At 70.5% G+C, this 49,101-nt stretch carries 46 protein-coding genes; 23 read left to right on the plus strand and 23 right to left on the minus strand.

Features of this window, described 5'->3' with window-relative positions; translation table 11 throughout:
• Positions 1–89: 89 nt before the first annotated feature.
• Both IEY69_RS18735 and IEY69_RS18740 read right to left on the minus strand, forming a co-directional pair.
• The gene (locus IEY69_RS18735; RefSeq protein ID WP_189074664.1) at positions 90–1,334 is read right to left on the minus strand and encodes a M16 family metallopeptidase; all 1,245 of its coding nucleotides are present in this window, start codon (positions 1,332–1,334) and stop codon (positions 90–92) included.
• Positions 1,327–2,616 (minus strand): M16 family metallopeptidase, encoded by a 1,290-nt coding sequence (locus tag IEY69_RS18740; protein ID WP_189074665.1) that lies wholly within the window; start codon positions 2,614–2,616, stop codon positions 1,327–1,329. The genes IEY69_RS18735 and IEY69_RS18740 overlap by 8 nt, the downstream gene beginning before the upstream one ends.
• Positions 2,617–2,728: 112 nt before the next feature.
• Between IEY69_RS18740 and IEY69_RS18745 the strand changes: the two genes are divergently transcribed.
• The 5 genes from IEY69_RS18745 to IEY69_RS18765 all read left to right on the plus strand — a co-directional run bounded on the left by IEY69_RS18745 (position 2,729) and on the right by IEY69_RS18765 (position 7,739).
• Positions 2,729–3,244, plus strand: coding sequence for a M23 family metallopeptidase (locus IEY69_RS18745; RefSeq protein ID WP_189074666.1), 516 nt, complete (start codon positions 2,729–2,731; stop codon positions 3,242–3,244).
• Positions 3,245–3,809: 565 nt separating this feature from the next.
• Entirely contained in the window at positions 3,810–4,352 is a 543-nt protein-coding gene (locus IEY69_RS18750; RefSeq protein ID WP_189074667.1) for a hypothetical protein, read from the plus strand.
• Between the two features lie 198 nt (positions 4,353–4,550).
• Positions 4,551–4,892 carry a hypothetical protein gene (locus tag IEY69_RS18755; protein ID WP_189074668.1) on the plus strand — a complete coding sequence of 114 codons (342 nt, stop codon included), beginning with the start codon at positions 4,551–4,553 and terminating at the stop codon, positions 4,890–4,892.
• Positions 4,889–5,590 carry a fimbrial biogenesis chaperone gene (locus IEY69_RS18760; protein WP_189074669.1) on the plus strand — a complete coding sequence of 234 codons (702 nt, stop codon included), beginning with the start codon at positions 4,889–4,891 and terminating at the stop codon, positions 5,588–5,590. The genes IEY69_RS18755 and IEY69_RS18760 overlap by 4 nt, the downstream gene beginning before the upstream one ends.
• Positions 5,568–7,739 carry a fimbria/pilus outer membrane usher protein gene (locus IEY69_RS18765; protein ID WP_189074670.1) on the plus strand — a complete coding sequence of 724 codons (2,172 nt, stop codon included), beginning with the start codon at positions 5,568–5,570 and terminating at the stop codon, positions 7,737–7,739. Before IEY69_RS18760 ends, IEY69_RS18765 begins: the two co-directional genes overlap by 23 nt.
• A gap of 507 nt (positions 7,740–8,246) precedes the next feature.
• On the opposite strand, the gene IEY69_RS18770 is transcribed toward IEY69_RS18765, so the two are convergent.
• The 6 genes from IEY69_RS18770 to IEY69_RS18795 all read right to left on the minus strand — a co-directional run bounded on the left by IEY69_RS18770 (position 8,247) and on the right by IEY69_RS18795 (position 14,617).
• A complete protein-coding gene (locus tag IEY69_RS18770) occupies positions 8,247–9,092 on the minus strand; it encodes a transposase (protein WP_189074671.1) in 846 nt (281 codons plus the stop codon).
• 54 nt (positions 9,093–9,146) lie between these two features.
• Positions 9,147–10,208: an aldose epimerase family protein gene (locus tag IEY69_RS18775; protein WP_189074672.1), complete on the minus strand. Its 1,062-nt coding sequence runs from the start codon at positions 10,206–10,208 to the stop codon at positions 9,147–9,149.
• A 19-nt stretch (positions 10,209–10,227) separates the two neighbouring features.
• The gene (gene xylA, locus IEY69_RS18780; protein WP_189074673.1) at positions 10,228–11,394 is read right to left on the minus strand and encodes a xylose isomerase; all 1,167 of its coding nucleotides are present in this window, start codon (positions 11,392–11,394) and stop codon (positions 10,228–10,230) included.
• Between the two features lie 141 nt (positions 11,395–11,535).
• Complete coding sequence (gene xylB, locus IEY69_RS18785; protein ID WP_189074674.1) at positions 11,536–13,008, minus strand: xylulokinase; 1,473 nt, start codon at positions 13,006–13,008, stop codon at positions 11,536–11,538.
• On the minus strand, positions 13,005–14,234 hold the full coding sequence (locus IEY69_RS18790; protein ID WP_189074675.1) for an ROK family transcriptional regulator: 1,230 nt from the start codon (positions 14,232–14,234) through the stop codon (positions 13,005–13,007). Before IEY69_RS18790 ends, xylB begins: the two co-directional genes overlap by 4 nt.
• Positions 14,235–14,473: 239 nt before the next feature.
• Positions 14,474–14,617 carry a hypothetical protein gene (locus IEY69_RS18795; RefSeq protein WP_189074676.1) on the minus strand — a complete coding sequence of 48 codons (144 nt, stop codon included), beginning with the start codon at positions 14,615–14,617 and terminating at the stop codon, positions 14,474–14,476.
• Between IEY69_RS18795 and IEY69_RS18800 the strand changes: the two genes are divergently transcribed.
• From IEY69_RS18800 to IEY69_RS18840, 9 genes are all read left to right on the plus strand, one after another.
• Positions 14,616–15,677, plus strand: coding sequence for a LacI family DNA-binding transcriptional regulator (locus IEY69_RS18800; protein WP_229784114.1), 1,062 nt, complete (start codon positions 14,616–14,618; stop codon positions 15,675–15,677). The two genes, IEY69_RS18795 and IEY69_RS18800, sit on opposite strands and share 2 nt — an antisense overlap.
• Before the next feature lie 60 nt (positions 15,678–15,737).
• Positions 15,738–16,985, plus strand: a complete 1,248-nt coding sequence (locus IEY69_RS18805) for an ABC transporter substrate-binding protein (RefSeq protein WP_189074677.1) — start codon at positions 15,738–15,740, stop codon at positions 16,983–16,985.
• Between the two features lie 77 nt (positions 16,986–17,062).
• Positions 17,063–17,992 carry a carbohydrate ABC transporter permease gene (locus IEY69_RS18810; protein ID WP_189074678.1) on the plus strand — a complete coding sequence of 310 codons (930 nt, stop codon included), beginning with the start codon at positions 17,063–17,065 and terminating at the stop codon, positions 17,990–17,992.
• Positions 17,989–18,885 carry a carbohydrate ABC transporter permease gene (locus IEY69_RS18815; protein WP_189074679.1) on the plus strand — a complete coding sequence of 299 codons (897 nt, stop codon included), beginning with the start codon at positions 17,989–17,991 and terminating at the stop codon, positions 18,883–18,885. The genes IEY69_RS18810 and IEY69_RS18815 overlap by 4 nt, the downstream gene beginning before the upstream one ends.
• 4 nt (positions 18,886–18,889) lie before the next feature.
• Positions 18,890–20,158, plus strand: coding sequence for a glycoside hydrolase family protein (locus tag IEY69_RS18820; RefSeq protein WP_189074680.1), 1,269 nt, complete (start codon positions 18,890–18,892; stop codon positions 20,156–20,158).
• Positions 20,159–20,196: 38 nt separating this feature from the next.
• The gene (locus tag IEY69_RS18825) at positions 20,197–21,573 is read left to right on the plus strand and encodes a GH1 family beta-glucosidase (RefSeq protein ID WP_189074681.1); all 1,377 of its coding nucleotides are present in this window, start codon (positions 20,197–20,199) and stop codon (positions 21,571–21,573) included.
• Complete coding sequence (locus tag IEY69_RS18830) at positions 21,570–23,240, plus strand: glycoside hydrolase family 43 protein (RefSeq protein ID WP_229784116.1); 1,671 nt, start codon at positions 21,570–21,572, stop codon at positions 23,238–23,240. The genes IEY69_RS18825 and IEY69_RS18830 overlap by 4 nt, the downstream gene beginning before the upstream one ends.
• Entirely contained in the window at positions 23,237–25,420 is a 2,184-nt protein-coding gene (locus tag IEY69_RS18835) for a glycoside hydrolase family 3 protein (protein WP_189074682.1), read from the plus strand. Before IEY69_RS18830 ends, IEY69_RS18835 begins: the two co-directional genes overlap by 4 nt.
• Before the next feature lie 124 nt (positions 25,421–25,544).
• Positions 25,545–26,048, plus strand: a complete 504-nt coding sequence (locus IEY69_RS18840; protein ID WP_189074683.1) for a hypothetical protein — start codon at positions 25,545–25,547, stop codon at positions 26,046–26,048.
• 108 nt (positions 26,049–26,156) lie between these two features.
• On the opposite strand, the gene IEY69_RS18845 is transcribed toward IEY69_RS18840, so the two are convergent.
• Positions 26,157–26,705 (minus strand): GNAT family N-acetyltransferase, encoded by a 549-nt coding sequence (locus tag IEY69_RS18845; protein ID WP_189074684.1) that lies wholly within the window; start codon positions 26,703–26,705, stop codon positions 26,157–26,159.
• Between the two features lie 100 nt (positions 26,706–26,805).
• Between IEY69_RS18845 and IEY69_RS18850 the strand changes: the two genes are divergently transcribed.
• Positions 26,806–27,102, plus strand: coding sequence for a DUF8820 family protein (locus tag IEY69_RS18850; RefSeq protein ID WP_189074685.1), 297 nt, complete (start codon positions 26,806–26,808; stop codon positions 27,100–27,102).
• 47 nt (positions 27,103–27,149) lie between these two features.
• On the plus strand, positions 27,150–28,193 hold the full coding sequence (locus IEY69_RS18855; protein ID WP_189074686.1) for a DUF6745 domain-containing protein: 1,044 nt from the start codon (positions 27,150–27,152) through the stop codon (positions 28,191–28,193).
• Here IEY69_RS18855 and IEY69_RS18860 read toward each other — a convergent pair.
• From IEY69_RS18860 to IEY69_RS18915, 12 genes are all read right to left on the minus strand, one after another.
• Positions 28,180–29,130: an STM4011 family radical SAM protein gene (locus tag IEY69_RS18860; RefSeq protein WP_229784117.1), complete on the minus strand. Its 951-nt coding sequence runs from the start codon at positions 29,128–29,130 to the stop codon at positions 28,180–28,182. The genes IEY69_RS18855 and IEY69_RS18860 overlap by 14 nt on opposite strands.
• Positions 29,121–30,470 (minus strand): STM4012 family radical SAM protein, encoded by a 1,350-nt coding sequence (locus IEY69_RS18865; protein ID WP_189074687.1) that lies wholly within the window; start codon positions 30,468–30,470, stop codon positions 29,121–29,123. The genes IEY69_RS18860 and IEY69_RS18865 overlap by 10 nt, the downstream gene beginning before the upstream one ends.
• Positions 30,467–31,282: an STM4013/SEN3800 family hydrolase gene (locus tag IEY69_RS18870; RefSeq protein WP_189074688.1), complete on the minus strand. Its 816-nt coding sequence runs from the start codon at positions 31,280–31,282 to the stop codon at positions 30,467–30,469. The genes IEY69_RS18865 and IEY69_RS18870 overlap by 4 nt, the downstream gene beginning before the upstream one ends.
• Positions 31,266–32,414 carry an STM4014 family protein gene (locus IEY69_RS18875; RefSeq protein WP_189074689.1) on the minus strand — a complete coding sequence of 383 codons (1,149 nt, stop codon included), beginning with the start codon at positions 32,412–32,414 and terminating at the stop codon, positions 31,266–31,268. The genes IEY69_RS18870 and IEY69_RS18875 overlap by 17 nt, the downstream gene beginning before the upstream one ends.
• Entirely contained in the window at positions 32,407–33,324 is a 918-nt protein-coding gene (locus IEY69_RS18880; protein ID WP_189074690.1) for an STM4015 family protein, read from the minus strand. Before IEY69_RS18880 ends, IEY69_RS18875 begins: the two co-directional genes overlap by 8 nt.
• A 106-nt stretch (positions 33,325–33,430) precedes the next feature.
• On the minus strand, positions 33,431–35,581 hold the full coding sequence (locus IEY69_RS18885; RefSeq protein WP_189074707.1) for an APC family permease: 2,151 nt from the start codon (positions 35,579–35,581) through the stop codon (positions 33,431–33,433).
• A gap of 91 nt (positions 35,582–35,672) precedes the next feature.
• On the minus strand, positions 35,673–36,281 hold the full coding sequence (locus IEY69_RS18890; protein ID WP_229784119.1) for a histidine phosphatase family protein: 609 nt from the start codon (positions 36,279–36,281) through the stop codon (positions 35,673–35,675).
• Positions 36,278–37,240, minus strand: a complete 963-nt coding sequence (locus tag IEY69_RS18895) for an NUDIX domain-containing protein (RefSeq protein WP_189074691.1) — start codon at positions 37,238–37,240, stop codon at positions 36,278–36,280. Before IEY69_RS18895 ends, IEY69_RS18890 begins: the two co-directional genes overlap by 4 nt.
• Positions 37,237–37,893, minus strand: a complete 657-nt coding sequence (locus tag IEY69_RS18900; protein WP_229784121.1) for a nucleoside deaminase — start codon at positions 37,891–37,893, stop codon at positions 37,237–37,239. Before IEY69_RS18900 ends, IEY69_RS18895 begins: the two co-directional genes overlap by 4 nt.
• Entirely contained in the window at positions 37,890–38,327 is a 438-nt protein-coding gene (locus IEY69_RS18905) for a DinB family protein (protein WP_189074692.1), read from the minus strand. Before IEY69_RS18905 ends, IEY69_RS18900 begins: the two co-directional genes overlap by 4 nt.
• Positions 38,320–38,640 (minus strand): hypothetical protein, encoded by a 321-nt coding sequence (locus IEY69_RS18910; RefSeq protein WP_189074693.1) that lies wholly within the window; start codon positions 38,638–38,640, stop codon positions 38,320–38,322. Before IEY69_RS18910 ends, IEY69_RS18905 begins: the two co-directional genes overlap by 8 nt.
• Positions 38,637–39,242, minus strand: coding sequence for a GGDEF domain-containing protein (locus tag IEY69_RS18915; protein ID WP_189074694.1), 606 nt, complete (start codon positions 39,240–39,242; stop codon positions 38,637–38,639). Before IEY69_RS18915 ends, IEY69_RS18910 begins: the two co-directional genes overlap by 4 nt.
• 260 nt (positions 39,243–39,502) lie before the next feature.
• Here IEY69_RS18915 and groES point away from each other — a divergent pair, with 260 nt between their 5' ends.
• The 5 genes from groES (at position 39,503) to IEY69_RS18940 (ending at position 43,443) form a co-directional block, all read left to right on the plus strand.
• On the plus strand, positions 39,503–39,790 hold the full coding sequence (gene groES, locus IEY69_RS18920) for a co-chaperone GroES (protein WP_174367310.1): 288 nt from the start codon (positions 39,503–39,505) through the stop codon (positions 39,788–39,790).
• A gap of 116 nt (positions 39,791–39,906) precedes the next feature.
• Positions 39,907–41,541 (plus strand): chaperonin GroEL, encoded by a 1,635-nt coding sequence (gene groL, locus IEY69_RS18925; protein WP_189074695.1) that lies wholly within the window; start codon positions 39,907–39,909, stop codon positions 41,539–41,541.
• Positions 41,542–41,688: 147 nt separating this feature from the next.
• Positions 41,689–42,027 (plus strand): hypothetical protein, encoded by a 339-nt coding sequence (locus tag IEY69_RS18930; RefSeq protein ID WP_189074696.1) that lies wholly within the window; start codon positions 41,689–41,691, stop codon positions 42,025–42,027.
• On the plus strand, positions 42,024–42,359 hold the full coding sequence (locus IEY69_RS18935) for a hypothetical protein (RefSeq protein ID WP_189074697.1): 336 nt from the start codon (positions 42,024–42,026) through the stop codon (positions 42,357–42,359). Before IEY69_RS18930 ends, IEY69_RS18935 begins: the two co-directional genes overlap by 4 nt.
• 67 nt (positions 42,360–42,426) lie before the next feature.
• Positions 42,427–43,443, plus strand: a complete 1,017-nt coding sequence (locus tag IEY69_RS18940) for an LLM class flavin-dependent oxidoreductase (protein WP_189074698.1) — start codon at positions 42,427–42,429, stop codon at positions 43,441–43,443.
• A gap of 17 nt (positions 43,444–43,460) precedes the next feature.
• Here IEY69_RS18940 and IEY69_RS18945 read toward each other — a convergent pair whose 3' ends face one another.
• Positions 43,461–44,801 (minus strand): FAD-binding domain-containing protein, encoded by a 1,341-nt coding sequence (locus IEY69_RS18945; protein WP_189074699.1) that lies wholly within the window; start codon positions 44,799–44,801, stop codon positions 43,461–43,463.
• A 47-nt stretch (positions 44,802–44,848) separates the two neighbouring features.
• Between IEY69_RS18945 and IEY69_RS18950 the strand changes: the two genes are divergently transcribed.
• Positions 44,849–45,388: a P-loop nucleotide/nucleoside kinase family protein gene (locus tag IEY69_RS18950; protein WP_189074700.1), complete on the plus strand. Its 540-nt coding sequence runs from the start codon at positions 44,849–44,851 to the stop codon at positions 45,386–45,388.
• A gap of 894 nt (positions 45,389–46,282) precedes the next feature.
• On the opposite strand, the gene IEY69_RS18955 is transcribed toward IEY69_RS18950, so the two are convergent.
• Entirely contained in the window at positions 46,283–47,479 is a 1,197-nt protein-coding gene (locus IEY69_RS18955; protein ID WP_189074701.1) for a benzoate/H(+) symporter BenE family transporter, read from the minus strand.
• A gap of 98 nt (positions 47,480–47,577) precedes the next feature.
• On the opposite strand from IEY69_RS18955, the gene IEY69_RS18960 reads away from it, so the two are divergent.
• On the plus strand, positions 47,578–49,005 hold the full coding sequence (locus tag IEY69_RS18960; RefSeq protein ID WP_189074702.1) for an aminotransferase-like domain-containing protein: 1,428 nt from the start codon (positions 47,578–47,580) through the stop codon (positions 49,003–49,005).
• Positions 49,006–49,101 lie beyond the last annotated feature (96 nt).

Consider the following 49,101-nt stretch of genomic DNA (forward strand, 5'->3'; position numbering starts at 1 on the left):
CCCCTGCCCCCCTGGGGTAGGGGGCTGGGGGGTGGGGAGGCCCGCCGCCAGGCGCAACCATTCCAGCAAGAATCACCCCCAGACGAACGTCAGAGCTCCGAGATAGGCCCGAGCGCCACGACCGTCAGCCGGTCCATGGGGCACAGCCGCAGCACTTCCTGCACCTGCTCGACGGTGACGTTCTCGTAGCGTTTCACGAGATCGTCGGTGCTGAGGGTGCGGCCGGTGGCGAGGTATTCCATGCCGAGGGTGAAGAGGCGGCCCTGGGGTGTTTCGGCGCGCAGGAGCGTGCTGACGGCAAGTTTGCGGGCGGCGCGGCGGACGGCGTGGGGGGTGATGAGGGTGTGGGCGTCGGCGAGGACTTTGCGGTAGGTGGCGAGGGCCTGGGGGGCGCGGTCGGGGTCGCTGGTGAAGCCGCCTTCGAAGGTGCCGACGTGTTGGTATTCGAGGTGGGCGAGGTCGGCGCTGTCGCAGGTGCCGGTGTCGATGAGGGTCCAGTAGAGGGCGCCGTTTTCGCCGCCGATGAGGTCGGCGAGGATGTGCGCGGCTTCGCGCAGGGGGTGGTGGGCGCTGAGGCCGGGGCTGGTGGCGGCGAGGTGGACGCGGGTGAGGTCGGGGTCGGTGAGGGTGCGGGTGTGGTCGGGCCGGGTGGGGGGGCGGGTGTCGGGGTGGGGGGTGGGGGTGCCGGTGGGCCAGTCTTTGAGGTGGTGTTCGGCCCAGGTGGTGAGGTGGTGGGGGTCGAACTGGCCGGTGATGGCGAGGGTGATGCGCTGGGCGCCGTAGCGGGCGTGGTGGTGGGCGCGCAGGGTGTCGGGGGTGAGGTTCGTGACGGTGTCGGTGGTGCCGAGGATGGGTTGGCCGAGTGGGTGGTCGCCCCAGTAGTCGGCGCGGAGCTGGTCGGTGACGCGGACGCTGGGCTGGTCGGCGTACATGGCGATTTCTTCGAGGATGACGCCGCGTTCGGTGTGGATGTCGTCGTCGCGCAGGGCGGGGCGCATCAGTTCGGTGAGGGTGTGGAGGAGTTCGGGGGTGTGTTCGGGGAGGGTGGCGGCGTGGTAGACGGTGGCTTCTTCGCTGGTAAAGGCGTTGGCGTGCCCGCCGAGGTCGTCGAGGCGTTCGTTGAGTTCGCGGGCGCTGAGTTCGTCGCTGCCTTTGAACAGCAGGTGTTCGATGAAGTGGCTGGCACCCATGTCCTGGGGGGTTTCTTCGCGGCTGCCGGTGTTGACGAAGTACCCGGCGGCGATGGTCTGGGCGTCGGGGTCGGGTTCGAGGAGGAGGGTGAGGCCGTTGGGAAGGGTGTGGTGGTGCAGTTGAGTGGGGGGCAGGTCAGGCATGGGTGGCGTCCGGGTGGGGGGTGGGGTCGCTGGGGCCGAGGGTGACGGTGGTGGCGTCCCGCGTGGGGTCGTAGCTGCTCAGGAAGTCGTTGACGTGCGTCAGGGTGAGGGCCTGGATGCTCTGGCGGAGGGTCTGGACGGAGCGGGGGTGGCCGAACAGGGCGACGTCGCGGGTGAGGGCGTGGGCGCGGCCGCGCAGGCTTTCAGCTCCGAAGATGACGCTGGTGGCGAGGCCGGTGCGGGCCCGTTCGAACTCGGCGGGGGTGAGGCCCTGCGGGAGGCGGGCGAGTTCCGCGCGGAGCACCTGGAGGGTCTCGGGGGCGCGGTCGGGGGTGCTGGCGGCGTACGCGCTGAGGTAGCCGTGCCCGCCGAGGAGGATGGGGCTGGCGCTGACGGAGTACGCGAGGCCGCGTTCCTCGCGGACGGCGTGGAACAGTCGGCTGGCGCTGCCGCCGCTGAGGGCGGTCAGGGCGACCTGCCACGCCAGCCAGTGCGCGTCGCGGGGGCCGACGCCGGGCGCGGTGAGGCTGAGGTGCGTCTGCTCGCCGTCGGGGTGGGGCTCGTGGGCCTGCGCGTGGGCATGGAAGGGCGCGGGGACGGGTTCGTCGAGGCCGGGTCGCAGGCCGCCGAGGGTCCCTTCGACGAGGGCGAGGGCGTCATCTGGGTCGAGGTCGGCGACGAGCCCCAGGACGCTGCCCGCCTGCCCGTAGCGGGTCAGGTGTGCGCGTACGCCCTGCGGCGTGAGGGCGTCCAGGCCGTCGGTGGTGCCGCTGGCGGGGTGCGCGTACCCGGCGGACGGGGAGGCGGCGGGGCGGGGGAAGGCGACCTGCCGGGCGCGGGTGGCGAGCCGGTCGGCGGGGCTGTCCTCCAGACCCTCCAGGTCCTGCCGGGCGAGGTCGGTGAGGATCTCGAATTCGTCCTCGGGCAGTTCGGGGCGGTTCAGGACGTCGGCGGTGAGGGCGAGCGCGGCGCGCAGGTCGGCGCGCAGGCCGCTGACGCCGATGCGGGTCGCCTCGGGGCCGACGCCGCCGCCCCGGCGCACGCCGAGGTCGTCAAAGGCGTCCTGCAGGGCGCGGGCGTCCATCCCGGCGGCTCCCTTGAACAGCCATTCCTCCAGCACGCCGCCCGTGCCTTCCGCCCCGGCGGGGTCGTGGGCGCTGCCGACCGGGACGCGCAGGTCGAACGCGAAACCGGGCGTGTGGCGGCGTTCGAACACGACGGTCAGGCCGCCGGGCAGGGTCCACAGGTGGGCGGGGGAACTGGGCGGGGGGCGGACGGGCATCCGGTGAGTCTAGCGCGCGTGGGCGCGCACCTTGTGGTCGCGTTCATGGTTGGCGGCTCTGCAACTTTTGCCCGGTTCACGCTGCGGGTGCAGGCGCCATGCTGCCCTGCATATGGGCAGGGTGGTCGGGGTGATCGTGACGGTGCTGGTCCTGGCGGGCGTGGCGTACCTGCTGTGGCCGCTCATTCAGGGCGCGCAGCGGATGGCGGCGCTGATGGCCGAACCCGCTCCGGTGACGGGCAGCCTGCCCAATCCCCTGCCGGGGCAGCGCTTCGTGGACACCTGGGGTGGGGCGCGCAGTCAGGGGCGGCGGCACGAGGGTGTGGACATCTTCGCGCCACGCGGCACGCCGATTCGCGCCACGACGCGCGGCATGGTCGTGAATGTCGGGCCGAACACCCTGGGGGGCCGCACGGTCATGATCCTGGGTCCGGCAGGGCAGCGGCACTACTACGCGCACCTGGAGCGGTACCCGGACCTGAAGCGCGGGGACTGGGTGCAGGCGGGGGACGTGGTGGGCTTCGTGGGGGACAGCGGGAACGCGCGGGGCACGCCGCCGCACCTGCACTACGGGATCTACGCGGGCGGCGGGGCGATCAACCCGTACCCGCTGCTGCGCAACAGGTAGGCCCTCCGGATCTGCGTGGGTACCGGGCGCGGCGACTATCAATCCAGGCCGCGCGGAGGGGACACAGTGGGCTTCATGGCGTCTGTACTGCTGGCTGGCCGGTGACTGTGCCTGGGGGCTGTCGGGGGTCAGCACTCGCCGCCAGTGTCCACAGCAGGATCCGCAGGTATCGAGGAGCCCCCTCACTTCCTCTGGATCAAGCGGACTCTCAGGGCTGCGCGGCCGAGCGGATACCTGAGAACGACCGTGGTGGGCAGCGGAGCCCCGGGGCCTGCTGTGACCTCCCGCGTGTCGCTGAAACCCCCTGTCAGAGGGGCCTGATGGAATGGGGCCGACCCTCATGAGTCAGCTGAAAAGTGAGGTTTTCGTTGTTAACGGCCCCTTAACGTGAGATTTCATACGTTATGAACACAGGAAGCGACCGAAGCGGACGGGGAGGTCCAGCCACGTCGCCCTGCACCGGACATCACCCCTGCAGAACGACGGTCTGCCGGTAGACCCCGTTCCACCCCGACCGCCACCCGGTCACTGGCCGGCCAGACCCTTCTGGCCAACGGAGAAGAAGATGAGGAAACTTGCCCTGCTGGCCCTGTCCACCGTCATGAGCACCGCCGCCGCCGCCACCGTGAGCGGCAGCCAGAGCACCCCGCTGACCGTGAACGTCAAGAACGTCTGCATCACCGCCTACACCACCCCCGGCTGGAACGGCGCGGCCGGCACCGGGCGCGTGTGGGACAAGATCGACCTGGGCACCATCAGCGCCATCAGCAACGCCACCACCAGCAGCAAGCTGGTCATGGCCGTGGACTGCAACTACGACACCGCGCTGAAGATCATCACCCCGACCAGCGTCACCATGACCCGCGCGGACAAGAAGTACGCCTTCAACATCACCACCAACCCCTGGAGCGCCACGAACCCCATGCACATGAGCTTCAGCACCGCCGGGTCCTACGAGCCGGGCATGCTGGGCGGCAAGTACGAGTACTACGAAGTGAAGGCCAGCTTCAAGCTCGGCGGCGCCGGTCAGAACCCCAACGTCGCGTGGACGATCCCCGGCGGCACGTACACCGGCGACATGGTCGTCAAGTTCGAATACAACGAGTAATCCACCCGTGAACGCCACCCGCGCCCCAGGCACCTTCCGATGGGCGCGGGTGGCGTTTCAGCCTCGCCCTCTGCCCGCTGCTGCCGCCCGGCAGCCGTGACCTTCCAGGAGTCCTCCGTGCGTGTACTTGCCCTTCTCTCCCTGCTCTGCGTGGCTCCGCCTGGTGCGGTTCAGGCCGCGCCCGCCGCACCCTGTCAGGTGGCGCAACTCGTCAGTGTGCCCGTGGCGTACTCCGCACAGGCCGGCGCGCGCGGTCAGGTGCGGATTCACGTGACCTGCCCCGCCAGCGGCCGGTACCGGGTGCAGTTCAGCACGCAGGACGGCCCGCTGGCAGCCCCGGCAGGTCCGGTGGTGCTGCGCGGCGCGCAGGGCGAGCTGCGGGGTGAGGTGCAGGGCATTCCGCTGGACCGGTGGGTGCAGGGCGCACGTACCTTCGAGCTGCCACTGGTCCTACCGGCCGGGCAGTGGGCCGCCCAGAGCGGCGCGTATCAGGTGCTGTTCACGGTCACGGCTGAATCCGTGGCCGGGGAGCGTCCGTGAGGCGCGCGGCCGGGCTGCTGCTGCTGCTGGGCGCGGCGGCGGCACAGGGGTTCAGCGTGAGTCCCACGGCGTTCAACCTGAATCCGGAACGGACGAATACCGCTCAGGTGCGGTTCGAGAATCCCTCGGGCGGCCGCATGTCCTTTCAGGTGGAGGTCCGCAGGTGGTCCACGCGCAACGGTGAGCACGTGTACGAGCCGACGCGGGACGTGATCGTGAATCCGGCCTCGTTCACGCTGGCGCGTGGGGAGGCTCAGGTCATCCGGCTGGGCCTGCTGAAGAAGGCGGGGGCGGATGAACTGACGTACCGGGTGTTCGTGCAGCAGGTGTCCGGTGATGACGTGCCCACGCAGACGACCGGCTCGGAGGACGCGCAGATGAACGTCCGGCAGCTGGTGCAGCTGTCCCTGCCGGTGTACGTGACGCCGCCCGCCAGCGCGGCGCGCGTGGCCTTCCAGGCGCGCGTGGCGGATCAGGAGGTCACGCTGGACCTCGTGAACAGCGGCAACGCGCACCAGACCTACCGGGTGCTGAACGTGCAGGTCGGAGACCGCAGCGTGGTGCTGGGCAGCGCCGCGGTGCTGGGCCGCAGCACGCTGAGCCTGCCGCTGGGCGCACTGGGCGGGGCGCGGACCGTCACCGTGCAGTTCACGGACGCGGCCGGAAAGGCGGGTCGTGAGACGATCTCGATTCCCTGACCGGCGTCTGGCCTGGGTGCTGATGGCGGCGCTGGCGGCGCAGGCGCACGCGCAGGACGCCGGCGCCTCCCCCTGCGCGCAGGAACCGGTGTTCGTGGACACCAGCGTCGGGGGCGAGGCGCGCGGGGGCGCCCTGGCGCTGCTGCCGGACGGAGCAGTGTGGGTGGAGTCCCGCCTGCTCCGGGAGTCCGAAGCGGCGTACGGGGTGGCGGAGGTCACGTGTGACCTCGGGACGTTCGTGAAGCTGAGCGGCGCCCTGGACGTGACGTACGATCCGGCCGAGCTGCTGCTGACCGTGCGTCCCCGGCTGGACCTGCTGCCGGGCAACACGCTGGACCTGGGGCGCAGCGCGCCCAGCGTTCCCGGACCGGACGCGACGCTGCCGCTGTTCACGGTGGGCGCGCAGGGTCGTGTGGAGCGCGCGGAACCGGGCTCGCCCCTGTCGCGGTCGCTGGGGGTGCAGGGCGGCGTGCAGACCGGACCACTCAGCGGCGCGCTGGACGTGACGGTGGCCGCGCAGGACACGGAGGTCCGTACCGAGGTGCAGCTGAACGGATCGTATGAGGTCACGCCGCGCCTGACGGTGGGCGCGCAGGTGTTCGCGCAGCGTCAGGACAACCGGCTGAGCCTGAACAACCAGCGGATCAGTGGCCTGCGGGTACGGTGGGGTGATCAGCAGGCGTACCGGCTGCCGGTCTGGACGCTGGACCTGCCGCTGGACGCCGAAGTCCGCGTGCGGGTGAACGGTGAGAGCCTGCCGCCCGTGCGCGTGCGGGCCGGTCAGCTGGTGCTGCGCAACATCGCGCTCAGCGTGCCGGCCGGCACGCTCGAGGTCACGGTGCTGGACGCGAACGGGGAGCGGGTGGAGGCCCGGTCGTACGGTCCGGGTGACGTGGTCGTCACGGCCCGGACCCTGGCCGTGCAGGCCGTCGCCGGCCGGCAGGGTCAGGACGGCGCGGCCAGCGTCACCGGCGTGTACGGCGTCACCGACCGCTGGAGCGTGTCCGGCGAGGGGCTGTGGCGGGGCCGGGACTGGGAAGCTCAGCTGGGCGCCCGCTACGCGGACCGGCAGATCAACGCGGGGATGAACGTCACGTACCGCTCGGCGCGGCCCGAAGCGGCGGCGCTGACCGGGGACGTCACGCTGGTGCGGGACCAGTGGCGGCTGGGCGGATCGGTGCAGGTCACGCCACTGAACCTGCGCGCCAGTCAGGCCGGGGTGTCGGTCGGCTGGGCCGATGACGGCACCACCGTCAGCCTGAACGCGCAGGCCTCGCCCGGGCAGGCGCAGTACCGGGCCAGTGCCGCCGTCAGCCGCCAGGTGAATCCCACCCTGAACGCCGCCGTGCGCGCGCAGGTGTCCAGTGACGCCGGGAAGGTCGGGTGGCAGGCGGGCGTGACCGTGACCTGGGTGCCGCGCGACACCCTGACCGTGACGGGCGCCGCGCTGATGGACGGCGCGCAGCAGACCGCAGGGATCGAGGCCCGCTGGAAGCCGGCGCCCGGGCATGAACTGGTCGCGTCCGGGCAGGTCAGCAGTCTGCCCACCCGGTCGGCGCGGGTGGGGTACAGCTTCACGGGTCCGGCGGCGGTGAGCGTCGCCGCGGGCACCGATGGCGCCTGGAGCGTGTCGGGTCGCGTGGGAGCAGCGTGGGTGGCGGGACGGGCGTACCTGACGGCGGACGATCCAGGGCCGGGCGTGCTGGTGCGCGTGGGGCTGCCGGGCGTGCCGCTGCTGGTGAATGGCGCGCGGGTGGTGTCGGACGCGCGGGGCGAGGCGCTGGTGCTGCTAGCGGCGGGGACGCGGCAGGTGAGTGTCACGCCGGATTTCGAGACGCTGCCGGTGACGGTCAGCGTGCGGGAGGACCGGCGGGACGTGACCCTGAGTGGGCAGGGGGCGGGCGTGGTGGACTGGACGGGGAACTTCGAGGCGTTCGTGTGGGTGCGTCTGCTGGGCGTGGACGGCGCGCCGCTGCCGTACGCGACGCTGGATCTGCGGGGTGCGCGCCGCACGGATGACGAGGGCTGGGTGCTGTTGCCGGTGTTTGGTACGCCGCAGGCGGTGGCCGTGACGCTGGACGGCGCGGCAGCTGCAGCGTGCCGGGTGACCCTCACGCCTGGGGTGGAGTCGGCCCGCTGCGCTCCCTGACCGTTGGCGGCATCAGGTGGGTCATGAGGCGAGTCCACTCGGACCAGGGACGCCAGAGGCGGATCACGGCAGTCCTGCCTGCCGCTGTGAACCCAGGCGGAGGCGACGTTCCGGGCCGCGCGGCCCGCGGGCTTGCCATCCCAGAGCGTCGGGGCTGGGGGACGTTCACTTCCGTGAGTGGCGCGTCCAGGTCCAGCGCGTGCAACCGCCCGAAGCGCTCGGTGGCTACGTTTCCCGACTCACCCCGGCAAGCCCCGCTGTGGTCGGGACGACCATCCTCGAGCCGTGCTGGCTGGCGTGACTCCGGCCGTTGATCCCGCCGGAGCTGTCACCGCAGAATTCAGACGGACTGATAGCGGCTTTCAGGTGTGCTGGGGAACCCCTCAGCACACCTGAAACGAGCAGAGCGAGAAGCCGTCAACGAAGCAGTTGGAAGTGGAGTTGAAGAGCGTGCCGTTGGCCCTTCAAGGCAGCTGAAACCCGCTGTCAACCTCGGGTGCTAGGGGATCAAAACGCTCCGAAAAAAAGCCCCAGGTTGTGTGCCGCGATCTTCCGACACACATGCGCCCGGATGGAGCGCTCTGAATTCAATTGGGGTAGCATCAAGTGAAATGAACGATCCAGCCGGAAAAAAACAGTCTCGATGGTCTTCCGAACCCACCACATCACGCCCCACCAGGGGCACGGCCTTTTGAAGTTCTTCTTCGGCTGCGCATACACGCCGCATCCCTGATATCCCCGATCCCCAAGCACCAGACTGGCTTCCTGAACGTCCAGGAGTGCTCGTGCCACCGGTGGGTCACCTTCTCGACCTGGCACAATGGCAAAGCGCACGAGCATGCCGTGATCGTCGATCACGGCATGCAGTTTGAAGCCGTAAAAGAACCCCGTTGTGCCGTATCCCCCCTGACCACCACGGCCACCAGTGGCCGTGGTCATCGCTCTGGGCCGTGTGTGCCGCCCTCCGACACAACACACCAGCGGCTTGCTATCGATGACGTACACCGTGTCGTCGTCGAAGTGGGGCAGGCGCAGCGCGAGATCCGCGGAGATCCGTTCGAGATTCTGTTGAATCCGCAGATATCGCGTGCGATCCGGGAGGACGGGAAAGAGGAAGCCATACGTGGCTCGCACCTGGGCGTACCACTGCTGCACCGAGGGCTGTGCGAGCAAATCGCCGACGAGCGCAATGGTCATCAATTCAGCGTAACTGCCCTTCTGGTGCGGCTCGTTCGGGAGCGTGAAAAGGCCGCTGCGTGCAGCGGCCTTGAGGTAATCGTCGACGTAGACGTAGATGATGATGAACAGGTCGACGACGGTAGGCTGATGGTGCGGAAGTTCTTTGGTAGGCATACCGGAGCTTCCGCTTTCTCCTGTTCCCTCGCCAACCTCTAGCACCCGAGGTTGTCAGTTCACGCGGAAGGTGTGCACGGTGCGGGACGTGAAGGTCTGGCCGGGGTCGAGGCGGGTGGGGGGGAACTGAGGCTGGTTGGGTGAGTCCGGGACGTGTTGCGTTTCGAGGCACACGGCGGCCTGTGGCGCGTGGACGCGGCCCGCGTGCCCGGTGTGCTGCCCGTTCAGGAAGTTGGCGGTGTACAGCTGCAGGGCGGATTCGGTGGTGTGGATGTCCAGGGTGCGGCCGCTGGCGGGGTGGTGCAGGGTGGCGGCGGGGCGCAGGGTGCCGGGCTGGCCGCGCAGGAGGAGGTTGTGGTCGAAGCCGCCGGGTTGATCGGTCAGCGCGTCGCCCAGGGGGCGGGGCGTGCGGAAGTCCAGGGGGGTGCCGGTGACGTCCTGCACAGTACCGGTGGGGATGCCGCCCGCGTGGGTGGGCGTGAACATGTCGGCGTGCAGGGTGAGGTGGTGCGCGTGGATGCCCTCGTGCGCCTCCGGGCTGAGGTTCCAGTAGGTGTGGTTCGTCAGGTTGACGTGCGTGGGGGAGTCGGTGGTGGCGCGGTACTCGATGCTCAGGGTGGGGTGGGGGTCGGCGGTCAGGTGGTACGTGACCTGCACGTGCAGGGTGCCGGGGTGCCCCTCCTCGCCGTGGGGGCTGGTGCGGGTGAACGTCACCTGCGCGCCCTCCCCCACCACCTCGGCGTGTCCGTGCCAGAGGTGCAGGTCGAAGCCGCGCGGGCCGCCGTGCAGGGCGTGCGGGCCGTCGCTGGGGGTCAGGTGGACCTCCTGCCCGTCCAGGGCGTAGCGGGCCTGCGCGATGCGGTTCGCGAAGCGGCCCACGGTGCTGCCCAGGAACGGGGCGGTCTCGCGGCTCAGGTACGGCCCCGGCTGGTCAAAGCCCAGCACGACCTCGCCCGGCGTGCCGCTGCGGTCGGGGACGCGCAGGCTGGTGAGGGTGGCGCCCAGGTCGGTCAGGCGGGCCTGCACGCCGCCGGGGAGCGTCAGCGTGAACTGCGTGATGGGCTGCCCATCCGGGGTGTGCCCCCAGGTGCGGGTGTGGACGGTGGGCGTGGTCATGGGCCGAGGGTAGCGCCGCTCAGCGGACGCCGAGCAGGAGTTCCATGGTCAACTGGTCCAGCGCCTCCAGGCCGGGGCCGCGCGTGCCCAGCGCGGCGCGGTCAAAGGGGTGGGCCTTCAGCGCCCCGGCGTTCGCGGGGCTGAAGGTGCCGGTCAGGGCCTCCAGTTCCGCGTCCTGCACGCGGTACGCGGCGAGGGCAGCCTGGATCTCGGCGTCCTGCGCGAAGCGCTGCACCTTGTCTTTCAGGATCAGGTAGGTGCGCATGCAGCCGCGTGCAAACGCCCACACGCCGGCCTCGTCCTCGGTGCGCAGGGCGTGTGCGTCGAAGTGTTTCGGCCCGGCGTACCCGGACTCTTCCAGCAACTTGACGAGGAAGAACGCGCCCTTGGGGTTCTCCGCGCCGAAGCGCAGGTCCTGGTCGAAGCGGCCCATCTTCTGGTCGTTCAGGTCGATGTGGAACAGCTTCCCGGCGTCGATTGCCTGCGCGACGGCGTGCGGGAAGCTCAGGCCCGCCATGGTCTCGTGCGCGAACTCCGGGTTCAGGCCGAACAGGTCCGGGCGGTCCAGCGTGGCGATGAAGCCCAGCGCGCTGCCGACGGTGGGCAGGAAGATGTCGGCGCGCGGTTCGTTCGGTTTGGGTTCCAGCGCGAAGCGGTACCCGTACCCCTGCGACTCGCTGTACTCGGCCAGGTAGTTCAGGCTGTCCCGGAACCAGCCCAGCGCGTCCAGCAGTTTGCCTCCGGCGTCCACCTCGGTCCCCTCGCGGCCGCCCCACAGCACGTACGTGTCCGCGCCCAGTTCCGCGCCGAGGTCCATGGCGTGCATGGTCTTGCTCAGCGCGTAGGCGCGCACGCGGGCGTCGGCACTCGTGAACGCGCCGTCCTTGAACGCCGGGTCGCTGAACAGGTTCGTGGTCGCCATCGGCACGACCAGCCCGTGATCCGACAGCGCCTGCTGGAACTCGCGCACGAGGGCGTCCCGCTGCGCGGCGGTCGCGTCGATCGGCACGAGGTCGTTGTCGTGCAGGTTCACGCCGTACGCGCCCAGCGCCGCCAGTTTCTCCACGAGGTACGGCGCCTTCAGGACCGGGCGGGTCGCCTCACCGAAGGGATCGCGGCCCGTGTTGCCGACGGTCCAGAGGCCGAACGTGAACTTGTCTGCGGGCGTGGGGGTGAAATCAGGCATGCGGGGCTCCTTGAAGGGGGTCGAGGGTCGAAGGGGTCGAGGGTCGAAGGGTCTGAGGGTCTAAAGGTCTAAGGGTCACAGGGAATGGGGCAGGGCGAAGGGGTGGGGTGCTGTTCTGGACGCTTGGACCCTCGACCCCCTTCAGCTTCCGTACAGGGCGGTGCGGGTGGCGGCGTAGGCGGTCAGGGCGTCGGCCATGTCCACGGGCGGGACGGGCGGGTGGAGGTCGGGACGGGTGGCGTCCATGGCGGCCGTCAGGTTCGGGTGGAGTCCGGCGGCGGGCATGGCGAGGATCGCGGTGCCGTGGGCCGCGCCGGGGCGGGCGCTGGTGGGGTGGACGGGGAGGTTCAGGGCGCCGCTGGCGAGGCCCAGCCACAGATCCGAGCGGGCGCCGCCCCCGGTGGAGATCAGGGTGTTCAGCGGGGCGATGGCCTGCATGACGGCGTACGCGTCGGCGAGCGCGGCGACGCTGCCTTCCAGCACGGCGCGGGTCAGGTGCGCGCGGCCGTGCGCGAGGCTCAGGCCGGTGAAGGCCGCGCGGGCGTGGGGGTTCATCAGGGGGCTGCGTTCGCCCGACAGGTACGGCAGGAACGTCACGCCGCCCGCGCCGGGCGGGACCTGCGCGGCCTCCTCCAGCAGCGCGGCGATGGGCGTGTCGGGTGCGAGTTTCGCATGCAGCCATTCCAGGGACCCGGCGGCGGAGAGGGTCACGCCGAGCAGGTGGTACCCGCCGTCGGCGTGCGCGAACAGGTGCACGCGGCCCTCCGGGTCCGGGGTGGGGTCGCGCAGGGGGCTGAAGATCACGCCGCTGGTGCCCAGGCTGACGCTGCCTACGTCAGGGCGGGCACTGGAGAGGCCCAGGGCGATCCCGGCGGCGGCGTTGTCCCCGCCGCCCGCGACGACCGGGAGTCCTTCGGGGAGGCCGGTCGCGGCGGCCCACTCGTGGGTCAGGGTGCCGACGACGTCGGTGGACCGCACGAGCTGGGGGAACAGGTCGCCCGGCAGGTCGAGCGCTCCCAGCACGTCGGCGTCCCACGCGCCGCGCGCGAGGTTCAGCGCGCCGACGCCGCTGGCGTCGCTGGGTTCGGCCGCCATCACGCCGGTCAGGGCGTACCCGACGTAATCCTTGGGAATCAGCGCGTGGCATAGCCGGGCGAAGGTGTCGGGTTCCTCGTCCCGCAGCCAGAGGATCTTCGGCAGCTGGAAGCCGGTCACGGCGCGGTTCCCGGTCCGCGCGACCAGTTCGGCGCGGGGGACGCGGGCCTCGATCTGCTCGACCTGCGCGCCGGTCCGCTGGTCATTCCACAACAGCGCGGGCCGCAGCACCCCGCCGTGGGCGTCCAGTGGGACGAGGCCGTGCATCTGTCCGCTGAGGCCCAGCGCCAGGGGCTGCGCGCGGCCCTCCAGCGCGGTGCTCAGGTCGCGCAGCGCGGCGCGCACGCCCGCCAGCCAGTCGGCGGGGCGCTGCTCGGTCCAGCCGGGGCGGGGGGTCAGGAGGGGGTAGGGGTGGGTGCTCTCAGCCAGGGTGTCGCCGCTGGCGGTGACGGCGACGGCCTTGACGCCGCTGGTGCCGACGTCGAGGCCCAGCGTGACGGGGGTGGGGGGCGTGGTCATGGCATCTCCTGGGGTGGGACGGGAGCGGGGGGCGTCTGGGGGGCGGGCGTGTCGATGACGCGCGACAGGACCTGCGCGGCGGCGCCCAGCGCGGGCAGGTACAGGCTGTCCTGGCGCACCGTGATGCGGGCGGGTGGCGCGGCCGGGCGCCACTGGCGGGCGTGGTACACGTCCAGCGCGGGGCCGAGTACGGCGTCCCCGAGGCGGGTCAGGGCGCCGCCGATGACGATCTCGTCCGGGCCGAGGGTCTGGTGCAGGTTCACGAGCAGCTGCCCCAGCCCCTCCCCGGCGCGGCGCAGGGTGACCTGCACGGCGGCCTCGCGCAGTCGGGGGGCGAGGACCTCGTCTAGGGGGTCCTGGACGTTCAGGTTCAGGGCGGCGCGGATCGCCCAGCCGCTCAGGAGGGTCTCGACGCAGCCGCGGTTCCCGCAGTGGCAGTACAGACCGCCGGGCTGGATGATCGCGTGCCCGATCTCCCCGGCCAGTCCGCGTGCGCCGCGCAGGACGTGCGGGGTGCCGCTCAGGGCCGTGAAGCCCGCACCGACGCCGCTGCCCAGGCTGACGTACGCCAGCAGCTGCGGCGGGTCGCCGGGGCGCAGGAAGCTCTCGCCGAACGCGGCGGCGTTCGCCTCGTTGTCCAGCGTGATGGCATCCGGGGGCAGGTGGGGCGGGAGGCCGGGGGCGGCGCGCAGCAGGTCCAGGAAGGGCACGTCGTCCCAGCCGAGGTTCGGGGCGTACAGGACGCGGGTGCCGTCCGGGCTGACCGGGCCGGGTAGGGCCACGCCCAGGCCCAGCAGGTCGCGGCCCTGCGTGGCGGGGTCCTGTAGCAGCTGCCCGCACAGTTGCGTGATGGTCTGCGCAGCGGCGTGTGGGGTGGTGGTGGGGGTGCGGGTCTGCGCGCGGGCGAGGACGGTGCCGCGCAGGGTGGTGGCGACGGCGCGCGCGCCGAGCACGCCGATCTCTGCACCCAGGAGGACGTGCCGGTGGTCGCCAAGGTGCAGTTCGCGGCCCGGGCGTCCGGCGGCGCCGGCGCGGGGTTGGCCCTCGCTGAGCCAGCCGCCGCCGAGCAGTTCGGTGACGAGACTGCCGACGGTGACCTTGGTCAGGCCGCTGCGGGCGGCGAGTTCCGCGCGGCTGAGGCCGGGGTGGGTGCGCAGCAGGTGCAGCACGCGGGCGCGGTTGAGGTGTTTCAGGTACGGCTGGTCGCCGGTGGGGCTGGGGGGCATCAGTCCTCGCTTTAGTAAATTGGTTTAACGAACAGGAGTGTAGCGGCCGGAGACCAAGGACGTCAACACTACGATTAAATCTTTCGTGTATATCAGCAAATGCCGGTTTACTGAATCGGCTCAGCCGGCCAGGGTGAATAGATCTTGACGACATCATATTTAAGTCTTCTAACCAATTCGCTGGGGGATCGGAAGCACTTCCAGAGCCGGTTTCTGTCGTCTGAGTCCCATTTGACGGTTCACGGGCGCACATTTGGTCGTCCAGCGATCAGAATGAGGCCGTGAAAGTCAGTTGACAGCGCTTTCAAGCCGGAGTAGGCTTCGAGCATCTCAATCTTCTCTTCACCGAGCAGGCAACCGGCCTGACTTTCAGGAGCACCCATGATGGAAGCAGTCACCCTGGCACAAGTGGCGCGGGAAGCGGGCGTGTCGCCCAGCACCGTGTCACGCATTCTGAACGGCACGGCCAACGTGACGCCAGAAAAACGCGCCCGGGTCGAATCCGTCATCACCCGCCTGAACTACCGCCCCAACCCGCAGGCGCAGGCACTGGCCGGGGGACGCAGCCTGACCATCGGCGTGATCACCCCCACACTGAACTCCACCTTCTACGGCGAGGCACTCGCCGGGATCGAGGCGGCGCTGAACGACACGCCGTACCACCCGATCGTGATCAGCGGCCAGTGGCGCACCGAGCGCGAGCAGGAGGCCCTGGACCTGCTGCTGGCCCGCCGGGTGGACGCCGTGATCATGATGGGCGGCATCCTCGACGACGAGATCCTGACCCACGTGTCCCGCCGCGTGCCGCTGATCGCCGTGGGCCGCGACGTGCGCGGCCTGGACCACAGCTGCATCGTGCTGGACAACATCAAGGCCATGCAGCAGGTCGCGCGGCACCTGCTGGGGCTGGGGCACCGTCAGTTCGCCTACATCAGCGGCGCCGAGCGTCAGCAGGACGCCATGGAACGCCGGCACGCCTTCCTGAACTGCCTGGGGGCGCACGGCGTGACCGTGGCGCCGGAGCTGATCCAGCTGGGCCAGTACACCGAGGAGGGCGGCCTGCGCGCCGCCGAGGCGATCCTGGACACCGGGCTGCCCTTCACGGCGCTGGTGTGCGCCAACGACCAGATGGCGCTGGGCGCGCGGCTGGCCCTGTACCGCCGGGGCGTGAACGTTCCAGGGGACGTGTCCCTGACGGGCTTCGACGACGTGTTCACGTCCTCGCTGATGACCCCCCCGCTGACCACGGTGCGGCAGGCGATCTACGACATCGGCCTGATGGCCGCGCGTGAGGCGCTGAACCTGCTGGACGGTCAGCCGGTCGTCAGGCAGGTGTTCGAACCTGAACTGATCATCCGTGAATCCACTGCTCCCCCGGCAGCCCCGCGTCGTGCGGGCCGCGCGAAGCGGGGGGTGACGGCCATGAGCACTCCGGATGGCTGACCCACCGTGCTCGCCATTTGCCGCTTCTGAAAACGCTTTCAAATCGACCTGGAGGTCACCATGAAAAAAACCGCTGCGTTCGCCCTCGCCACCGCCCTGCTGCTGGGCACCGCCCACGCCCAGGAAAAAGTCACCCTGACCGTCGCCGCCTTCCCCAGCCTGGACAGCGCCATCAAGGCCATCCTGCCCGCCTGGACCAAACTGCACCCCAACGTCACCATCAACCTGCAGGCCCAGCAGTTCGCCGACCACCACAACGCCATGACCACCGCCCTCGCCACCGGCCAGGGCCTCCCCGACGTCATGGCCATCGAGATCGGCTACGTCGGCAAGTTCGCCGAAGGTCAGGGCCTGGAGAACCTGAACAGCGCCCCCTACAGCGCCACGCAGTACAAGAAACTGTTCACGCCCTTCACCATCGCACAGGCCACCAGCGCCGACGGCCGCTACATCGCCATGCCCACCGACATCGGCCCCGGCACCTTCTTCTACCGCAAGGACGTCCTCGACAAGGCCGGCGTCAACCCCGTGAACATGCAGCGCAGCTGGGAGAGCTACATCGCCAGCGGCAAGACCATCAAGGCCAAGACCGGCGCGTACCTCGTGAACACCGCCGCCTCCGTGTACAACGTCGCCATCCGCACCAACCTCAAGACCGGCGAGGGCATCTACTTCGACAGCAAGAACAACCTGCTCGTCGGGCCCGACAACGCCCGCTTCGTGCGCGCCATGACCCTCGCCAAGCAGATCCGCGACGCCGGCCTGGACGCCAAGATCGGCGAGTGGAGCAACGAGTGGTACGACGCCTTCAAGAAGGGCACCGTCGCCACGCAGTTCAGCGGCGCGTGGCTGCAGGGCGCCCTGCAGAACTGGATGGCGCCCGACACCAAGGGTCTGTGGCGCGTGCAGAACCTCCCCGAACGCGGCTTCGCCTCGTGGGGCGGCAGCTTCTACGCCATTCCCAGCAAGGCCAAGAACAAGCAGTGGGCCTGGGAATTCATCAAGTTCATGACCCTGAACCAGGGCTCGCAGATCACCGCCTTCAAGGACAACGGCGCCTTCCCCGCCCTGATCGCCGCGCAGAAGGACAAGGCCTTCAGCGAACCCGTCGAGTTCCTCGGCGGCCAGAAAGCCCGCGTGCTGTGGCGTGACGCCGCCGCCAAGACCAAGCCGATCGACGTGAACAAGTACGACTCGATCGCCGACCAGATCCTCCAGACCGAGCTGACCAACGTGCTCGAACAGGGCAAGGACATCAAACAGGCGCTCGCCGACGCCCGCGCCCAGATCGCGCGCCGCGCCCGCTAAGACCCCACACCCGGGGGGACGCGCGCCGGCCACCGCCGGCCGGCGCGGCCCCCCGCACTCACGCAAGGACGTCCCGCATGTCACAGCGCACCGCTCCCCGCGCGAGCTGGAGTTACACCCGCTTCCAGCAACGCTTCGCGCCGTACCTGTTCGTCAGTCCCTTCTTCATCCTGTTCGCCGTGTTCGGCCTGTTCCCGCTGCTGTTCAGCCTGTTCCTGGCCTTCCACTTCTGGAGCCCGCTGGACGGCATGGGCAACTGGAAGTTCGTGGGCTTCGAGAACTTCGGCCTGGCCCTGGGGCCCACCGACATGTTCTGGAAAAGCCTGAAGAACACCCTGTGGATCGGGCTGCTGTCCGGCATCCCGCAGCACCTCGTGGCGCTGCCGCTGGCGTTCATCATCCACCACAGCCTGCGCCGCTTCCAGGGCACCCTGAGTACCGTCCTGTTCCTGCCGTACATCACGAACGCCGTGGCGATCGCCATCGTGTTCGCCACGCTGTACTCCGAACGGCTGGGCATCCTGAACTACCTGGGCGGCCTCGTGGGCCTGGACCCGGTCCGCTGGCTGGGCGACCCGAACATGGTGCCGTACTCGGTCGCGGCCGTCGTGTTCTGGCGGTACGTCGGGTGGAACACCGTGCTGTACCTCTCGGGCCTGCAGGCCATCAGCGAGGACGTGTACGAGGCCGCCACCGTGGACGGCGCGAACGGCTGGCAGAAATTCTGGTACATCACGCTGCCGCTGCTGCGGCCCATGATGTTCTACGCCTTCACCCTGACCATCGTCGGCAGCATGCAGCTGTTCGAGGAACCCTTCATGCTGCTCAACGACGGCGGCGGCAGCGGCGGCGCGGGCCTGACGAGCGCCATGCACATCTTCAACACCGCGTTCCGTGACCTAGACATGGGCTACGCCAGTGCCATGAGCTGGCTGCTGTTCCTGGCGATCTTCGCCATGAGCATGCTGAACAACTACCTGTTCTCCCGCGACGGAGGGAAGAAATGACCACCACCCCCGCGCAGCGCGCCGCGCCCGGCCCCCGGCCCCGCCGCGCCCGGCTGCCGTGGCAGCGCGTGCCCATCTGGGCGCTGATGCTCCTGGCGTGCTTCCTGTCGGTCGTGCCGTTCTACCTGATGTTCGTGTGGGCCTCGCACCCCAGCGCGGAGGTGTTCACCTTCCCGCCGCACCTGTGGTTCGGGGACGCGTTCATCAGCAACTGGCAGGGCCTGATGCAGGTCACCGACGGTCAGGCGCCGCGGCAGTTCTGGAACTCGCTGTACATCGCGCTGATCTCCACGCTGACCACGCTGTTCTTCTGCTCGCTGGCCGGGTACGCGTTCGCCATGTACGACTTCCGCGGCAAGGGCGCGCTGTTCGGGTTCATCCTGGGCACCATGCTCATCCCGCCGCTGGTGATGGACATTCCCAGCTTCCTGGTCATGAACAACTTCCTGGGCTGGGTCGGCGAGCCGCGCGCCCTGTGGGTGCCGGGCATGGCGAACGCCTTCGGGATCTTCCTGATGCGCCAGTACATCTCGTCGGCGCTGCCGCGCGAACTGATCGAGGCGGCCCGCATGGACGGCGCGACCGAGTTCGGCATCTACCGTCAGGTGGTCCTGCCGCTGATCCGCCCGATCCTGGCCACACTGGGCGTCGTGACCTTCGTGGGCGCGTGGAACAACTTCAAGGGCGCGCTGATCATGAAACTCAGCGAACCCGACACCATGACCCTGCCGCTGAGCCTGCGCCGACTGGGCGGCGGCGCCACGAACGTGAACGTCGACTGGGGCGCGATCATGATGCTGGTCGTGATCACGGTCATTCCGCTGCTGATCGTGTTCCTGCTCGCCAGCCGTCAGGTGATCAGCGGCCTGACCAGCGGCGCCGTCAAGGACTGAAGCCGTGCGCCGCGCCCTGCACTCCCTGACCCTGGCCGCCGTCCTGACGGGCGCGCTGGCCGGTGCGGGGCAGGCCGTGACCGTCACGCCCGGCGCGGGCGAGTCCCGCCCCCTGGATGCACCGCTGCTGGGTGGGCCGGGCTTCAACCTGGGCAACTGGATGCCGGTCGTGGAGGCGCTGCCCGAACTGCGCGCCCTGCGCCCCGCGCTGCTGCGCTGGCCCGGCGGGAATATCGGCGACGAGAACGACCTGACCCGCGCCGCGCTGCAGACCCTGAAGACCAACTGGACGCTGCTGGGCCAGCCCGACCTGATCGTGCAGACCCGCGTGTTCACGCGCGGCGGCCTGGGTCGCGCCGCGCCGGAGGACGCCGCGCAGGCCGTGCGGGACGCCCGCGAGCTGGGCCTGCACGTGGCGTACTGGGAGATCGGGAACGAACCCGACCTGTACGCCACGAACCGCAGCGACCCCAGCTGGACGCCCGCGCGGTACTGCGCGACCGTGCGGGCGCAGCGCGCCGCGATCCTCGCGGTGGACCCGCAGGCGCGCGTCGCCGGGCCCGCCACCAGCAACCCCGGCGCGTTCCTGGACGAGGTGCTGCGCGAATGCGCCGACGCCTTCGATCTGGTCACGTACCACCTGTACCCCACCGACGGCGGCGCGACCGACGAAGCCGCGCTGGCGAGCATCGAACGCGTGACGGGCAGCGTGGCGCACCTGCGCGAGCTGTGGGCCGACCCGCAGCGCAACCCGACCGCGCAGGGCCGCGAGCTGAAGCTGGCCGTGACCGAGTTCGCGCTGTCCTGGCGCACCGACCGCGCCCGGCACCTCAGCGACGCGCTGGGCGGCCTGTGGGCGACCGAGGCCACGCTGCGCTTCCTGGAGGCCGGGGTCCGCCCCGCGTACTTCGCGCTGATGGGCGTCGGGAACCACGGGCTGCTGGACGACGCGGCCTTCCCGCGCTTCGGGTACGGCGCGCTGCGCGAGGCGGCGAACCTGCGCGGGCAGAGCTTCCCCGTGACCGGCGACGACCCGCGCGTGTGGCTGCACGCCGCCACCGACGGCGACCGCCTGACCCTGCTGGCCCTGAACACCAGCGCCGCGACCCTGCCGCTGACCCCGCAGCTGGACGGCTGGCGCGTCATCGGCGCGAAGACCGTCACGCCCGCCGGGGTGGACGCGGACCGCTTCCCCACCGCGCTGAACATCACCGGGCCGATGAAGCTGCCGCCCCAGAGCGTCACGCGCGTCGTGTTCCAACGCGCGCCCTGACCCGCCCCCCCTCTCCCCTCCCCCACTGGAGTTCTGCCATGACCAACCGCATTCCTGATCCTGCCCGTTTCCCCGCCCGCTTCGTCTGGGGTGTCGCCACGAGTTCCTACCAGATCGAGGGCGCGCCCCGCGAGGACGGCAAGGGCCCCAGCATCTGGGACACCTTCTGCCGCACGCCCGGCAAGGTCCGCGGCGGGGACACCGGCGACGTCGCCTGCGACCACTACCACCGCCTGGACAGCGACCTGGACATGATCCGTGACCTGGGCGTGAACGCGTACCGATTCAGCATCTCCTGGCCGCGCATCCTGCCGACCGGGCGCGGCGCGGTGAACCAGGCGGGCCTGGACTTCTACCAGCGCCTCGTGGACGGGCTGCTCACGCGCGGCATCACGCCGTGGGCGACGCTGTACCACTGGGACCTGCCGCAGACCCTGGAGGACGAGGGCGGCTGGACGGTGCGCGGCACCGCCGAGGCCTTCGGGACGTACTCGGCGGTCGTCGCGGCGGCGCTCGGGGACCGCGTGAAACACTTCATCACGCTGAACGAGCCGTGGTGCTCGGCTTACCTGGGCTACGGGATCGGCATTCACGCGCCGGGCCGTCACGACCTGCGGGCCAGTTTCGCCGCCACGCACCACCTGCTCGTCGGGCACGGGCGGGCCATGCAGGCCATCCGGGGTCAGGCGCCGGGCGCGCAGGCGGGCATCACGCTGAACCTCCACCACACGTACCCCGCGACGGACACGCCCGAGGACCGCGCCGCCGCGTACCGCATGGACGGCTTCCAGAACCGCTGGTACCTGGACCCGGTGTACGGGCGCGGCTACCCGCAGGACATGGTCGAGCTGCTGGGCGACCTGAGCCCGCAGGCGCAGGGCCTCGTGCTGCCCGGCGACACGGAACTGATGGGGCAGCCCACCGACTTCCTGGGCGTGAACATGTACTCGCGCGCGGTGGGGCAGGACGCGCCCGGCGAGGGCTTCCTGCACGCCCGGCAGATCCGTCCCGAGGGCAGCGCGTACACCGGCTTCGACTGGGAGGTCGCGCCGGACAGCCTGACCGACCTGCTCGTGCGCCTGCAGGAGGACTACGCGCCGGACGCGATCTACATCACCGAAAACGGCAGCACCTACCCGGACGTCGCGGACGAGGACGGGAACGTGAACGACCTGGAACGCACCCAGTACCTCACCGAGCACCTCGCGGCGACGCAGGAGGCCCTGGCACGCGGCGCGAAGGTCGCCGGGTACTTCGCGTGGTCGCTGATGGACAACTTCGAGTGGGCCGAAGGGTACGACAAGCGCTTCGGGATCGTGCACGTGAACTTCGACACGCAGGTCCGCACGCCGAAACTGTCGGGGCGCACGTACCGGGACTTCCTGGCGCGCGCGGGGCAGGCGGTCGGCGCGTGACGGACACCCTCGCGGCGGCCCAGTCCAGCACGGGAAGCGCCCCGGCGCCCGCCACGGTGTCTGCCACGGTGACGGTCACGAACCCGGTCCTGCCGGGCTTCCACCCGGACCCCAGCCTCCTGCGGGTCGGGGAGGACTACTACCTGGCGACGAGCACCTTCCAGTGGTACCCGGGCGTGGCGATCTACCACTCGCGGGATCTGGTGCACTGGCGGCTGGCGGCGCGGCCCCTGGAGCGCCTGTCGCAGCTGGATATGCGCGGGAACGCCGATTCGGGCGGTATCTGGGCGCCGTGCCTGAGTCACGACGGGGCGCAGTTCCACCTGATCTACACGGACGTGAAGAGCTGGGGCATCAACGAGCCGTTCAAGGACAGCCACAACTACCTGGTCACGGCGCCCGACATCGAGGGGCCCTGGAGTGAGCCGGTGTACCTGAACTCCAGCGGGTTCGACCCCAGCCTCTTCCATGACCTGCCCCAGCACGGTGGGGACGGGCGCAAGTGGCTGCTGAACATGCTGTGGGACCACCGCGCAGGCCGCAACCCGTTCGCGGGGATCGTGGCGCAGGAGTACAGCCCGGCCGAGGGGCGACTGGTGGGGCCGCGCACGACCATCTTCACCGGAACGGACCTGAAGGTCACGGAAGGCCCGCACATCTACAGGAAGGACGGCTGGTACTACCTGCTGACCGCCGAGGGCGGCACCAGCTGGGAGCACGCCGTCACGCTGGCCCGCTCCCGCGAGTTGCTCGGGCCGTACGAGGTGCACCCGCACAACCCGCTGATCACGGCGGTGGACGACCCGAGCCTGCCCATCCAGAAGTCCGGGCACGCCAGCCTGACCGACACCCCGGACGGGAGGTGGGTGATGGTGCACCTGTGCGGCCGACCCCTGACCCCGCGCGGCGAGTGCCCGCTGGGCCGCGAGACGGCGCTGCAGGGCCTGGACTGGCCCCAGGGCGAGTGGCCGCGCCTGACGGGGGGCGGGCACCACCCGGCGCTGCGCGCGACGCTGCCCGCGCTGCCGCCGCACCCCTGGCCGGAGGTGCCCGCCCGCGACGACTTCCGGGACGAGGCGCTGCGGCCCGAGTGGCTGACGCTGCGCGCCCCCGCCGCCGAGCTGGGCGTGCGCCTGGAGGACGGCGGGCTGGTCCTGCCGGGCCGCGAGGCGCTGATGAGCCGTCATCACGTGGCGCTGGTGGGCCGCCGCCTCCAGAGCCTGCACGGGCGGCTGCGGACCGAGCTGAGTTTCGACCCGCGTGACTTCCAGCAGATGGCGGGCGTGTGCGCGTACTACGACAGCCGCAACTGGGTGTACGCGCGCGTCAGCCGGGACGAGGCGGCGGGCCGCGCGCTGAACGTCACGAGCTGCGAGAACGGCGCGTACCGCGAGCACCTGCTGGCCGACGTGCCGCTGGGCGACGTTGGCCGCGTGGGGCTGGAGGTCCGCTACAGCGGCGACACCTTCGGCTTCGCGTATCAGGTGGCGGGCGGCGGGTGGACGCCGGTCGGGCCGGACTTCCGCGCGGGCCTGCTGAGCGACGAGCACTGCGGCGGCCTGAGTTTCACCGGGACGTTCCTGGCCCTGACCTGCCAGGACCTCAGCGGCGAGCGCCGCGAGGCGACCTTCCACTGGGCCGAGTCCACCGAGGGGGAACAAGAATGAACAGACCCGTCCTGACCCTGCTGACGGCTGCGCTGGCCGCGCACGCGGGCGCCCTGACCAGTCAGGCGGCGGCCGAGGCGCAGGCCCGCACGATCCTGCCCCGCCTGACCCTGGACGACAAGATCGGGCAGCTCAGCATGGCGCACGTGTTCCGCTTCACGGAGGGAGGCCGCAGCGCGCCCATCCGCGCGGACGCGGACGCCACCTTCCGCACCCTGCGGCCCGGCACGCTCCTGAACGGCGGCGGGGACGCGCCGCAACCGAACACGCCGCGCGGCTGGGCGGACTTCCTGGCCCGCCTGGACACGCTGGGCCGCGCGAATAACCCCCAGGGCCTCCCGGCGGTGTTCGGCACGGACGCGGTGCACGGCGTGAACAACGTCCCCGCCGCGACTCTCTACCCGCACAACCTGGGCCTGGGCGCGGCGTTCGACCCGGCCCTGACGCGCGAGGTGGCCCTCGCGACCGCCCAGGACCTGCGCGCCCTGAACATGGGCTGGACGTTCGCACCCGTCGCGGACGTGGGCCGTGACCCCCGCTGGGGCCGCTACTACGAGACGTTCGGGGAGTCCCCGTGGCTGGTCGCGGATCAGGTGGAGGCCAGCGTGGACGGCCTGCAGTCCGGTGGCGTGGCCGCCACCCTGAAGCACTTCGCGGGGTACGGGCTGCCCAGCCTGGGCATGGACCGCGCGAACGCCGAGATCAGCGCCCGCGCGATGCATGAGGTGTTCCTGCCGCCCTTCCGCGCGGGTATCCGCGCCGGGGCGCTGAGCGTCATGGCGAACAGTGGGAGCGTGAACGGCGTGCCCGTGCACGCCTCGCGCACGCTGCTGACGGACCTGCTGCGCAGCGAACTGGGCTTCCAGGGCCTGCTCGTCAGCGACTGGAACGACATCGAACGGCTGATCACGACCTACCGCACCCACACCGATCTGGTGCGGGCGGCGGCGGCCAGCGTGAACGCGGGCATCGACGTGTACATGGTGCCGAACAGCGTCGAGGCGTACCAGGGTGCCCTGAAGGAGGCCGTGCAGAGCGGACTGGTCAGCGAGGCCCGCCTGGACGAGGCGACCCTGCGCGTCCTGACCTTCAAGGCCCGCCTGGGCCTGCTGGACGCCCCACTGACCGGCAGTGGCGTGCTGAACGATCACCGCGACCTCGCCCGGCGCGCGGCGGCGGCGACGCTGACGCTGCTGGAGAACCCGGCGGACACCCTCCCGATCCGCAGGGGGCGCGTGCTCGTCACCGGCCCCGCGATGGACAGCGCCGCCATTCAGCTGGGCGGCTGGAGCGTGAACTGGCAGGGCGTCGGGAAGGGCAACGTGCCGGACGTGCCGAAGGTCGCCACGCTGGCCCCCGCGCTGAAGGCGGCGGCCCCGGCGGGCGTGACCGTCAGCGCCCTGCCCGAGACCAAGCGCCCGCAACTCCTGACCGCCGCAAAGGGCGCGGACGTGATCGTCGTCGCGGTCGGCGAGGCGCCCGGCGCGGAATCCCAGGCGAACAACCCCCACCTGAGCCTGCCGGACGGGCAGATCACGCTGCTGCGCGACCTGCTCGCCACCGGGAAACCCGTCGTGGCGGTCCTGATGGCCGGGCGGCCTCTGATCCTCCCCAGTGACGTGCAGTCGCGCCTGTCGGGACTGGTCATGGCGTACCTGCCGGGCACACAGGGCGGCGCGGCCCTGGCCGACGCGCTGTACGGCCGCGCGGGCTTCCCGGGCCGCCTGCCGTTCACGTGGCCGGACAGCCTGACGCAGGTGGGCCTCTGGAGCGACCGCCCCGCCGAGGGCGCCGGCGAGACGCCGCTGCCGCTGTACCCGCTCGGGTACGGGCTGGACTACACGACCAGCGTCGCCCGCGACCTGACCGTCACGCCCGGCCCGGACGGCGTGACCGCGCAGGCCACCCTGACGAACACCGGCGAGCGGGCAGGCACCGTGACGGTCCTGCTGCGCGCCAGCCTGCCCGCCAGCGGCGCCCTTCAGGCCACCTCGCGCCCGGTCGGGGTGCTGCGCGCGGTGCTCAAGCCCGGCGAGAGTCGCGCCGTGCAGGTCACCGTGCCCCACGAACGCCTGAGCAGCTGGGTCGGGGACGCCTACGGCCCCGGCGCGTGGCAGCTCCTGCCCGGGCAGTACACCCTGAACGCCGGGGACGGGAAGGCCACCCTCAGCCTGCCGTGAACGCGCACGGGAATCACACCAGAGTTCATCTCGCTTGTCCTGCTCAGAAATGTTGATCAGCTCGTTACGCAGTATGGGTTCCATGGCCGCGAGAAACCATCTTCGTAACTATCCTGTACAGAAGATGGAAATACGCGATACGAGCTACACGATGACGTCCTCTGCCCATTACCGGGTGGTGGCTGACTTTGAAACGGTCGACGTCCATCGGGGTGATCAAAGCTGGACGGTAGGCCGGTTCTACGGCTCTCCAGAGGCTGCCCTCATCACCTGGGATGAGGAATGGGCCGTCATCGTTGGCGACGGCGTCTTGCTCGTCCATCTACCCTCACTTCCAGATCTCCCACAAGATGAAATTCGCTTGGACACCGCACATTCCCTCGCAGGGAAACTCGCGTCGACGATGGCACAGCAGCCACGCCCCTGCCTTACGCGTGTATTGACTGGCGGCCCGGGGTTCCTCCGTTGGGAGGAAACAGCGTTCGAGATGGTGTACAGGGTGGATACCCATATCATTCGCTTGATTGCCGATCCATGGAGTAGGGACGGCGGAATCTACCAGATTGATCTGACGACATTCGACATCGTACGACTGCTTCCACATGACTCGTCAGAAGAAGATGACTGAATCGGACACTGGTCTCTCTGTCCAGTTGAAATACGTTTCGACTTAAGGGCGGGTCTAACCTGGGACCTGACGAAGACGACACCCAGGCGATCCGGGGGCCGCCTCCGTTTACCGGTTCAGGAGCGCGGCGCGTACCTGCGGCCATTCGGGGGCGATGATCGAGTACATGACGGTGTCGCGCTGGGTGCCGTCCGGGCGGGGCATGTGCTGGCGCAGGACGCCCTCGCGGGTCGCGCCGAGGCCCTCGATGGCGCGCTGGCTGCGGGTGTTCAGGATGTCGGTCTTGATCTCCACGCGCAGGATGCCCATCTCGCCGAAGGCGTGGTCGAGGAGCAGGCGTTTGAAGGTGCGGTTCGCGGGCGTGCGCATGAACGCCGGGGCCAGCCAGGTGCTGCCGATCTCCAGGCGGCGCTGCTTCGGGCGCATCTCCATGAAGCGCGTCGCTCCGGCCAGTTCACCGTTCACGAGGTTCACGAAGGGCATCTGGTCGTCCGCGTCCAGCGCGCCAGTGTAGTAGCGCTCATGGGTGGGAAACGTGCCCATCCGCGCGTACTCGGCCCCGTGCGCGGCGGCCAGCGCCAGCAGCGGCGCGGTGTCCGCGTCGGTCAGGGGGCGCAGCGTGTACGGGCCGTCTGCCAGGGTGAGGTCGTGGCGCATGGCGTCACTGTACGGGGTGGATGGTGAGTCGGGTTGCCTTTGTCCATCTACTCTGTTATGCTATTTACGTAAGAAGGTCGTTCTTTTTCAGGAGGGAATCATGCTGTACCGCCACGGAGACGTTCTCGTTCAGCGCGTCGAGACGCTGCCCCCCGCCCACCCCCGCCCCGGTGCCGTGCTCGCCCGCGGCGAGGTCACCGGCCACAGCCACCGCTTCCGCGACCCGGCCCAGGTGCAGCTGTACACCGCCGGACCCGACACCTTCGTGCAGGTGCTGGCCGACGCGGCCGACCTGATCCACGAGGAACACGCCACCATTCCACTGCCGCGCGGCACCTACCGCGTGTGGATGCAGCGTGAATACAGCCCCGAAGCGATTCGCCGGGTCACCGACTGATGCGGACCGAACGGTGCTCGCAGCCCCTTCACTCGGGGTCGACGGACATGCTGATCCGTACCAGCCTCAGCGGCCCTGGCCACCCCCTCGCCCCTGCCTCCACGCGCAGGGTCCCCGCCCACGAAGCCCGCGCCCTGATCCTGCGCGGCGACGTGCGCGGCCCGCTGCACTTCAGGGGCACGCTCGACCTGAGCGGCGTGCCCCTGACCCGGCTGCCGGACGACCTCAGCGGCGACACCCTGAACGTCAGCGGCACCGGCCTGACCGACCTGCCCGAACGGCTGGCCGTGGGTGAACTGATCGCCAGCGGCCTCCCGCTCACCCGCGTGCCCGCCAGCCTGCGCGTGCGGTTCCGCCTGACCCTGGACGACTGCGCCCGCCTGACCGAGCTGCCCCGGAACCTCAGCGTCGGGTCGCTCAGCGTGCAGGGCGGCCTGTCGCTGGAGTCACTGCCCGAGGGGCTGGACGTGTGCTTCCTGAACCTCAGCCGCTGCGACGCCCTGAGCCGCTGGCCCCGCCAGGCGAGCGTGCGGTTCGGGCACCTGACCCTGCAGGGCTGCCTGAGCCTGCGCGACCTGCCCGGCTGGCTCACGCAGATCGCGCAGCTGGACCTGAGCGGCTGCCGGGGCGTGACCACCCTGCCGGCGGGCCTGCGGATCAGCGGCTGGCTGGACGTGGCGGGCAGCGGCCTGAGCGGCGCCCCGGCGGGCACACCGCTGCGCTGGCGCGGCGTACAGGTCGACGAGCGCATCGCCTTCGACCCGGGCAGCCTGACCGGCGCCGACGTGCTGGCCGAGCCCAACACCGAGGTGCGGCGAGTGATGATGGAACGCGTCGGGTACGAGCGCTTCCTGGCGGAGGTCGGCGCGCAGGAACTCGACCGTGACCGGGATGCGGGCGGGGAGCGCCGCCTGCTGCGTATCGACCTGCCGGGCGACGAGCCGTTCGTGGCCCTGAGCGTCCGGTGCCCCTCGACAGGCCGCGCGTACGTGCTGCGCGTGCCGCCCACGATCCGCACAGCGCACGCGGGCAGCGCGTGGCTGGCCGGTTTCGACGATCCGGCCGCCTACGCCCCGGTTACCGAGGCGTAGCGCCCGCACGCCACAGCTGCCGCGCGCGGTCCAGGTACGCGCCGGGATCGGCCCAGTCCGGCCCTTCCGGGATGCGCGCCAGCAGGCCCGCGCCGTACACGTCCTGGGCGCCCAGTGCGGGCAGCTGCACGTACCCGATGTGGCAGTGGCAGGTGGGGCGCGCGCAGGGGCGCGGAGCAAGCAGGTCGCGCACGTCCTGCTCGTAGATGTTGCCCAGCGGCACCGGAATGAAATGGCAGCGGCGGACCGTGCCGTGCCCGTCCACGCTGATGGCCGTGTCGCCCGCCGCGCAGGGCTGGCCGCGGGTGCGGTAGCGGCGGATGTTCACCTCGAACAGCGGGTCAATGCGGGTCAGGGCTTCGCGTTCGGCACGGGTGTAGGGGCGGCCATCATGGAAGGCGTTCACCCACAGGTACGTGGCGGGGTTCAGCGCGTCCCGCAGCGCCTGGATATCCGGCAGGTGCGCGGGCACGCCCACCACGCCGACGCTGTAGCGCGCGCCCAGGGCGTCCAGTTCGCGGGTGCGGGTCAGGAAGCGCTCCAGGCTCACCTCGCCCGGGTGGTAGGTGGCCCACAGGCCCACGCGCGTCCGCCCGGCGTCCGCGAGCCACCCGAGCGGGCCGCTGAGGTTCGTCTGGATCGCCACCTGCCGCACGTGGGGCAGGCGGCTCAGGTGCGTGACGGCCTGCTGGTAGCGCGGCCAGATCAGCGCCTCACCCCACGGCGTGAACAGCACTGAGACCTCGAAGGGCTGCGCCTCCACCCACGCCACGAAACGGGCCAGCGCGGCGCGGTCGGCCTCCTGCTCCTCGGGGGACTCGCGGCGCTTGGCGAACGGACAGTACGGACAGCCGTAGTTGCAGCTCGACAGCGGGCCCCGGTACAGCACGGTCAGGTGCTCCAGCGCGGCGTGAGGGGCGGGCCGGGCTACCGCCACTCGAACGCCTCGCTCAGGCCCCTCACGGCGTCCGAGTACAGCCACGGGCCGATCGCGTCGGACTGTTCCAGCCCGCCGGGCGTGAGGGTCAGGGTGTCGCCGCTCAGGGTGGCCAGCCCGGCCTCCTGCAGGGCGCGCAGCTGCGGCCAGTCCTCCCGCGCGTCCGTGCCGAACACCGCCCGGTACGCGGCGAGGTTCAGGCCCGAGGCGTGCAGCAGGGACTGCAGCAGGTAGCGCCGCCGTCGCTCGTCGCCGCCCAGCCGGAAGCCGTGCGTGGCGTGCGCGAACGCCTCGTCGGGGCGGGCCACGAAGTCGGTGATGATGTCGCGCACGCCCACCCGGCCCACCGCGTACTCGCTGCTGTAGTGCAGCTCCCCGGCGTACGAGCGCGCGCCGCAGCCCAGGCCGACCATGCCGTCGAGCTGACAGGTGTACTCGGGTTCGCCCGGCAGCGTCAGGCCGGCTCGCTGGAAGCGCCGCATGGACGTCTGCACGTAGCCGCGCGCCAGCAGAAAGTCGCGGCCCAGGCGGTACAGGTCCAGCCGCTCGTCGTCCCAGGAGCGGCCCAGCCGCCCGATGCCGGTCAGGGGCCGCACGTACAGCGGGTACAGGAACAGTTCCTCCGGCTGCCAGGTCAGCGCCGTCTCCAGGGACTGCCGCCAGGTGTCCGGCGTCTGGTGCGCCAGGCCGTAGATCAGGTCGATGTTCAGCGTCCGCACGCCCGAGGCGCGGATGGCGTCCAGCGCCCGGCTCACCTGCGCGCCGTCCTGCGCGCGGCCCACCGAATGCACCTCGCTGCCCACGAAGCTCTGCACGCCGATACTGACGCGATCCACCCCGCGAGACGCCAGCACCGCCAGCCGATCCGGCGTGGCGGTCGCCGGGGAGGTCTCCACCGACGTGGGCACCGCGTGAGGATCGACCCCGAAGGTCGTCCCGAACAGATCGAACACACGCTCCAGGTCAGCGGGACGCAGGAACGTGGGCGTGCCGCCGCCCAGCGCCGCGCGGGAGAAGCGGGCCCCCTCGCCCAGGGCGCCCCGGATCACGCGGGCCTGCCGCACGACGGCGTCCAGGTACGCCTCCTCCAGGGTGCGGGGGGCGTTCACGGTCGTGAACAGGTTGCAGAAGCCGCAGCGCATCTCGCAGAACGGCACGTGCAGGTACAGGAACAGGTTGTCCTGCCGCTCGCGCGCCCAGGCGCCCCTCAGCGGGACAGGCGGGTCGAGGGGCCGGTAGGCGGTCTTGTGCGGGTAGGCGTAGGTGTACGCCTGGTACGGCCCGCGGGCCAGGGCGTCCGCGAGCGTCAGGGGGGCAGAGGGAGGAGAGGTCAGGGTCATGGGGCGTCCAGCAGGCACTCAGCGTCCAGCAGGCATTCAGTGTACGGAACCGTCCACACCGCCGGGTGCGCGAGGCGGTGCCCCCAGTAGCCGTCGTCGCCGAAACAGGTGCCGTGATCGGCGCACACGATCAGCAGCGTGCGGCCCCGGGCGCGCAGGGCGCTCAGCAGCGTGGGCAGGGCCGCGTCCACGGCGCGCAGCGCGGCCCGCTGGGAGTCCAGCGAGTCCCGCCGCGCGCCCGGCAGGTAAAAGTGCGTGGGCGTGTGGGTGGCCGCCACGTTCAGCAGCAGGAACACCCGCCCCGGCGCGCGCGTCACGGCGTCCGCCGCGACCCCCATCTGCACGCGCGCCGAGTCCGGGTTCTTCACGCCCTGCGCGGGCGACCAGTGCGCCTCGGCGAACAGATCCGGCAGCGCGGAGCCCAGCGCGGTGCGCCCGTTGAAGAACCCCACGCCGCCCACGCAGACCGTGTGGTAGCCCAGGGCCTCCAGGGCGGCGGGCAGCGTGGCCTGCGGGAACACGAAGGTGCCGCTCCCGGTGCTCCGGCTGCCCTCGAAGGCCGCCGCGAACAGCCGGGCGTGAGGGCCCGGGCGAGCGGGCGTGGGCAGGAACCCCGACAGGAAGGCCTGATGCGCGGCGTACGTGAAGCTGCCAGGCGTGTGCCGCGCCTCCCACCCGCCGGGTGGCAGCAGGGCCGAGAGGTGCGGCGTCTCGCCCAGTTCGTGCGCCCGGGCCGCCACGTCGAGGCGCAGGCTGTCGAGCGTGACGAGCGCCACGTCCACGTGGGGGATCAGGTCACGCGGGCGCAGCATGGGAGGCCTCCACGAGCAGGGCGCGCAGCTCGGCGGCGTACGTGTCCAGCCCGCGCGCGAGAACGCCCCGGTGATAATCCCCGAAGGCGTTGACCTCCAGTACTGCCGCGCGCCGCCAGCCGGGCGTGAGCAGCACGTCCACCCCGCCGTACAGCGCGCCCGGGAACGCCGCGAGGGCCGACTGCGCCGCGCCGGTCACGGCCTCCCAGCGCCCACCCAGTTCGGCCTTCAGGGCGCTCAGGTCGCCGCGCTCGTTGCCCAGGTGCAGGTTCGTGATCGGGCCGCGCCCCAGGCGCACCAGCGCGTGCTCCGCGCGGCCCCCGATCACGACCACGCGCAGATCCATCGGCCCGCCCTGCCAGGAGGCCTTGGGCAGCCAGCGTTCCACGTGCAGGCCGTGCGGGGCCAGGCCGTCCACGACCGCGCGCACCTCCGGCCAGCTGCGGTAGGTGATCAGGCGGCGCGAATTGAACAGCCGCCTCCCCTCCAGGCGCCCCTCAGTCAGGCGCACGGTGCTGACGGCCACGACCCGCTCGCCCGCCCAGCGCAGCGCGACCGCGCCGGACGCGCTCGACCCGTACCTCAGTTTCACGAACACCTGCGACCACCCGCGCGCGCGAGCGCCGGCCAGCAGGTCGTCCAGTCCCTGCACGGGCGGCAGGGCCTCCGGCACCGGCACGCCCGCCGCGTGCAGGCGGGCGTGCGTGGCGGCCTTGTCGAACATCGTCAGCACGTGCTCACGGCGCTGCATGCGCCGGTGCGTCGGGGCCAGCGCCAGCCCGGCGTCCACGTCGGCCAGCAGGGCACTGAACCCCGCGTACCACGCGCGCACCGGGGCGAGTTCTCCGCCCGCCAGGTCGCCCGGCAGCCCGCCGCCCCGCTCGATCAGGGCCCGCTCGGTGGGCAGATCCTCGCCGGGGGATTCCAGGCGCACGACCGTGCCGGGCCGTACCAGTTCGGGCAGCCGCGCGCGCCCCGCCAGGAGATCCAGGTAGGACACCGTGCGCGCCGGCGGCCAGCCCAGGCCCGCCAGGGTCGCCTGGAAGGCCCGCGCGCGCCGCCCGTCCGGTGGGCCGATCAGCAGGATGTCCGGCGCCGGGACGCCCGCCGGGAAGGGGGCGGGGTCACTCACCCAGCGCCACGAACCGCCAGTCGTCCTCCTCGTCCTGGCGGTCGCTGACGTCCACCTGGGTGGGTAGGGCGGCCAGGCGCGCGGTCATCTCTTCGCTCATGAAATGGTGCGCGGCGTGCAGTTTCTTCAGGTGGGGCACGTGCGGACTGCTCAGCAGCGCCTGCCCGCCCTCGTCGGTCAGGACACCCATCGACACGTCCAGTTCCTCCAGCTGCGCCGTGACGGGCGCGCCCGCCAGCACCTGCGCGATCTGATCCTGGTAGTCGCTGTTCTTCAGGCCCAGGAACCGCAGGTTCGGGAACAGCGTGCCGCCCAGCAGGGGCGTCAGGTCGTCCACGCTGCTCGTCGCGCCGTAGTTGTCGGTGCCCAGGTACAGTTCCAGGTGCTCCAGCGCGGGCAGCTCGGCCGTCATGACCTGCCGCACCACGTCCGCACTCAGGCCGCCCGCCTGGATCACCAGTTCCCGCAGCTGCCCCAGGCGCACCTGGCCGAGGCTCAGCTCGTTGCCGCCGCGCACGCCCAGGTGCGTCAGGTGCGGGTAGGCGCTCAGCACCGGGGAGAGGTCGGACTGCGTGAGCCACGAGATCTCGGATTCCTCGTACGTGACGTCCCCGATGAACAGCACCCGCAGGTTGGGCAGCTGCGCGTGCGCCGCGGCGAGCGCCTCGATGACCTCGGCATTGCTTTCCATGCTGTCGTCGGTGCTCCACCAGCCCACCACGAATCCCGGCGTGGTCTCCACGCCCGGCAGGCTCAGGAACGCGCGGAAGCGCTCCACCCACGACTGCTCGTCCTCCCATTCCACCCCGATCCGGTGAATGGTGGTGGCCGGGTCGCCCAGCGGGTCGCCGGGATTCCACTGCCGAACCTGAAAGCCGCCGAACTCCGTGAGGTGCGCTCCGATGGTCATGCGGTCAGTGTACCCAGCGGCCCGGCCGCCCGGCGGCGGACCTGCTTCCAGCAGCGCAGGGGGCCACCGGGCAGGCTGACCCGGTGGCCCCCCCTGCCGGTGTCCGTTACCCGCCGACGTGCACCTGGGGGCGGCGCGTGACGTCGCGTTCGGCGACGCGCAGCACCTCGCGGGTCAGGGGTGGAATGTCACCCTCACCTGCCAGGACGAAGCGCAGGGCGTTCTCGGCGGGTCCTTTCTCGCTCCATTCGAAGTACACGTGGGGTGGGGTGCCGGTCAGGTCACGGACGTGCAGCAGCACGGCGGCCAGCGTGTTCGGCACCGAGCTACCGCGGGCGCGCAGGATGCCGTGCGCGCCGACCTGCACGCCGGTCACGTCCACCTGGGGGCGGAATTCGCTGGCGTCGGTGATCTCGACTTCCAGGAACAGTGCGGCCTCGTTCGGGCGCAGGTGGTTGTCCAGGCGGACCTCCAGCGCCTTTTCCTGGTATTCGGTGGTGTCCCCGGCGTTTAGGCGGTTGGCGATGAAGCGCACCGGGAGGCCGCGCGCGGCGGTGTCCTGGATGAGCTGCGCGGCGCGTTCGTCGAGCACCACGCGCGACACGCGCAGTTCGGTGCTGCGCCCGATGCGGGACCAGACGCTGACGGCCAGGATGCCCGCGATGAACGCCAGCGCGATCCACAGGCCCTCGGGGCGCTCGCGGACGGTGACGGCGCTGGTGTACACGAAGATCAGGCTGACCAGCGCGAACATGACGGCCGCGCCCCGGTGCCCGCGCCTCAGTTCGGTCAGGAACACCGCGATGGCCGCGGAGGTCATCAGGGCCAGCACCCCGGTCGCGTACGCGCCGGCCTGGGCGTCCACGTCCGCGCGGAACGCCACGGTGACGCCCGCGGCGATCAGCGTGAAGATCAGCACGAGGGGGCGGGTGGCGCGCGCCCAGTCGGGGGCCATGCCGTAGCGGGGCAGGTAGCGCGGCACGATGTTCAGCAGGCCCGCCATCGCGGAGGCGCCTGCGAACCACAGGATCAGGATGGTGCTGATGTCGTACGCGGTGCCGAAGCCCTCGCCGAGCCGTTCGTGCGCGAGGAACGCCAGCGCGCGCCCGTTCGCCTCGCCTGCCGGGGTGACGGCGGTGACGGTGGCGGTGCTGCCGGCGGGGCGGACGGTCACGGTGATCGGCACGCGCCCGCCCACTGTGTCGGCCTGCACCGTGAACGTGCCGCTGCGTCCGGCGGGGAGGGTCAGGGCGTACAGGTCGCGCGGGCGGGTCTGGCTGTCCAGCGGGACGTTCACGACCGCGCGGCCCGCCGCCAGGTCGGCGCTGCTGACCTCGCGGGTGACGGTCGTTTCCGCCCAGAACTCATGCCGGGGAATCAGGAGGGTGGTGATCAGGGACGAGCCGATCAGCAGGACGCTCATGATCAGCGCGGCGGTCGTGAGCAGTTTCTTCGCGTTGCGGATGCGCCCGGCGGGCTTCTGCGGCGTGTCCGTGGGGTCGCCCTTCACGAGCGGCATGACGACCACGCCCGTCTCGAAGCCCGACAGGCCCAGCGCCAGCGCGGGGAACACCAGCAGCGCCGCGCCGATCAGCGCCAGCGGACTGACGTAACTGCCGAGCAATGCCTGCCACCAGCCGTTCAGGAGGGTGGGGTGCGTGATCACCTCGGCCGCGCCGTGCCCGACGACGATCAGGCTGAGGGTCAGGTACACGGCCACGATGCCCACCGCGATCCCGATGGCCTCCTTGAAGCCCTTGAGGAACACGGCGGCCAGCAGCGCGATGAGGCCCAGCGTGAGGGGCACCTCCAGGCCCTCCAGCGTGGATTTCAGGAAGGGGTTCTCGATCAGGTGCGCGGTGGCGTCCGCGGCGGACAGCGTCATGGTGATGACGAAGCCCGTGGCGACGAAGCCCAGCAGGGCCAGCACGAGCAGTTTGCTGGGCCAGTAGTTCAGCAGCTTTTCCAGCATGCTCAGGCTGCCGTCCCCGTGCGGGCTTTCCTGCGCCACGCGGCGGTACATGGGCAGCGCGCCCAGCAGCGTGACCAGCACGAGCACCAGCGTCGCCACGGGGGACAGCGCCCCGGCGGCCAGTGCCGCGATGCCCGGCTGGTACCCCAGCGTGCTGAAGTAGTCCACGCCGGTCAGGCACATGACCTTCCACCAGGGCTGCGTGTGGTGCTGGGCCTGCACCTCCTGTTCCTGTTCGTAGAAGCCTTCCGGTTCGGGCTGGCCGGTCTCGAGGAACCAGCGCATGAACGGCGATTGATCCGGGGATGGGGTCACAAGGTGGAGTGTACGCGCCGCCCCCACCACCGGTTCCAGGCCCCGTGATCCGGGTGTTCCTTCACGTCAGGTGCGGGGTCAGATTCACGCCGGTCAGCACCGCCGTGTGGCTGCCCCGGTCCAGGCGCACGGTGGCGAAGGCGGTGTCGCCGAACTCGAACCACCCGCGCGAGGCGCCGAGCAGTTCCCGAAGCAGGCTGTTCCCGAAGCCCCCGTGCGTGACGAGCAGTGCGCGCTGCCCTCCCCCGTTCCATACGAGTTCCAGCGCGTGCAGGGCGCGGGCGCGGATGGCCGCCTGACTCTCGCCCCCGTCGGCGGTGAAGGGGTCGAGGTCGTGCCGGAACGCGGGGATGGGATAGCGCGCCAGGGCCTCCTCGCGGCACAGTCCGGCCAGGGGGCCGTTGTCCCATTCCCGCAGGAGGTCGGTGGGGGTCAGCGGCACGCCCAGCGCGACCGTGACGATGCGGGCGGTGCCGTGCGCCCGCTGGAGCGTGGAGGTGTAGGCCCGGTCGAAGCCCGGCGGGTGCGCCTGCCAGTACGCGGCCAGCGCCGCCGCCTGCGCCTCCCCGGCCGGGGTCAGGGGGCTGTCGTAGCGGCCCTCGTGCACGTTCTCGTCGTCGGCGCGGCTGCGGCCGTGACGCAGGACCGTCAGGTGCAGCTCGCCCCTCACGCGGTCCTCGTGGCGAGCAGCACGCACTCGCGGCGGCTGACCTGCACCTCGCAGGCGTGCAGGTGCGGGTGGGCGAACGCGGCGTCGCGCAGCGGGTCGCCCGCGTGCCACTGGTCGTCCAGCCCGGCGCGGGGCGTGAGGTTGTCCAGAATCAGCGTCCCGCCGGGCCGCAGGGCACGCACGACGGCGGGCAGGGCGTCCGGGGTTTTCGCAGCGGCGCAGTCGGCGAAGATCAGGTCGAACGGCCCCGCGGGCAGCGCGTCCTGCCAGTCCCCGACGAGCACGCGGGCGCGCGGGTCCGTCCGCAACGCCGCCCACGCCCCCTGCGCGCAGTCCTGATCGGCCTCGACGCTCAGCAGCCGCCCGGAGTCCGGCAGGCCCGACAGCAGCCACGCCGCGCCCACGCCCAGCCCCGTGCCGAGTTCCAGCACGCGCCCAGCGGGCCGCGCCGCCGCCAGGATGCGCAGCAGCGCCCCGACCTCCGGCGAGCAGGACCGCGTGAAGCCCGCCGCGTGCGCCGCGCCCAGCGCCGAGCGGACCAGCGGCGGCACCTCCAGGTGGGCTGGCGTCTGCCCGCACGCCGCAAGGCCCTGCCGCAGCTGGTGGTCGTCCGCCCACGGCAGCGAGCGGGGATTCACCCACGCGACCGGGCGGCCCTCCGGGCTGGGCTCCAGGCGGGTCAGGCGCAGCGGCACGCACATGCTCTCGACGCCACTGACGCCCACGAGCGGGAACGGGTCGCCCGCGACCTCGGCATGCGCGCCCGCCTCCTCCCACGCCTCGCGGGCCGCCGCCTGCCCGGGCGTCTCGCCGGGGTGGATGCCGCCGCCCGGCAGCGTCCAGCCGCCCCGCTCCAGGCCCGTCATCAGCACGAAGCCGTCCTCCCGTTCGATCCACGCGCAGGCACGGCCCACCCGGTCCAGGCCGGGGGACAGGTCCACGAAGGCCGGGCGGGTCATGCCAGCACCGCCAGCGCATCAGCCAGTGGGGCGCGCTGGTCGCGCAGGGCCGCCAGGGTGCCCGCCGCGTGCAGCGCCTCCGCGAAGGTCACGTCCTGCGGGTGCAGCGCGTCGAAACTGTCCAGCACCACCCGGTTGCCACCGGCCTGAAGTTCGTCCAGCAGGGCGTGCAGCATCAACCGCAACGCCGCGCGCTGCACGTCCGCCGGGGCGCGCTCCACGCGGATGCGCTTACGGGACACGTAAGGGTCGTCCGTCAGCAGGTGCGTGCAGCCCGCCCACGGATCTGCTGCCGCGTACGCCACCCCACGCAGGCCACTCATGGCGATCGCCCCGGCGCACTGCGGGCAGGGCTGCACGGTCGTCAGCACCGTCCAGCCGTAACAGTCCGGGCGGGGCGCGCCTTGCAGGGCCAGCAGCGCGTTGATCTCCGCGTGCGCCAGGTCTGAGCCGCTGATCACGCCCGCCACGCCGCGCGGCTCATTCAGGCGGTTGCGGCCCCGCGCGATCACGGTCCCGGCGGCGTCGATCACGCACGCGCCGATGGGCAGCGACCCCGCCACGTACGCGTCCCACGCCTCCGACAGGGCCGCGTGCCAGCCCGGCGAGGATACGCCGATCAACGCGACGCCGGTCACTGCGGCCCCGGTCACTGCGGCCACGCGCCGAGCACCTGCCGCAGGGCCACGATCTTCCCCAGATGGTACGCGGTGTGCACGGCCAGCCCGCTCAGGATGTCGGCCATGCTCTCGCCGGGATTGACGTCCGCGTGCAGCTTCTCCGGCGACTCCGTCCACGCCAGCGCCCGCGCCTGCCCGGCCAGGAAGTCCTCGACGAGCGCGTTCCACTCGGCCAGATCGTGCGGTGGGCGTTCGGGGTAGCGCCGCCCGGCCTGCCACGTCTTCTCGTACAGGGCCTCGTCGCGGTCGACCATGATGGTCTGCCACAGCGCCGCGTGCCACAGTTCGTCGTAGATGGAGTGCGTCTGCGCGGAGGGCCGCGCGGTGACCTGTTCCAGCGTCAGGCCGGACAGCAGCGCGCGGCGGTCCGCGAACTCCCCGTGAAAGAGGTGCTCCCACCTATTCACTCCGCCCTCCGACAACATTCCTGGCTTCGCTGAATGGGTACAGGCGCATCGTCGAGCCTGGTGGCAACGTGAATTCGCCCAGCAAGGCGAGCACGAAGCCACGAACGTCCTCCACCCGGTACTGCCAGCTCTCTTCAATGTCGACGTCAACGTTCATGACGCCCATCCCGGCCCCGGCTCCGGACACCTCTCCTATGCCTTCCGAGACTAGCCTGGAATGCAGCGTGTCCTCGATCTCCTCTCGCTCATCCATGCCGAAAGCGGCTGTCATCGGGAACACGAGTTCGATGAATTCGACATGCTCACCATTCACAGTTCGCCCCGGTTCTTCTCGATCAGGTCGTCGAGTGCCTCGCGCAGCAGGCTGGCCTCGGTGCGGCCCAGCGCGCCGCTCAGTTTGGCGAGGCGTTCGAGCTGGCTCTTGGGGTAGTAGTTGCTTTTCAGGACCATCTTGCTTTCCACGTAGATGCAGGCGCGCCCGCGGCCCTCGCGTTTGGCGCGGATCATGGCCTCGTCGGCGGCGCGTTTGAGGTCGTCGTAGGTGCTGGCGTGCGCGGGGCGGGCGGCCAGTCCGACGCTGAGGCCCAGGCCGCGCGGCCACTGCGGGTCGCGGTGGATGTGGAAGTGCTTGATGACCTCGTCCAGGAGGATCAGGGCGGTCTCGGCGGCCGTCTCGGGGAGGATGGCGGCGTACTCGTCCCCGCCGATGCGCCCGATGACGCTGCCGGTGGGGAGGCTGCCGGACAGCAGGCGTTCCACGCCGCGCAGCACGCGGTCGCCCTCGCTGTGCCCCAGGGAGTCGTTGAGGGTCTTGAAGTGGTCGAGGTCGAGGACCGCCAGGGTCAGGGGCGCGCCCTGGAGGGCATCGAAGGCGGTTTCGAAGTCGGCGCGGGTCAGGATGGTGGGGCGCGGCATGGGTGAGGGTCCTCCTCGGGAGCGAGAGGTGGGAAGTGAAGCGTATGTTCCCCTAACATATATATGTTCAAGGATGTATGTGGCAAGCGGATACGTGGATTGCGCGTGCTGGCGCACCTTGAGCGCACTACGCTCAGATTGTCGGATTCCCAAGTTTGACATTTCTTCCAGTGCGGTCCTATTCTTGCGTGCGGAACGGCAAAAAGCCGGTGACCCCGGCCCCCTGCCGAGGCCCAACCCACTCTCAAGGAGGACACAACATGCTGAAACCCCTAGGTGACCGCGTTCTGGTTGAAATCATCGAGGAAGCCGAGCAGAAAACCGCCGGCGGCCTGTACGTCCCCGACAGCGCCAAAGAGAAGAGCCAGCGCGGCAAGGTCATCGCCGTCGGCAGCGGCAAACTGCTCGACAACGGCACCCGCGTGGCGCTGGACGTCAAGGAAGGCGACACCGTGTACTTCGCCAAGTACGGCGGGACCGAAGTCAGCCTCGAAGGCCGCAACTACAGCATCCTCGCCGAACGCGACATCCTCGCCATCGTCGAGTAAAGCGCCCACCGACTGAGCACCCCTCAGTCCGCTGCGCTGACCGCTCCCCGCACAGGGGAGCCACCCCCCTCCCCCCACTCTGAGCGCCCCGCCGCTCACTACAAAGGAGCAACACCATGGCTAAACAGCTCGTGTTCGATGAACAGGCCCGCCGCGCCCTCGAGCGTGGCGTCAACGCCGTCGCCAACGCCGTCAAAGTCACCCTCGGGCCCCGCGGCCGCAACGTCGTCATCGAGAAGAAATTCGGCAGCCCCACCATCACCAAGGACGGCGTCACCGTCGCCAAGGAAGTCGAACTCGAAGACAAACTCGAGAACATCGGCGCGCAGCTGCTGAAAGAAGTCGCCAGCAAGACCAACGACATCACCGGTGACGGCACCACCACCGCCACCGTCCTCGGCCAGGCCGTCGTGAAAGAAGGCCTGCGCAACGTCGCCGCCGGCGCCAACCCCCTCGCCCTGAAGCGCGGCATCGACAAGGCCGTCCTGGCCGCCATCGAAGAAATCAAGAAGCTCGCCGTGCCCGTCGAGGACAGCGAAGCCATCAAGAAAGTCGCGGGCATCAGCGCCAACGACGAGCAGGTCGGTCAGGAAATCGCTTCCGCGATGGACAAGGTCGGCAAGGAAGGCGTCATCACCATCGAAGAAAGCAAAGGGTTCGACACCGAAGTGGACGTCGTCGAAGGCATGCAGTTCGACAAGGGCTTCATCAACCCCTACTTCATTACCAACCCCGAGAAGATGGAAGCCGTCCTCGAAGACGCCTACATCCTCATCAACGAGAAGAAGGTCAGCAACCTCAAGGACATGCTGCCCATCCTCGAAAAAGTCGCCCAGACCGGCCGGCCCCTCCTGATCATCGCCGAGGACGTCGAAGGCGAAGCCCTCGCCACCCTGGTCGTCAACAAGCTGCGCGGCACCCTGAACATCGCCGCCGTCAAAGCCCCCGGCTTCGGCGACCGCCGCAAGGAAATGCTGCGCGACATCGCCGCCGTCACCGGCGGGGAAGTCGTCAGCGAAGACCTCGGCCACAAGCTCGAGAACGTCACCATGGACATGCTCGGCCGCGCCGCCCGCATCCGCATCACCAAAGACGAAACCACCATCGTGGACGGCAAAGGTGAGCAGAGCGCCATCGACGCCCGCGTCAACGCCATCAAGGGCGAACTCGACACCACCGACAGCGACTACGCCAAGGAAAAACTCCAGGAGCGCCTCGCCAAGCTCGCCGGCGGCGTGGCCGTCATCCGCGTCGGCGCCGCCACCGAAACCGAACTGAAAGAGAAGAAGCACCGCTACGAGGACGCCCTCAGCACCGCGCGCAGCGCCGTGGAAGAAGGCATCGTCGCGGGCGGCGGCACCACCCTGCTGCGCGTCATCCCCGCCGTGCGCAAAGCCGCCGAAGCCCTCACCGGCGACGAAGCCACCGGTGCCCGCATCCTGATCCGCGCGCTCGAAGAGCCCGCCCGTCAGATCGCCGCGAACGCCGGTGAAGAAGGCAGCGTCATCGTGAACGCCGTCATCAACAGCGACAAGCCCCGCTTCGGCTTCAACGCCGCCACCGGCGAGTACGTCGACGACATGGTCGCCGCCGGCATCGTCGACCCCGCCAAGGTCACCCGCACCGCGCTGCAGAACGCCGCCAGCATCGGCGCGCTGATCCTCACCACCGAAGCCATCGTCAGCGACAAGCCCGAGAAGGCCGCCCCCGCACCCGCCGGCGGCCCCGACATGGGCGGCATGGACTTCTAAAAAAGGTCAGAGTTGACCGTCGGGTAATTGATGGTCAATCAGGGAAGCCGGAGCATGACGCTCCGGCTTTCTTCTATGGGATGCGGCCAAAGAGCTCTTACCGTGCCTGGGGACGAAAGCCTGCGGATCGCTCTTTACGGTAAGGGCATGGGATTCATCGTGCTGCTCCCGGTACTTTTCCTGCTGGTCATCGGTGCTGGGGTGCTGTTGGCTCTGGCGACAGCGGCGCATGTCCGGAAACGAAATCCGGTGTACACGGGCGCGTGGGTGGGGGCCGGGGTGGTGTCCACTCTGGCGCTGGCGTTTTCGCTGATCATGTTTTTTTCGGTGGGGCAGGCAGCGATGCTGATGGGGGAGCATTGGATTTCTACAAGACGCCTCTGGGCGGAGGTTTCTATCTGGCGAGCATCGATTCTGATCGGGAGTTACCGCTCGGACTTGAGCACCGGGATGGGTACGAGAGGTTGCCTCGGAACGGGAGCATGACCGTGACGGGGCTGGCTTGCGTTGAGGGTCGGACGTTCCTGCAGTTCAAGAACGGGGAGAGGTTCGGGCGTGTTGATGTGCCGGGGCGTCGGCTGGAAGTGCTGACGGCAGCGGCTCTGCCCGTCGCGGCGGAGGGCCAGAGCTTCTGGTTGAACAAGGCCGCCTTCAGAGCCACCTCGTGCGCTGATGTGAAGGCTTCTGCGGTTGATCAGGTGCGCAATGCGCTGCTGTTGCTCGCGGGGCCACTGGTCAGCCTGGGGTGCCTGATCTGGTTGTGGGTGTGGGGGCGGCGATTACCGAATGCTCGGGTGCAACAGGAAGCCGACTGGTGAGAAGGCAAACCCAGATTTATCCGCCAAACTGATTTACTTTTTCAACCATTCGCGCTAGCCTGTGCCCATGAAGAAGATCGGGTTTCTCTCGTTTGGGCACTGGAATCCGTCCCCGCAGTCCGGCACGCGCTCGGCGGCGGATGTGCTACACCAGACCATCGATCTGGCGGTCGCCGCCGAGGAGCTGGGCGCGGACGGCGCGTACGTGCGGGTGCATCACTTCGCGCAGCAGCTGGGCTCGCCGTTCCCGCTGCTGGCCGCGATGGGCGCAAAAACGAAGACCATCGAGCTGGGCACGGGCGTGATCGACATGCGCTACGAGAACCCGCTCTACATGGCCGAGGACGCCGGTTCCGCCGACCTGATCTCCGGCGGGCGCTTGCAGCTGGGCATCAGCCGGGGCTCGCCGGAACAGGTGATCGACGGGTGGCGGCACTTCGGGTACGCGCCCGCCCCCGGCGAGACCGAGGCGGACATGGCGCGGCGGCACGCCGAGGTGTTCCTCGACGTGATCGAGGGCAAGGGTTTCGCGCAGCCGAACCCCCGCCCGATGTTCCCGAACCCGCCGGGCCTGCTGCGCCTGGAGCCGTACTCGGCGGGCCTGCGCGACCGCATCTGGTGGGGTGCGGCGTCGAACGCCACTGCCGAGTGGGCGGCAAAGATGGGCATGAACCTCCAGAGTTCCACTCTGAAAGTCGACGAGAACGGCAAGCCCTTCCACGTGCAGCAGGCCGAGCAGATCCGCGCGTACCGCGCCGCGTGGAAGGACGCCGGGCACACCCGCGAGGGGCGCGTGTCCGTCAGCCGCAGCATCTTCGCCCTGGTGAACGACCAGGACCGCATGTACTTCGGCCGGCAGGGCGGGCAGGACCAGTTCGGCGTGATCGACCAGTACCGCGCGGTGTTCGGCCGCAGTTACGCCGACGAACCCGACCGCCTGATCGAGCAACTGCGGCAGGACGAGGCCATCGCCGAAGCCGACACCCTCCTGCTGACCGTCCCGAACCAGCTGGGCGTGGACTACAACGCGCACCTGATCGAGAGCATCCTCACGCACGTCGCGCCGGGTCTCGGCTGGCGCTGACCTCCGCCACTCCGGCTCTATCCGCCCGCTTTCGTCCGTGCCTTTCTGGGTCTGGGCGGGGCGGGCGGTTTCCCGAATGCGCTGGCGCTGACCTGCCCCCAGTACTTCGCGTGCACGCGCAGGTCCAGCGGGGTGAGGCTCGCGGCGAACACGGGCTCCGGCCACACCTGCACCGTGAATCCCTCTGCTTCCAGTGCGGCCACGATGGCCGTGAAGCGCGGGCTGGGGCTGGGCGTGGTGGCGACCGTGCGGCTGCCGTGCGCGCGGGCGAAGGCGGCGACCTGCCCGGCCACGTCGCCCCGCAGGACGTGCACGGGGAGTTCCGTGACGCACTCGTGAATGAACGTCTGCCGCTTGGCGCTCACCTGCCACTGCCGCAGCAGGTCGTCATCCCACACGAACACGGCCGGGCGGTCCGGGTAGGCCGTCAGCGCCTCGTGCGTGGGCGAGAGGCGATCCCCATGCACCCACACCACCGCGTCCGGGACGGGCTGCGGCGCGGGGGGCGCCTCCCACGGCACCGCCTGAAGATGCGCGGAGTCGAGGTGCCCCTCCCCGCCCGGCGCGGCCTTCTTGCCTGCGAACAGCCGCTCGGACAGCGCGGCGTACGTCGCGTCGAACGGGCACCCCCCCGACGCGAGGGGGCACGCGGCGCAGTACCGCTGTCCGGCGTACTTCTGGAGGTTCCCCCGGTTCCACAGGTACGGGTAGGCGCGCCACGTGCTCGCCACCCACTGCCAGTTCAGGTTGTTGTTCGCCGGGTCGCCGTCCAGCAGGTGCGTCAGGAACCAGCTCGCGCCGCCCTGCCACCACACGCGGCGGTGATGCACGACGTAACTGGCCAGCCACATGCGCGCGTGGTTGTGCAGGTACCCCGTCTCCCGCAGTTCGCGGGACCACACGTCGATGCACGCGAGGCCCGTGGTGCCCTGAGCGATGTCCTCCGGGAAGTCGTCCGCGTACGCCGACTGCGGCAGGCCCGTCTGGCACGGCTGGAAGTTCTGCCACACCAGGTCCCCCACCTGCGCGTACACCCGCGTGAAGTAGTCGTGCCAGCTGAGTTCGTTCACGAACTTCCACGCGCGGCTGGGCGCCGTGGCGGGCACGCGGGCCAGGGCGGCGTCCCGCACCTCCGCCAGGGTCAGCACCCCATGCCGGATGTACGGGGAGAGGCGGCTGACGTGACCGTCCAGGGACGAGCGGTCCCGGCCGTACGTGACCGGGTCCAGCCGCGCCAGGGCCTCCAGCGCCGCCGCGCGACCACCCCGCGCGAACCCACGTTGGTGCGGGTCGCGGGCATACACCTCGGGGAACAGCTGGGCGGGGGGCGTGTCGCGCAGGCTGCCGGGCAGGGTCATACCAGAGTGTGACGCACGCCCCCACCCGGGACGGTAGCGTGGGCCGCATGCCCCTGCTGCTGATCGTATCCGGCATGCCCGCCTCCGGAAAGTCCACGCTGGGCGCCCGACTGGCCCACGCGCTCAGCTGGCCGTTCGTGACCAAGGACGAGTACAAGGCCCTCCTGCTGGGCCGCCTGCCGGAACTGACGCGGGACGTGTCCGGCCCCCTGAGTTTCGACGTGATGTGGCACGTGGCAGGCGTCACCCTCGCCGCAGGCATGGACACCGTGCTGGAATCGCACTTCTACCACGGGGTCAGTGAAGCCCACATCCTCACACTTGCCCACACCCACGGGGCGAGGGTCGCCCAGGTGTTCTGCCACGCGCCCATGAACGTCCTTCAGGCGCGGCACGACGCGCGGGTCGCGTCTGGACGCAGGCCGGGCATCGACCTGCCCATGGAGTACGCCACCCTGCCGGGGCACTGCTGCTGGACGCCACTGGGACTCAGGGACGCGCCCTGCCTGACCGTGGACACCACGGGACCGGACGTGCTGCCCGACGTGCTGTCCTGGCTGAAGTCCCCGAGTGTCCTGACGGCATAGAGAAAGCAGCCCGGTGCGGGGCTGCCCTGATGGTGCAGATAGGCTGGGGTGACCAGCATGTCCTGCTCGCGCGTCCGTTTTTTGTGAATCCCAGAGGTGGACGCCTCCCTCAAGTGCAGTGATGCCTGTCCGGTGCCGGGGCGCGAAGGAATTCGCGCAGAGTCCAGGGGACGGTGTCCACAGTGGACGTTCGCTCGTGAGAACCAGCGGGATAGGCACGGCACGACCTCGTCAGGTCAGAAATATAAGTATGGCAGACGTTCGGGAATCTGTCAACTGCCCAGGCCGGGTTCTGCTTTCAACGGAGTGCTTCTTCGGGGTGCCTTTGGAAGGCCTGCGCCTGCGGAGAGCTGAGGGGCTCAGTTTAAACGGTTGCGCCTGGCGGCGGGCCTCCCCACCCCCCAGCCCCCTACCCCAGAGGGGCAAGGGGAGCGGTCGCTGCGCTCAGCAGGTATTTATTTGAGGTGGTCAGCGGGCATGCGGCGGGGACGGCCACTGATAGGCTTGCGGACCTTCGGATTCGCCGCTTGCGCCCCGCGCGCTGCGCGCACGACGGGCTCGTCTGCCACGACGCCCATGGGACCAGTCAACTTGGTGCGGGCCGGAAGGTTCTACTTTTTCTCGCCTCTGCAAAAGCTGCGGTTTTCAAAGTCGACCAGTCGCGGGGAGCAGGTTGCCCTGTCACTAACCGCAGACCACCACCGGCCGTCGTGCGCGAAGCGCGCGGGCCTACGAGGGGGCGGAGGATGGCGTCGAAGCCGGACCCGTCACCGCCCGACGCACCTCCGCCGCGCCGAAAGAACCTCTTGCCCAGTGCAACGCCGCTCCCCCTACCCCAGAGGGGCAGGGGGGTGGGGGGTGGGGAGGCCCGCCGCAGGACATCACCCAGAACAGTCACCCCCGCCGCCCCTCGACCCAGTAGACGATCAGCCCGGCGAGGATGCCCCAGAAGGGCGCGCCGATGCCGAGCGGGGTGATGCCGCTGAGGGCGACGAGGAGAACGACGGGCGCAGCAAGGCTGCCCGCCGCGGCTCCCTGGAAGGCAGCCTGGAGGCTGCTGCCCATGGCGGCGAGCAGGGCGAGTCCGGCGAGTGCGGCGATGGCCTGGGTGGGGAGGATGCCGAGGAGGTGCAGGACGGTGCCGGCGAACAGCGCCACGATCATGTTGAACACGCCGGCCCAGATGGCGGCGGTGTAGCGTTTGCGGGGGTCGGGGTGCGCTTCGGGGCCGGTGACGATGTTGGCGAGCAGGGCGCCGAGGGTGAGGTTGTGGCATCCGGCGAATGCGGCGGCGCTGCTGGCGATGCCGCAGGCGCGGAGGATGGGGCCGGGTGCGGGTTCGTAGCCGCTGGTTTTGAGGACGCCGAAGCCGGGGACGAACTGGCCGGTGAAGGCGAGGAGGGTGAGTGGGAGGGCGAGGTTGAGGGTGGCGTGCAGGCTGAATTGCGGGAGGACGAATTCCGGGCGGGTGAGGGCGAGGGCGACGGGCTGGGTGTCCCAGAGGTTCAGGACGCCGCTGGCGATCACGCCGGTCAGGAGGACGCCCGCGACTGCCCAGCGCGGTGCGACGAGCCGCAGTGCGAAGTACGCGACGATCATCACGCCGACCAGCGTGGGGGCGGTGCCGAAGGCCTGGAGTGCGCGGAACCCGAACGGGAGGAGGATCGCGGCGTTCAGCGCGGCCGCCAGTGGGGCGGGGATGGCCTGCAGGGCGCGCGTGAGGGGCGGGAACAACCCCAGGCCCAGCACCAGCAGCCCCGACGTGAGGAACGCCCCGACCGCCTCCGGGAACGGGATGCCCGGCAGGGCCGTCACGAGCAGCGCGATGCCCGGCGTGCTCCACGTGACCAGGATCGGCATGCGGGTGCGCAGGCTCAGGATGATGCCGGTCAGGCCCGCCAGCAGCGCGTGCGCCCACAGCCACGACATCGCCTGACCGTCGCTGAGGTTCGCGGCCTGCGCCACCGAGTAGATCAGCACGTTTGGGCCCGCCCAGCCGATCAGCATGGTGATCAGCCCGGCCAGCACCGCGCTGGGGTGCGAATCCCGCCAGAACGAGGGTGCAGGACTGGCGGCAGGGAGCGTGGTCATGCCCCCGAGTGTGCGCTCGAATGGCCCCCCGTGGGCAGAGGCAATGGCCCGTGCATTGGCCTGCTCATCCAGACAGATTGGCCTGTACGCTGAAGCGCATGCCCACGCCGCCCAGCCCGACCGACGCGCCCCACTGGGCCGCCCTGCTGCGCGGCTGGCGCGACCACCCCGGCCCCCTCCACACCCGCCTGCACACCCACCTCCAGCACGCCATCGAACGCGGGGAACTCACACTAGGACAGCGCCTCCCCGCCGAACGCACCCTCGCAGCCCTGCTCGGCGTCAGCCGCGCCACCGCCGTCACCGCCCTCGACGACCTCACCGCCAGCGGCTACCTCACCCGGCACGTCGGCCGCGGCACGCACGTCGCCCCCACCGCCCCCCGCGCCCAACCCCTCCTCACGCTGCGCACCCCCGTCGGCACCGCCCACCCCAGCGAGATCGACCTCACAATAGCGGTCCCCATCCTCACCGACCAGCAGCGCGACCGCCTGCGCGACGCCGCCGCACACGCCCACTACGACAGCCCCTACCACCCCCACGGCCTCCCCGAACTCCGCGACCTCATCGCCCAGCAGTACACCCACGCCGGACTCCCCACCACCACCGAACAGATCCTCATCACCAGCGGCGCCCAACAGGCCATCGCCCTCACCGCCCACACCCTCCTCAGACGCGGCGACACCGCCCTCCTCGAGACCCCCACCTACTTCGGCGCCATTGACGTCATGCGCGCCGCCGGCGCCCACCTCACCGGCACCCCCGTCACCACCCAGCACCTCGACCCCCACCACTTCGCGCACCAGACCCGCACCCACCACCCCCGCCTCGCGTTCCTCACCCCCACCCACCACAACCCCACCGGCACCACCCTCCCCCACCCCGCCCGTCACCACCTCGCCGCGCACCTCCACGACACAGGGCTCCCCACCCTCGAAGACGACACCCTCCTCGACCTCCCCTTCACCGACACCCCACCACCCCCACGCCTCAGCACCCTCGCCCCACACGCCCCCATCCTCAACGTCGGCTCCCTCAGCAAGCTCTACTGGGCCGGCCTGCGCATCGGCTGGCTCCGCCTCCCCCCCACCCTCGCCCCCACCCTGAAGCAAGCCAAGACCCTCACCGACTTCGGCAGCAGCCAACCCGCCCAGCACCTCGCCCTCCACCTCCTCGCCGACCTCCCCACCCTCATCAGTGAACGCCGCGCCGCCATCACCCCCGCCCGCGACCACCTCGCCCAGCTGCTGCGCACCCACCTCCCCGACTGGACGTTCACCACCCCACCCGGCGGACAATTCCTCTGGATCACCCTCCCTGGCCCCACTGCCAGCGCCTACACCCACCACGCCGCCCGCCACGGCCTGCGCCTCTACCCCGGCGCCAGCATGGGCGTCACCCCCCTCCCCGACCAGTACCTGCGCATCCCCTTCACCCTGCACCCCGACCACATCCCCGAAGCGGTCAACCGACTGGCACGGGCGTGGGCGGAGTTCACGAGCCGGGGGAGTGAGCGGCTGGCGTGACCCGAGTTGGAAGGTGGGTTTCTGTGCAGTCGAAGGTGGGCGCCTGCGGCGGGCTGCCCCACCCCCCAGCCCCCTACCCCAGGGGGGCAGGGGGAG

Source organism: Deinococcus sedimenti, assembly GCF_014648135.1.
Classification (GTDB): Bacteria; Deinococcota; Deinococci; order Deinococcales; family Deinococcaceae; genus Deinococcus; species Deinococcus sedimenti.

Excerpts from the sequence above, each read along its gene's own strand:
- IEY69_RS18880 (WP_189074690.1), bottom strand. The coding sequence starts at position 33,324 with ATGACCATCGGAGCGCACCTCACGGAGTTCGGCGGCTTTCAGGTTCGG.
- IEY69_RS18805 (WP_189074677.1), top strand. The coding sequence starts at position 15,738 with ATGAAAAAAACCGCTGCGTTCGCCCTCGCCACCGCCCTGCTGCTGGGC.
- IEY69_RS18935 (WP_189074697.1), top strand. The coding sequence starts at position 42,024 with ATGACCGTGACGGGGCTGGCTTGCGTTGAGGGTCGGACGTTCCTGCAG.
- IEY69_RS18960 (WP_189074702.1), top strand. The coding sequence starts at position 47,578 with ATGCCCACGCCGCCCAGCCCGACCGACGCGCCCCACTGGGCCGCCCTG.
- IEY69_RS18735 (WP_189074664.1), bottom strand. The coding sequence starts at position 1,334 with ATGCCTGACCTGCCCCCCACTCAACTGCACCACCACACCCTTCCCAAC.
- IEY69_RS18815 (WP_189074679.1), top strand. The coding sequence starts at position 17,989 with ATGACCACCACCCCCGCGCAGCGCGCCGCGCCCGGCCCCCGGCCCCGC.
- IEY69_RS18745 (WP_189074666.1), top strand. The coding sequence starts at position 2,729 with ATGGGCAGGGTGGTCGGGGTGATCGTGACGGTGCTGGTCCTGGCGGGC.
- IEY69_RS18800 (WP_229784114.1), top strand. The coding sequence starts at position 14,616 with ATGATGGAAGCAGTCACCCTGGCACAAGTGGCGCGGGAAGCGGGCGTG.
- IEY69_RS18810 (WP_189074678.1), top strand. The coding sequence starts at position 17,063 with ATGTCACAGCGCACCGCTCCCCGCGCGAGCTGGAGTTACACCCGCTTC.
- IEY69_RS18950 (WP_189074700.1), top strand. The coding sequence starts at position 44,849 with ATGCCCCTGCTGCTGATCGTATCCGGCATGCCCGCCTCCGGAAAGTCC.
- IEY69_RS18770 (WP_189074671.1), bottom strand. The coding sequence starts at position 9,092 with ATGCCTACCAAAGAACTTCCGCACCATCAGCCTACCGTCGTCGACCTG.
- IEY69_RS18915 (WP_189074694.1), bottom strand. The coding sequence starts at position 39,242 with ATGCCGCGCCCCACCATCCTGACCCGCGCCGACTTCGAAACCGCCTTC.
- IEY69_RS18930 (WP_189074696.1), top strand. The coding sequence starts at position 41,689 with ATGGGATTCATCGTGCTGCTCCCGGTACTTTTCCTGCTGGTCATCGGT.
- IEY69_RS18850 (WP_189074685.1), top strand. The coding sequence starts at position 26,806 with ATGCTGTACCGCCACGGAGACGTTCTCGTTCAGCGCGTCGAGACGCTG.
- IEY69_RS18795 (WP_189074676.1), bottom strand. The coding sequence starts at position 14,617 with ATGGGTGCTCCTGAAAGTCAGGCCGGTTGCCTGCTCGGTGAAGAGAAG.
- IEY69_RS18845 (WP_189074684.1), bottom strand. The coding sequence starts at position 26,705 with ATGCGCCACGACCTCACCCTGGCAGACGGCCCGTACACGCTGCGCCCC.
- groES (WP_174367310.1), top strand. The coding sequence starts at position 39,503 with ATGCTGAAACCCCTAGGTGACCGCGTTCTGGTTGAAATCATCGAGGAA.
- IEY69_RS18865 (WP_189074687.1), bottom strand. The coding sequence starts at position 30,470 with ATGACCCTGACCTCTCCTCCCTCTGCCCCCCTGACGCTCGCGGACGCC.
- IEY69_RS18895 (WP_189074691.1), bottom strand. The coding sequence starts at position 37,240 with ATGACCCGCCCGGCCTTCGTGGACCTGTCCCCCGGCCTGGACCGGGTG.
- IEY69_RS18940 (WP_189074698.1), top strand. The coding sequence starts at position 42,427 with ATGAAGAAGATCGGGTTTCTCTCGTTTGGGCACTGGAATCCGTCCCCG.
- IEY69_RS18835 (WP_189074682.1), top strand. The coding sequence starts at position 23,237 with ATGAACAGACCCGTCCTGACCCTGCTGACGGCTGCGCTGGCCGCGCAC.
- IEY69_RS18885 (WP_189074707.1), bottom strand. The coding sequence starts at position 35,581 with ATGCGCTGGTTCCTCGAGACCGGCCAGCCCGAACCGGAAGGCTTCTAC.
- IEY69_RS18825 (WP_189074681.1), top strand. The coding sequence starts at position 20,197 with ATGACCAACCGCATTCCTGATCCTGCCCGTTTCCCCGCCCGCTTCGTC.
- xylB (WP_189074674.1), bottom strand. The coding sequence starts at position 13,008 with ATGACCACGCCCCCCACCCCCGTCACGCTGGGCCTCGACGTCGGCACC.
- IEY69_RS18840 (WP_189074683.1), top strand. The coding sequence starts at position 25,545 with ATGGAAATACGCGATACGAGCTACACGATGACGTCCTCTGCCCATTAC.
- groL (WP_189074695.1), top strand. The coding sequence starts at position 39,907 with ATGGCTAAACAGCTCGTGTTCGATGAACAGGCCCGCCGCGCCCTCGAG.
- IEY69_RS18955 (WP_189074701.1), bottom strand. The coding sequence starts at position 47,479 with ATGACCACGCTCCCTGCCGCCAGTCCTGCACCCTCGTTCTGGCGGGAT.
- IEY69_RS18750 (WP_189074667.1), top strand. The coding sequence starts at position 3,810 with ATGAGGAAACTTGCCCTGCTGGCCCTGTCCACCGTCATGAGCACCGCC.
- IEY69_RS18790 (WP_189074675.1), bottom strand. The coding sequence starts at position 14,234 with ATGCCCCCCAGCCCCACCGGCGACCAGCCGTACCTGAAACACCTCAAC.
- IEY69_RS18775 (WP_189074672.1), bottom strand. The coding sequence starts at position 10,208 with ATGACCACGCCCACCGTCCACACCCGCACCTGGGGGCACACCCCGGAT.
- IEY69_RS18870 (WP_189074688.1), bottom strand. The coding sequence starts at position 31,282 with ATGCTGCGCCCGCGTGACCTGATCCCCCACGTGGACGTGGCGCTCGTC.
- IEY69_RS18855 (WP_189074686.1), top strand. The coding sequence starts at position 27,150 with ATGCTGATCCGTACCAGCCTCAGCGGCCCTGGCCACCCCCTCGCCCCT.
- xylA (WP_189074673.1), bottom strand. The coding sequence starts at position 11,394 with ATGCCTGATTTCACCCCCACGCCCGCAGACAAGTTCACGTTCGGCCTC.
- IEY69_RS18740 (WP_189074665.1), bottom strand. The coding sequence starts at position 2,616 with ATGCCCGTCCGCCCCCCGCCCAGTTCCCCCGCCCACCTGTGGACCCTG.
- IEY69_RS18945 (WP_189074699.1), bottom strand. The coding sequence starts at position 44,801 with ATGACCCTGCCCGGCAGCCTGCGCGACACGCCCCCCGCCCAGCTGTTC.